Genomic DNA, 57,671 nt, shown 5'->3' with positions numbered 1-57,671 from the left:
CTTCGTAAACGAAGATGGCGAAGCTTACATCGTAGGCAATGAAGTTGCAGAGAAATGCATCAATCTTTATGTAGATCTGGTTAAGAATGACGTTGTTAAACTTGTAAATAACTGGGATGAATATATCGCTACTATTACAGGCGGTGAGGCAGCAGGTATTGTAAATGGTAACTGGATCACAGCTACTCTGATGTCTACAGAAGATCAGAAGGGTCTGTGGCAGATCACAACAATGCCTAAAGTAGACGATGTTGATACAGCTACAAACTATGCAAACAATGGTGGATCTTCCTGGTATGTTACATCCAACTGCCAGAATGTAGAACTTGCAGAAGATTTCCTTGCAAGTACATTTGGTTCCAGCACAGAGTTCTATGATACAATCCTTCCGGAAGCAGGTGCAATCTCCTGTTATCTGCCGGCAGGTGAATCTAAGGTTTACAACGAGCCAAATGAATTCTTTGGTGGACAGCCAATCTTCTCCACAATTGTAGAATACTCTTCTCATATTCCGGAGTTCACAAAAACACCGTATCATTATGAATCAAGAGAATGCGTCAACACAGCAGTTGTAAATATCGTAAACGGCACACCTGTAGAAGATGCCCTTCAGGAAGCTCAGGATACTCTGGCATTCAAGATGACTGAATAAATTCTGATCGCAGGATCAGATGATGTCAGGATTGCGGGAACAGTGAAACTGTGAAGCAATCTGTAGACAGTGATTAAGTGAATGAAAACAGGTAAGTGCGGGGGACTGCCAGCAGTCCCCCATCTTACTGCAAAGAGTTGGTAATTGTCCGGCAAAATGCTGAACAGTTACAGAGTTTTTTGAAAGGAGGAGTTCACGTGAATTCTAAGAAAAAAGGTATGTCTCTGCTTGGCAAGCAGAGGGCAGCAGGATGGACGTTCCTGGCTCCTGCAACTATCATGATCGCGATCATGAGCTTTTATCCAATGATACGTGCATTTATCATTTCCCTGCAGACCGGAGCCGGAGCAAATATGAGATTTGCAGATCCGATCTTCAGCAACTATAAACGTATTCTGGCAGACAAGGTATTTCAGCAGTCTATTGCAAATACATTCCTGTATCTGATCATTCAGGTGCCGATCATGCTGATACTGGCAATTCTTCTGGCACAGCTTCTGAATAACAAAGATTTGAAATTTAAGGGATTTTTCCGTACTTGTGTATTTCTTCCATGTGCGACATCCCTGGTATCCTATTCATTGATCTTCCGTTCCATGTTTGCTACAGATGGTCTGATCAACAGTATTCTGATCAAACTTGGAATCTTATCTACCGGCTATAATTTCCTGGGGAATTCCGCCAGTGCCAAGATTGTAATTATCCTTGCGCTGATCTGGAGATGGACAGGATATAATATGGTATTCTATCTGGCAGGACTTCAGAATATTGAATATTCTGTATATGAAGCAGCAAAGATTGATGGCGCCAATGGCTGGAAGACTTTCTGGAAGATTACTGTTCCGCTTCTGAAACCGACAATTATCATGACATTTATCATGTCAATTAATGGTACACTGCAGCTGTTCGATGAGTCTGTCAACCTGACAAAGGGTGGACCGGCAAACTCAACAATCACAATGTCCCACTATATTTACAATACATGTTTTATTAACGTACCAAACTTTGGATATGCAGCAGCAATGTCATTTATCATATTCATTATGGTAGCTGTACTTGCATTTATTAATTTGAAAGTAGGTGATACACGTGACTAAGAAAAACAAATCAGCCATTCAGAGAAGATTGATTCCAACCTATATTTTTCTGATCATCGTGTCATTTATTTCAGTATTCCCGTTATACTGGATGATTTCAGCTGCAACTAATACATCCACAGATGTATCACGTGGACGAATTATTCCGGGAAGCCATTTTATGGAAAACTTCCGTAATCTTACATCCCAGCAGCCACTGTGGAGAGCACTTGGAAACTCCTTCTTTTATGCAATCCTTACTACAGTGATCTGTCTTCTGATCTGCTCTATCGCAGGTTACGGATTTGAAGTTTACCATGATAAGTGGAAAGACAGAGTATTTTCAATCCTGCTTCTGGCTATGATGGTTCCGCAGGTTGCAACTATGGTTCCGTTATTCAAAATGTTCTCCAAGGCAGGACTTTTGAATACAGCAGTAGGTTTTATCCTTCCGATTATTTCCACGCCGTTTATGATCATGATGTTCCGTCAGAATGCCAGATCATTCCCGGTTGATATTATTGAAGCTGCACGTATTGACGGACTCAATGAAGTAAGGATTTTCTTCCAGATGTTCATTCCTACAATGAAATCTACATATGCAGCGGCTGCTGTTATTACCTTTATGAATGCATGGAACTCTTATCTGTGGCCAAAGGTAATCATGACAGACAACAAGGCAATGACCATGCCAATGCTGATCGCCAACCTGATCACAGGTTATGTGACAGATTATGGTATGCTGATGTGCGGTGTATTGTTCTGTTCTATTCCTACAATGATCGTATTCTTTGTATTACAGAAACAGTTTGCAGAAGGTATTACCGGAGCAGTCAAATAAAAAACTGAAAAAGAAAAATATAACTTCGACCGTCTGGAAGACATTATCAATAATCTATACAGAGAGGGCGAAAGAGAACACCCGGCAGATTATGAAAAGTAATTTTGCCGGGTGTTTTTGATGCCTGTTTGGAAATTTATAGCAAGCCTCTTAATTAATATGCATTACTGCAACTATACAGAACCATATGGTTCCGAAAAGGTAGCATTATTTTATGGAATCGATATAGTATTAATAAATTTGTGGTAGGCATAACGGAAAAAGTACGGTAAAATAGTTAGAATGCGGAAAGTATTTTTCCAAAATAAAACAAAAGGGGGAGGGCCATGTCCGAAGTAAAGAATAAGAAAAAGAAATCAAGTATTATTCAGGTCAGTATTGGTGTTCTGGCAGTTATTATGGCTATCCTTATTATCATAATGATGGGAATTGTCTCAGATATTCAGGGAACGGCCCGTATTGTAAATTATACCGGTTTAGTCAGGGGAGAGACACAGAGACTCATAAAACTGGAGCTTTCCATGCAGCAGGAAAATGAGATGATCCATGATATAAGAACTTTTATTGACGGTTTGCGAAATGGAAATGATGAATTAAATCTTGTACGTCTCAATGATGTTGATTTTCAGAATAAAATGCAGGAACTGGATGATAAATTCTCTGACCTGTATAAGAAAATTTATCTTGTGAGGTTCAAAGGAGCCAGAAACACAGATATTATTCCGGAAAGTGAGGAGTTTTTTGTGATCTGCGATGAAGCAACAGGCCTGGCTGAAAAATATTCGCAGAAAAAAGCCACATCCTTATCATTGCTTGAGAAATATATCACAGCAGATATTGTTGTGCTGATGCTGTTGATCGGATATGAATTCATCAAAGCAATACAATATGCTGCAATGAACCGCCTGCTGCAGCGAAAGGTATATCTGGATGATGCGACGGGACTTCCGAACAAAAATAAATGTGAAGAATTACTGAGTGAGGAAGAACCGGATGCAGATACCGGTGTCTGCAGTTTTGATCTTAATAATCTCCGGCGTATTAATGACAGCAGAGGTCATGAAGCCGGTGATGCCTATATCCGTAGATTTGCCATCTGCCTGCGGGCTTCCATGCCGGCAGAGCAGTTTGTGGGAAGAGCAGGTGGAGATGAGTTTCTTGCAGTTACCCATGGACTGGACAGGGAACAGATGACACAGTGCCTTGAAAAGGTGCGCAGAGATATGAGAGAGGAATCCAAAGTGTATCCGGATACTCCCCTGAGCTATGCAGCAGGCTTTGCACTGGCCGGCGATTTTCCCGGAAGTACAATGAGAGAACTGTTTAATTGCGCAGACAAAAACATGTATATCAATAAGAATCATGTAAAAAGGGAAGAAGCTGCTGCAGAAAAGCATCAGGGATATCAGCTGTTAAAGCTGCTTAATCAGCATGGCAGTAATTTCTCGGATTGTCTGTACTGTGATGCCAGGATGGATACTTATCGGGCAATCCGTTCCAGTGAGAATTTTTTCCTGGCCTCTGATGGTGCATATTCCGGTGCTGTGGAACAGATCATAGAGGAACAGATTGAAAAGTCCTGTCAGGCAGATATCCGCGAAGGGCTGCAGATTTCGGAGCTTCAAAAGAAGATGCATACGAAGGAAGACGTGCTGGAATATGAGTATAATATCGGAAAACAGGGGGCATATAACCGCCTGACACTGATTCCGGTGGACTGGGATGAGGACAAAAAGCTGCATCATTTTCTTCTGGCATTTGAAACCATCCGAAAGACTTCTGAAGGTCAGACAGGTGCAAAAGAGCAGCTTCAGCTCTATTATGAACAACTGAAACAGTCAATCCTGGAAAATGACAGCTATGTGGATGCGCTTCTGGAATTGTCAGATGTGATCTATACAGTAAATCTGACAAAGGATGTTCTGGAAAGAAGAATCGTATTGAATGGAAAAGAACAGAAGAGCCGGGAACTTTTTATGGACTACCCGCTTCCATGTTCTTATCAGGATTATTGCTGGGAATATGAGAAAAAAATTACTCAGGAAACAATTGCCGGTTACTGTATGACAGATAATTGCGAAAAGCTTCGTAAGAGGTTTGAGAACGGAGAAACCAATATGTCTGTGGAATATTGTGCCCGCGAAGATGATGGAAGTATCCGCTGGGTACAGAAAACAGTTCTTATGACCAGGATGGTGGTGTTTGATACAGAAATTCTTGCTGAGGTGCCTATGATCTATGCGATCATTCTGCTTCAGGATACCACACAGAGACATGAACGGGATGAGCAGGAACAGGCGCGCCTTCAGGCAGCATTCAATGAGATGCGTGCCGAGAGCAGGGCAAAAACGAATTTCCTCAGCCGAATGAGCCATGATATCAGGACACCTCTGAATGGTATTATTGGTCTGTTAAAGATTGACGAGACTCATTTTGAGGATAAGGAACTGATACAGGAAAATCATAAAAAGATGAAGATAGCAGCGAATTATCTGCTCTCTCTTATCAATGATGTTCTGCAGATGAGTAAAATAGAGGAAGGTCATATTGTTCTGACTCATGAATATATCTGTCTTAAAGATCTGGTCTATGAGATTGAGAGTATTATCACTCACAAGGCAGCAGATGAGGATATTCAGTGGATTTATGAGAAAAATAAGGAGAATATCCCTTATCCTTATGTCTATGGAAGCTCACTGCATCTTCGCCAGATTTTTCTGAACATCTATGGAAACTGTATTAAGTATAACCGGCCGGGAGGAAAGATCACTACGGTAATGGAGGCTGCAGATGTACATGATGGAATCTGTACATACAGATGGACGATTTCTGATACAGGTATAGGGATGAGTCCGGAGTTCCTGAGTCATATTTTTGATCCGTTCTCACAGGAAAAAACAGATGCCCGTAGTGTTTATCAGGGAACCGGTCTGGGAATGGCGATCACTAAAGGCTTGATTGAGCAGATGAATGGAAGTATTGAAGTGACAAGTCAGGTGGGAGTTGGATCTGTGTTTGTCATTATCATTCCATTTGAGATTGCCCAGGAACAGAAAAAGGATGAGGAAATTGCTGAGAAATATGATATTCGTGGATTGCATCTGCTGGCAGCCGAGGATAATGAGCTTAATGCTGAAATCATAGAAATGCTGCTGACAGATGACGGTGCGAAGGTTACAGTTGCAAAAAACGGCAGACAGGCGGTGGAGCACTTCGAAAATAATCCTCCGGGAATTTTTGATGCCATATTAATGGATGTCATGATGCCTGTTATGGATGGTATTGCAGCAACAAAAGCCATACGTGCTATGGACAGGGCAGATGCAAAAACAATTCCGATCATTGCAATGACTGCAAACGCATTTGAGGAAGATGCAAAAAGATGTCTCGCAGCCGGCATGACCGCACATCTGGCAAAACCCTTTCAGATAGAAGATGTGGAGAAAACTATTGTGGAGTGCTGTGGAAAGTGATGCCATCTGTAAGGTCTGTTGTTATGAGTAAGTTATCATAAATAGAGTTAAAAGTCTGGATGACGAAAATATGAGTAGAGAAAGGCGTGAGTCACAGAACTGACAGTCATCACAGGAAGGCTGATAAGACTGATTGCTGAAAGAGTTTTCTCTGAGATTGAACTACTGACATAGAATAAGAGAAGGTGCAAATCATAGAAATGTGGTTTGCACCTTCCTTTTTGCGTTCATCCACTGCAGAATTAATTGGATTAAGATACATTATTTACGAGGATTGCTATAAGCAAATTATTTTTGAGGGTTGCCATGGATTTTACGGAAAGCAGCAGTACTCTTACGTTCGATGATATCATAAGGAAATAATATTTTTAAATGCTTTTCATGACCGCCCTCAATACGGTCAATCAGTATTTTGGCTGCCATTTTTCCCATTTCATCAAGAGGAATGTGTGCTGTTGTTAATGAGGGAGTCAGATATTGTGCTGTATCGATATCATCAATGCTGGCAACGGATACATCTTCGGGAATGCGAAGACCGTATTCCTTGATAGCTTTCATTGCACCGATTGCCGTAATATCATCAGCACAGAAGAAAGCAGTTGCATCACAGCCGCTTTTAAGAAGATGGCAGACACCTTTGTATCCCTCTTCTGTGGAATGAACAATGTTAGAGACGTATTTGGGACTGACAGAAATATCTGCATCTGTCAATGCAGAACAGTATCCAACATACCGGTTTTCATTCTGTGTTTCGCCGATGTAAGCGATTTTTCTATGACCCTGTTCTATAAGGCGGGTTACGACATCATAACTGATTTGTGTTCCATCACAGATAATCTGATCATATTTTGCATCCAGATTATTCAGACCGGAATAAACAACATACTGGAAATGTTTTTTCAGAAATTTCAAAAGCTCTTTATCACAACGACCCAAAACGGCAATGCCGTCAATATCATTGCTGGCAATTAACTGTAGAGTAAAAGGATCATCGATATCAAAAGCAGAAAATGTGTACTTTAAAATATAGTTATGACGGAATGCTTCCTGTTCAATATTTTTGGCCAATGTAGAGAAGAAATAATCAGATGCTCCATCCGGAACCCGTGCAAAGAGACAGGCAATAGAACGAAATGGTTCTGTGGAAGATGAATCAGGTTCTACAGTATTTTTTTTTGAATGTCTTGGAATATAATTGGTACGTTTGGCTATTTCCCATATACGGTCTTGAACTTCCCTGCTCACGGGGCTATTAGTACTTTGATTGATTACACGTGAGACTGTTGAAATCGATACGCCTGCTTCTGCTGCAATTTCTCTCAGCGTCATAGGAGACCTCCTTTCTTGGGGTGCAGTGTTTTATGATACTTATGTCAGAACCAGGATGTCAGATTGCTGTATGAATTTACAGCTATATTGTTAACACAAGTATAGTTGATTCAAAGACAAAAATACAGATGCAATATAAGAAATGTATGAAAATATAAAGCAAACGTTTGCTGATAAATGAAGTGAATTTTTTTTAGTACATGATAAGATAAAATATAGAATCTATAGAATGTATTAAAAAATGGGGGAAATAAAATGGAAGAAAAAACAAAAAGTAAAGGATATGTACTGCGAAAATTATTTTTTGCATGTCTGTATCTCAGCACATTTACTTTCGGCGGCGGTTATGTAATTGTTACTTTGCTGAAAGAAAAATTTGTGGATCATTATCACTGGATCGAAGAAGATGAAATGCTGGATCTGGTTGCAATCGCCCAGTCTTCACCTGGAGCGATCGCAGTAAACGGAGCGATTATTGTGGGGTATAAGCTTGCCGGCATACCGGGAATGCTGGTATCTGTCATTGGAGCGATCATTCCTCCGATGGTGATCTTATCTGTTATTTCTGTATTTTATGATGCGTTTTGTTCCAATTATTATATTGCGGCATTATTAAAAGGAATGACTGCGGGAGTTGGGGCAGTTATTATGTCTGTAGTGTATGATATGGGGAAAAATGTTGTAAAGTCAAAGGACTGGGTGAATGTGGTGATAATGATCATCAGTTTTTGTCTCAGCTATTTCCTGAATGTTAACATTATCTATATAATACTTTTGGTAGCTGTATTTGGAATGGTACGGACAATAGTAAAAGGAGGCAGGGAAAAATGATCTATATTCAGCTTTTTTTAAGTTTCATCCAGGTCGGGGCATTGAGTTTTGGAGGAGGATATGCCGCAATGCCGCTGATACAGGAACAGGTGGTGAATCTGCACAGCTGGCTTTCAATGAGCGAATTTACGAATCTGATAACGATCGCTGAAATGACGCCGGGACCGATTGCAGTAAACTCTGCTACTTTTGTAGGGATGCAGATAGCGGGAATCTTAGGTGCAATAATTGCTACATTGGGATGTATTCTTCCCTCCTGTATTATTGTAACCTTGCTGGCATATGTTTATATGAAGTATCGGAATATGTCTTTACTTCAGGGAACACTGGCATCTCTCAGACCGGCAGTTGTATCGATGATCGCCAAAGCAGGGGTAACGATTTTAATTTCTGCATTTTTCATTGATGGTACTGTAAATCTTATACGCCAGAATGTATGTGTGGAAATGATCATATTTTTTGTGGTCGCATTGGTGCTGCTTCGTAAATTTAAAATAAATCCTATATTGGCAATGGTTTTGTGTGGTGTGGCAAATGTGGTTTTGAACGCTGTAAAAAAAGCGTAAATCACTATATGGTAAATCAAACGTTTGCGTAATATTGAATTGCAAATATATCAAAATTACTATATTATTGAGTTAAATTGATAAAGCAAAAAAATAATCGGAAAACAAAGAGGTTGAAAAGATTAGTATCTTTTTGACCTCTTTGTTTTTTATACGAAAGCAAAAATCAGTGAAAATCCTGTGAAAGAGAAAAAAATGGAAAAAAGCATAAAAAAAAATACACAAAAATTGAAATGACAAATTATACAAAATATCCAGATAACGTTTTCATTAATTGTGCTTTTGTTTTTGCAAAAATATGTTAAGATAAGAGTACAAAGTGAAATTGAATAAAACATATTCAAGAAAAATAAAAAGTTTATTGTAAGATGCACAATAAACAGTGGAAAGGAAAGCGGAATATGTCACAAAATGTATTAGTGGTACATGGAGGTGGGCCTACAGCAGTCATCAATGCATCCCTTTACGGTGTGATCGAAGAAGCAAAACGAAATCCGGAGGTTGGAAAAGTTTACGGAGCGATTGGTGGAACCGGAGCAATTTTTTCAGAAACTTTCATAGATTTGACTTCGTTTGATGATGAAAAATTGAAACTTCTTTTGCATACACCTGCTTCGGCAATTGGATCTTCCAGATATCCTCTATATGAAAAAGATTATGAAAAAATGGTGGATATCTTTAAAAAACATGATATTAAATATGTTCTTCTGAATGGCGGAAACGGAACTATGGATGCATGCGGACATATTTATGAGGTCTGTAAGGATCAGGATATCAAAGTTGTTGGAATTCCAAAAACGATTGACAATGATATCGCAATGACAGATCACTCACCAGGATATGGAAGTGCGGCAAGATTTATTGCAGCTTCTACCCAGGAAGTTGGTGAAGATGTAAAATCTCTTCCCATTCATGTATGTATTATGGAAGCCATGGGAAGAAATGCAGGATGGATCACAGCAGCTTCCGCACTTGCAAGAAGGAAACAGGGAGATGCTCCTCACCTGATCTATCTGCCGGAACGAAACTTTAATGAAGATGAGTTTCTTGAGGATGTATCCAGACTTCAGAAAAAGCAGGGTGGAGTAGTAGTTCTGGTAAGTGAGGGACTTCATGATGCAAATGGAGAATCTATTGTTCCTCCAATCTTTAAATCAGAAAGAGCTGTTTATTATGGAGATGTAAGTTCACATCTTGCGAATCTGGTAGTTAAGAAACTTGGCGTAAAAGCAAGAAGCGAAAAACCCGGACTTTGCGGAAGAACTTCTGTAGCACTTCAGTCACCGGTGGACAGAGAAGAAGCAAGACAGGCCGGCACAGTTGCACTGAGGAGTGCTGTTGAAGGAAACAGCGGAGTGATGGTAGGTTTTGAACGGGTCCCGGGAACGGTGTATCAGATGAAAACAAAGCTTGTTCCTATCAAAGAAGTTATGCTTTATGAACGGAAGATGCCTGACAATTTTATAAATGAAAGAGGTAACGATGTAACACAGGAATTTGTTGACTGGTGTCGCCCGCTGATCGGAGATCCACTTCCGGAATTCCTGAATTTCAAGGATTATCTTTAAAACGAAAAATATACAAAACAAAAATGAAAATGTTCCATTGAAAGGAGAGTAATTATGGAAAAAAAGAAAAAAGGAGTAATGCAGTCTATCCCGGGATGGGCATGGGTACTGATTTCCCTTGCGGTAGCAATCCTGTTATGGTATGTATTATCCATTAATCCCAAAACAGCACGAAGCTTCCCATTTATTCCGGCTATTCTTGAGGCAGCCAAACGAATGATTGATAATGGGGCACTTGGACAGGATTTCTGTAGTTCAATGATATCAATTCTGGCCGGATTTGCACTTGGTTTTATAACTGCAGTACCGATTGCGTTTCTTATGGCATGGTATCTCCCGGTCAGAGGGGTTCTGGAACCATGGATTCAGTTTATTCGTAACATTCCGCCTCTGGCATATGTACCGTTGGTAGTTATTACAGCAGGTGTAGGTAGAAAACCTCAGATTATTGTTATTTGGATCGCAACATTCCTAATCATGACAGTTACAATTTATCAGGGTGTAAGAAATATTGATAATACTCTGGTAAAAGCAGCCAGAGTCCTTGGTGCAAAAGACAGAGATATTTTTGTGAAAGTTATTTTTCCGGCAACAACTCCGTTTATTTTGACAGCTGTTCGACTTGGTATTTCTGTTGCACTGACAACATTGATCGCAGCAGAAACAACAGGAGCAACTGCTGGTCTGGGAATGAGAATCCGCTCTCTGGCAAACAGTTTTGAAACAGCAGGTATGCTGATGTATATCATCATCATTGGTATTATTGGACTGGTAATGGAAAAAATCATTAAATTCTTAGAAGGAAGGTTAACAGGATGGCAGGAGAAGAGAGAGTGACAAAACTTAAGATTGATAACGTTAAAAAAATTTATCAGACTCGTAAGGGCGAGATGACTGCATTAAACGGAGTAAATCTTGATATTAAAGAAAATGAATTCATCTGTGTGGTAGGACCTTCCGGGTGCGGTAAATCTACATTGTTGAATATTATCGCAGGGCTGGATACTCCAACCAGTGGAGCGGTATATATTGATGGCAAGAAAATTGAAGGAACAGGTACTGAAAGAGGTGTTGTATTCCAGCAGTATGCATTGTTCCCATGGCTGACGGTTCTGAAAAATGTTATGTTTGGATTGAAATTGCAGGGCAAGAGCGATGCTGAAGCGAAAGAAATTGCAATGAAATATATCAAGATGGTACAGCTTGAAGATTTCGTAAATCATTATCCAAAGGAACTCTCCGGTGGTATGAAACAGCGTGTTGCAATTGCAAGAGCCTATGCTGTAAAACCTGAAGTACTTCTTATGGATGAGCCTTTCGGAGCTTTAGATGCGCAGACAAGAACTCAGCTGCAGACAGAACTTCTGAAAACATGGGAGAGTGAGAGAAAAACATGTTTTTTTATCACACATGATGTAGATGAGGCAATTATTCTGGCGCAGAGAGTTATCGTTATGAGTGCCAGACCCGGACGTATCAAAGATATTGTAAATATTGATATTCCATATCCACGTGATCAGGAAACAAAGATGAGCCCAAGGTTTATGGAATTGAAAAATCATATCTGGAGTCAGGTATATCAGGAATATCTGGAAGTAAGAAAATAATGAATTTTGGTCGTTGCTTGTATGGAACGGTTCAGAATAAAGAGAAACTATTAAATACTACCCTAAAAAGTGGAAAAGAAAGGAAGCAGGACAATGAGAAAAACATGGAAAAAGTTAGTAGCAATGGCAGTAACAGCATCTATGGTCATTTGTGGCGGAGCAATGGGAGTAAGTGCAGCGACAGAGGAAGAACCGGAAAAAGTAACTGTACATGTAGCTTATATGCCTGATTATGCAAGTTTAAATGGTCTTATCTCTGCAATTGAACTTGGATATTTTGATGATGAGAATATTGATGTACAGCTTACAGAGTTCTCCGATGGACCGACAATCATTCAGGCTATGGAATCTGGATCTATTGATGTTGGATACATCGGACAGGGAGCCCACAAACTTTGCATCAACGGTAAAGCTGATATCTTTGCGCTTGCACATGTATCTAATGGTGATGCTGTAATCGGAAGTAAGGAAAAAGGAACAGATACAATTGAAGGATTAAAAGGAAAAACAATTGCTTATTCTTCAGGAACATCCAGTGAAGATATCCTGAATAAAACCCTTGCAAAAGGAGGTATGACGATGGATGATATCACAGCAATGGATATGGATGCAACAAACATTGTAACAGCAATGCTTTCTGGCAGTGTTGATGCGTGTGCAACATGGGTACCGAACTCTTTGAAAGTTCTTGAGGAACTTGGAGATGATGGTGTACAGCTGACAGATAACAAAACATTTATTGATCAAACTGTATCTCTTGCAAGTTGGATTGCAATGCCGAAATATGCTGAAGAAAATCATGACGTACTTGTAAGATTTGCAAGAGCTCTTTATAAAGGATTTGACTATCGTGCAGACCACAGCCATGATGATGAAGTGTGCGGCTGGATTGCTGACAAGATTAAACTTGAAAAAAATTCCCTTCTTGATCAGGTAGAAGTAGCAGACTGGACAACAAGTGAATTCATCAGGGATCATATGGATGATGTCAAAGGCTATTATGAACTGCAGCAGAAATCATTTGTTGAGAGCGGTGACTGTGAAGAAACACCAGTTGATAATTATGTTCTTTTCGATGTAATGGAAGAAGCTTGCGCAGAATAATAAGAAAGATTACACAGGCAGAGATGTCTGTGTAATCTTTGAAAAAAATATACACTCGTGTGTATATTAAGAAAGTCATCCGGAAAGGAACAGAACAGTGGAGAGCGGACGACAGAAAGTAACAAGAAAAGATGTTGCAAGAGAAGCAGGAGTGTCGGAAACAATAGTTTCTTATGTACTTAACAAAAATCGTTATGTGAAAGAGGAAAAAAGGCAGCGTGTTCTTGAGGTTGTGGAAAAACTTCAGTATCATCCCAACAATATTGCAAGGGCTCTTCACGGAAAAGGCAGCCTGCAGATTCTTTTTCTTGCAGAAGAACTGAGCAGTGGTTATTTTTCCGAACTGGTAAGCCAGATGAGCAGGGATGCTTACAGACGGGGATATATGATCTCTCTTTGTGAGAGCCAGGAGGAAGATGAGTTTGTAAGTCAGATTCTAAGCAGGCAGTTTGATGGTTTATTTGTCAGTGCTTCCAGTGTAACAGACAGGGAACTGAAACTTCTGGTGAAGTCAGGAATCCCTATGGTACTGTTTTTAAACAGGGAGATCAGCTGTGAGCTTCAGGATACAGTTGTGGTAGATACAGGACTTTATGAAGGCAGCAGAGAATGTGTAAAATACCTTGTGAAAAATGGATGCAGAAATTTTGTTTATCTTGATAAAACAGGAAAACAATGTGACAGGGATATTCACTGGAAGGGATTTCTGGATCAGATAAAAGAATCAGAAATTACTTTTGCACAGGCGCAGAGGATTTCCGGATGTGAGGATATAAAAGAACTGGAACAGAGACTGCAGTTACTGCTGGAAGAAAATCCTTTTGTTGATGCAATAGTGGCAAGATATGACAATCTGGCTGCAGTGGCACTTTCTGTGGCAGGAAGAACCGGTAGAAAAGTCCCGGATGATCTGATGGTGACTGGATTTGATAATGATTTTATAAGTAATTATGTAAGCCCGGCTCTTACTACAGTGGAGATACAGAAAGAAGAAGTGGCAAAATTTGCAATAGAATCACTTCTGTCACTGATTCGTCATGATGAAGCAAATAAAAAAATAAGCTTTACAGCCAGGTTGGTTATCAGGGAAAGCACAGAGAAAAAATGTTATTGTAAACAGTAATGAAAAGATAAATAAATATAACCTGCCAGGAGCAGGGGAAAGAAGTGAAAATATGTTAGTTACAAGTAAGGAAATGCTCGAAAAGGCACGAAGAGAACATTATGCAGTGCCTGCAATGAACACACAGGGTGGAAACTATGATATTATCTGGGCGATCTGCAGAGCAGCGGAAGAAATGCATTCACCTGCGATCCTGGCTCATTATGTGGCTACAGGAGCATATTCCGGAGATGACTGGTTTGTAGAAGTATGTAAATGGTGTGCAAATAAAGTAAGTGTACCAATCGCGATCCATCTGGACCATGGTGACAGCTTTGATATCTGCATGAAATCATTAAAGAATGGATTTACGTCCCTGATGATCGATGGATCTACAAAACCGATTGAAGAAAATGCCAGACTCACAAATGAAGTGATCAAGGTGGCAAAATGTTTCGATGTTCCTGTAGAAGCAGAGATCGGAGAACTTTTAAGATTAGATGAAGCCGGTGCTCAGATGGAGAATAAAAATGTAGCAAATCCGGAGCAGGTCCGTCAGTTTCTGGATTTGTGTCAGCCGGATTCCCTGGCTATTGGAATCGGAAATGCTCATGGATATTATAAGGGTGAACCGGATATCAAACTGGAAGTTCTGGAAGAAGTAAGGAAATTTACAGATATTCCATTTGTTCTTCATGGATGTACAGGTATGAGAGAAGATATCATCAAAGAAGCTATTAAGCTTGGTGTTGCGAAGATCAACTTTGGTACAGAAATCCGTTATAAATATGTAGAACATTATGAAGAAGCATTGAAGACAAATCATCAGGGACATTCATGGAAACTGTCACAGCTTGCAAATGATGCTCTGACAGAAGACATCAAAAAGATCATCCGTCTTGCAGGTTCAGAAGGAAAGGCCTGAGAAGATAAAAGCAATTAAAATAAAATCACAAGGGAATTAAATTCAGGAGGAAATATAAATGAAAAAAAACAGTGAACTGACCTATAAAGAAATGTACCAGCAGCCGGCTTCTTTTCAGGCTGTCAATGATACTCTGGAGGATATTTTCAAAACTCTGGACAAGGTATTCTTCGGTGAGAAAAAATATGATGAGCTGATTTTTACAGGATGTGGAACTTCTCTTTATCTGGCACAGGCTTCAGCAGCAGCATTTTCCACTTATACAGGAATCCCGTCAAAGGGAGTTCCATGCTCTGAGCTGTATTATTTTCCGGAAACTTATGTAAAAGAAGGAAGAAATGTGCTGATCCTTCCGATTACTAGAAAAAGCTATACTACAGAAGTAAGAATGGCTATTGATAAAGTTCGTACTTATCCTCAGGTTACTACACTGGCTATTACCTGTGACAAAGACAGTGAAAAATATAATGACTATTACATTCTTTCACCGGATACAGCTGAAGACAGTGTTATCATGACACGTTCTTTTACAAGTATGTTATATATGGCTGTTATCATGGCTATGTATGTAGGCGGTAAGAAAGATGAAATTGCTGCAATGAAAGATTATGCTCCATATTCTGAAAAGGTTCTGAAAGAAATGGATGAACTGTCTGCAAAAATCATGAATGAGCATAAAAACCTGAATCTCTACATTATTCTTGGACAGGGTATTTATTATGGTGTTGCCAATGAATGTATGAATAAGATGAAAGAAATGGGACTCAGCAATTCTGAAGGATATTATGATCTGGAATACCGTCATGGGCCAATGAGTCTTGTAGACGAAAATACACTGATCGTGTGCTTAAGCAATAAAGCCTGCAGAGATGGTGACAAAGCACTTATGGAACAGATGAAGAGTTATGGTGCAATAGTTGCAGTTCTTGGCGGAGAACTGGGAGATACTTTTGATCAGATCGCTGATTACGTATATTCCATGGATAAAGAATGGAATGATATGCAGTACAGTGCAATCATCGGATTTATCGGACAGCTTCTTGGATATTATATTGCAGACAGCAAGAATCTGGATGCAGATTCACCGAGACACCTGACACAGGCTATTGTATTGAAATAATTTAAGAAAATTGAGGAGCAGATTGCGAATATCCGCCTGATTCAAACTGCGAAGCAGTTATAGTATAAAAGAAAAGACTCCCGGCAGGAAGAAGTGCTGCCGGGAGTCTTTTCTATTACTGAGGAGGAAGACTTGCAAAAGTCTTACGTCTTCTGTTAAGTTTTCCGCAACTGTCTCTTTTGGCAATGTAAAATGGAAGAGAGATACGCATGGGAAGGCGATGTCCGCCGTTAATACGGTCGATCAGGGTTTTTGCAGTTATTCTTCCAAGTTCCTCCAGAGGAATATGTACTGTGGTCAGCATGGGAGAAAGATATTGAGCTGTCTCTATATCATCTACGCTGATAACAGAAATATCTTCCGGTATTCGAAAATTTTTTTCTTTTAATGCGTGAATGACTCCGATAGCAGTGGTATCGTTTGCACAAAAAATTGCAGAAATATCTGCCTTATTGTGCATCAGGATATTAGCACCTTTGTAACCGCCATCTGCAGAAAGATGTACATTACTGGTATTTTTCTGCAAAAACGGAAGACCAAGTTTGGCAAGTGCATCTTTATAACCGCTGAAACGTACTTCATTATTCTGTTCACCTACATAACCGATTTTCGTATGTCCGAGCTCTGCAAGATAGGAAAGAGCGCTATAGGAAATATCACTTCCGTCACAAACTACCTGGTCATATTGGGTTCCCATTGGATTCAGACCTGTATAAATCACATTTTTATAATTTTGAGTAAAGAAGCGTAACAGCTGTTTCTCATATCGTCCCAGAATTACGATTCCGTCTACAGGAAATTGAGCAAGCTGTCGTGCCATATCGGGATTTGCGATATCCATGGCTGTAAATGACTGACGGATAAAATAGTTGCTCTTGAAGGCCTCCTGTTCAATCGCTTTTGCAATCTGTGAGAAGAATGGATCGGAAACAGCGGAATTACTTCTTGCATAAATACAGGCAATGGATTTGGGCATTGTATTCTGGATCTGAGCTTTTTGTCCTAATTTGAGGCTTCGGGCTGTTGCATTGGGAGTATAACCGCTTTTGCGTACGATTTCCCATATACGTTCCTGAACTTCCGGACTTGCCGCTTTTGTATTTTTCTGGTTTATTACTCTGGAAACCGTCGAAACAGAGACATTTGCCTGCCTGGCAATTTCTTTTAATGTCATAATAACTCCCCGCAATCTTTTATACAACTATTTTCTAAAACTATGATGTTAGGGTCAAAAGGTATTTTGCTCCTAACTTGATATCAAACTATGTGAAAAACAGAGGACTCTGTTTTAAAAAAGTCGTTCAGAACCCCGTCGGGGGTTCTGGACGACTTTAATTATACAGTAAATTTATAAAAAAAAACAATAAAAAGAAGGAAAACGTTTGCGTACTTTGAATGCAAAATCAACTCAAAGTCATTGATAAAAAAATAAAAACTTATATAATTTTTGATAGAGTACATAGAACTAAAGTGGAGGTGCTTAAATTTATGGGGAAAACATTGTATTTAGAGTGCTATTCCGGAATCAGTGGTGATATGACCGTCGGTGCACTTCTTGATCTGGGGGTGGATAAGGCAGTTTTGGATAGGGTACTGCAAAGTCTTCCTGTATCAGGGTTTCAGATAAAAACCGGCAAAGTGGTAAAATCCGGAATTGCAGCCTGTGATTTTGACGTTATGTTAGATAAAGATCATGAAAACCATGATCATGATATGAAGTATCTGCATGGTCATAATGAGAATACTGCGGGAGAGTCTGAGATTCATATACATGAACATGGTATTGCAGACCATGCATGTGCACATGAGACAGAATCTGCACATTGTCATCATCACCATGAACATAGAGGGGTGAAAGAAATTGCACATATTATAGAACATAGTGCAATGACTGACAATGCAAAAAAGATTGCTTTGAGAATATTTGAGATTCTTGCAGAAGCAGAGAGCAAGGCACATGATGTGCCTGTGGAGCAGGTACATTTTCATGAAGTCGGTGCAGTTGATTCCATTGTAGATATTGTGTCTGTGGCAGTTTGTCTGGATAATCTGGATATTACGGATGTAGTTGTACCTGTACTTTATGAAGGTTGCGGAACCGTCCGCTGTCAGCATGGAATTTTACCAATTCCTGTTCCTGCAGTTGCGAATGTGATAAGCGCAAATCATTTGTGCATAAAGGTGACAGCTGTTGAGGGGGAACTTGTAACACCTACAGGTGCTGCTATTGTGGCAGCAATAAGAACGAAAGATAAGCTTCCGGAGGAATTTGAAATAAAGAAAATAGGGATTGGAGCCGGAAAACGTCAGTATGAATGTCCCGGAATCCTCAGAGCAATGATTATTTCTTAGAAAACGTTTGCGCAGATTCCAGGCAAATTTGCATTGAATTCGTTGATTAAAAAAATTTTATCTACTATAATAAATACAACAATAAAGGTAACGAGCTGGATAATAAATGAAAGGAAGTAAAGCAATATGGGACATAGTTATTATAGCTATACAAAGGAAGAGTTAGTGGGTAATGGACCGAAGCTTCCGGTAATTGTTATGGAAGACAATGCAGAAGTATTTCATTCTATGGCAGTTGAAATGGTGGATGAGATCAAAAAACATAACGAAAAGGGAGAAAAAACAGTATTTATCTGTCCTGTAGGTCCTGTAGGACAGTATCCATATTTTGTGGATATGGTTAATGAGCAGAATATCAGCCTGAAAAATGTATGGTTTATTAACATGGATGAATATCTGGATGATGAGAAACAATGGATCTCAAAAGATCATCCGTTAAGCTTCAGAGGCTTCATGCAGCGTACAGTTTATGATAAAGTTCGCCTGGAACTTGTAATGCCGGAAGATCAGAGAGTATTTCCGGATCCGAATCATCCGGAATATATTTCTGAACTGATTGAAAAACTGGGGGGCGTTGATATCTGTTTCGGTGGAATTGGAATTAATGGTCATGTAGCATTTAATGAAGCAGATCCATCCCTTACAAATGAAGAATTTCTTGCTCAGAAAACACGTGTTCTTGAAATTACCAAAGAGACAAGAACAGCAAACGCAATCGGTGATTTCAACGGAGCACTGGAAGATATGCCTCATTATTGTGTTACCATCGGAATCAATGAGATCTCTCATGCAGGAAAGATCCGCCTTGGCTGTTTCAGAAACTGGCATCGTGCAGTAGTACGAAGAGCTGCATATGGGGAAGCAACTTCTGATTTTCCGGTATCTCTTCTTACTCCACATCCGGATATTAACCTGAAGATAACAGAATTTGTTGCAGCACTTGACTGAGATAGTCGATAACAGACAATAGAAAGAAGGAAGAACATGAGCATTCGGATCATAAATGGAAAAGTATATAAGAATGGAACTTTTTCAGAGGAAGATCTTGTTCTGAAAGAGGGAAAGATCAGTTCTGCTGAAGATGAAAACGCAGATGAAGTCTATGATGCAAAAGGGAAATATGTAGTACCCGGTTTTATAGATGTACATACTCATGGCGGTGCAGGGGTAGATGTAAATGCGGCTGATCAGCAGGGATTTGAAAAAATCGGACATTTTTTTGCAACTCAGGGAACTACGTCATGGCTTTCATCCATATTGACAGATACGAAAGAACAGACGTTGAAAACAATAAATGAAGCTGTGAAGCATCAGGAGGCACAAAAGAACGGACATGAAAACTGTGCAGATCTTCTGGGGATTCATCTTGAGGGACCATTCCTTGCGCCGGAATATAAAGGAGCAATGCCAGAGCATTTGCTGATTTCTCCGGATCTGGAGCTTCTGAAAGAATATCAGAAGGCAGCAGACGGTAATATTCGCTATATTACTGTTTCGCCGGAAGTAAAAGGAGTGCCGGAAGCAATTAAGGGAATGACGGATCTTGGTATGAAGGTTGCTATCGGTCATTCAGGCGCAGATTATGAGACTTCATGGAAATGTATTAATGAGGGGGCTGTAGCAGCGACACATACATTTAATGCGATGAAACTTCTTCATCAGCATTTTCCAGCTATCATGGGGGCTGTTCTGGAATCTGACATCTATTGTGAAGCTATCTGTGACGGACGGCATCTGCATCCGGGAACCGTTCGTTTTCTTCTGAAAATGAAAGGTCTGGACAAAGTAATCGCCATAACTGATTCTATCATGGCTGCCGGACTTCCGGATGGAGAATATATGCTGGGCGTTAATCCGGTTATCGTAAAAGACGGAGACGCAAAACTGAAATACGGAGATTCCAGAGCGGGAAGTACACTTACAACAGGATGTGCACTTAAGAATCTGATCAAATTTACAGGAAGATCTCTTGAAGAGATACTGCCGCTTCTTACATGCAATCCGGCTAAGATGCTGGATGTATATGACAGGATTGGAAGTCTTGATACCGGAAAAGATGCGGATGTGGTTATTCTGGATGAAGAATATTCTGTCATTGATACATTTGTAAAAGGTAGAAAAATAGAACAATAAGGGAGAGAAGATTATGCCATTAATACCATTAAGACCATTACTGGAAACTGTAGATAAATATCACTTTGCACAGGGGGCGTTTAATGTAAATGCAGTAGCACAGGCAAAAGCAGCAATTGAAGTTCATGAAATGTTCCGTTCTGCAGCAATCCTTCAGGGAGCAGATCTTGCAAATGGATTTATGGGTGGAAGAACAGATTTTCAGAATGCTACTCTGGAAGATAAAAAAATCGGTGCAAAGAATATCGCAGATGCTGTAAAGAAATATGCAGAAAATTCTCCGATTCCTGTTGTTCTTCATCTGGATCATGGTAAGAATTTTGATTCCTGTAAAGCAGCAATTGCAGGCGGTTATACATCTGTTATGATTGATGGCTCCAGCCTTCCGTTTGATGAAAACGTGGAACTGACTCGTGAAGTTGTCAAATATGCGCATGAAAGAGGTGTTTCTGTAGAGGGTGAACTGGGAGTTTTAGCCGGCGTGGAGGATCATGTATTTTCTGCTACATCTACTTATACCAATCCTTTAAAGGCTATTGAATTCTTTAAGAAAACAGGTGTTGATGCATTGGCTATTTCTTATGGAACCATGCATGGCGCTTCTAAAGGAAAAAATGTTAAATTAAGAAAAGAAATTGCCATTGCCATCAAAGAGTGCATGCTGCATGAGGGTATTTTTGGTGTACTGGTATCTCATGGATCTTCAACAGTGCCAAGATATATTGTAGATGAGATCAATGCTCTGGGTGGAAATATCCAGAATGCCTATGGAATTTCTATTGATGAACTGAAAGCGGCAATTCCATGTGGTATTGGAAAGATCAATGTAGATACAGATATCCGTCTGGCTGTTACAAGAAATATGAAAGAATTTTTTGCAGCTCATCCTGAAAAAAGAGAAAGCCAGTCGATTGGTGAGGTATATCGCCTTCTGGAGGCAAAGAAAGAACAGTTTGATCCACGTGCATTCCTGACTCCTATTATGGATACAGTTATGTATGGCGTTATTCCGGATGAAGATGTTGCTGCTCTTATGGCTGTTGTTGAAAAGGGCGTAAAAGAAGCAATCGGTACTCTGATCGTAGAATTTGGTTCTTATGGAAAAGCACCGCTGGTGGAGATGACTGGTCTGGATGAAATGGCAGAACGCTATCGTAAAGGGCTTTGATCTATATATTAACAGCACTGGTAGCTTTGGCAGGAAGTTGTGTGCAGAGCAGCAGTGGATTTGGCTATGCAATTATCTGTATGGCCATCTGGCCAATGTTTATGCCTTTTTACACAGCTTCCATACTGGAAGCGATTGCAGCTTTTTTTATGGTAATTTACATTGCAGTAAAGTTGTGGAAATTTATTGACTGGAAACTTCTTTTGCCACCTGTGATCATGGCTACGGTAACCAGCCTTCTGGGGGTGAATACGCTGATGGCTCTGGATGAAGCTGTTTTGTCAAAGATCATGGGAACAGTTCTTCTTGTTCTGGCAGTTTATTTTATTTTCTTCAGCAGTAAAGTTCATTTAAAGGCAGGTTTGGTTTCCGGATTGGCAGCCGGTGCAGTCAGTGGTTTTTGCGGAGGACTTTTTAATATTGGAGGTCCACCGATGGTAGCGTATTTTTTGTCTGTGACAGATGATAAAGAAAAATATAATGCTACACTTCAAATGTTTTTTACAATTAATACGGTCAGTGTTTTCCTGATCCATGTGTTTCAGGGTCATGTATCAGGAGCTATGCTGCCTTTGGTTGGAGCGGCACTGGCAGGAACGGCAGTTGGAACAGCAGTTGGAATGTTTTTGTTTCGCCGGCTTACTATGACAGGGATCAAAAAAGTGGTATATATTTTTATGATGTGTGCCGGAAGCTATCTCCTTTTATCCTGAATCTGTTTGCAGAGACTATAGGCAGACTGCACATTGTATGATGATTATTTGTCTGTTAATTTTGTCAAAAGAAAGGTAAGAATTTTATGAAACACATTTATCTGAATTTAAAAAGATTTGATGTTCCGGTGGAATTCGGAGGTGTAAACCGTCTGGCTCCGGTTGCTGACTGGGCATCCTGTATTGTAAAGAATACACAGGAAGAATTAAAGACATATGATCCTTCTGAAGTGGAATTTGGTATGTATTTCCCGGAAGTACATCTTCTGAATGCAGCAGCAGCAAAAACAGAGGGAAGTCCTGTTCAGATCGGCTGTCAGAGTGTATTCAGAGCAGATACTGCAGTTGGCGGAAATTTTGGCGCATTTACTGCAAATAGACCGGCTTCAGCTATGGCAGCGGCCGGATGTGAGACTACGATAATCGGACACTGTGAAGAGAGAAATGATAAGGCAGGAATCCTTGCAGAGGCAGGTGTCACAGATACAGGTGCTGTAAACCGCCTTCTGAATCAGGAAATTAAATGTGCGATTGCAAGAGGAATGAAAGTTCTTTACTGTATCGGTGAAAAAAGTGAGGAACAGGAGCAGTGGCAGGAAGTTCTTGGAAAACAGCTTGAGATCGGACTTAAGGATGTAGACACTTCAAAGGTTGTGATCGCATATGAACCGATCTGGTCTATCGGACCGGGAAAAACACCGGCCGGAAAAGAATATATTACTAAGATCGCAAAATTTGTAAAAGAAAAGACAAATGGTATGGACATCGTATATGGTGGTGGTCTGAAGCAGGACAATGCAGAAATGCTTGCGTCCATTGATGAGATAGATGGTGGATTGATCGCATTGACAAGATTTCAGGGTGAAATTGGATATTATCCGGAGGAATATCTTGAGATTATTCGTCTTTATATGGGTAAGGTAAATAACAGATAATAAATTAAGTACGTATAATGAAGGGAGATTTACTATGAAATTTGATTTTGAGTATGGACAGGGAACCATGTCTGCTGAATTGCCGGATAATACTGATATTTTTATTCCGGGAGAAACTGTAAAGGATCCTGATCATATTCCGGAAGATCAGCTAGAGGCTGCTTATCTGGAAAGTCTGGCTCATCCGATCGGTATGCCTACTTTAACAGAACTGGCAGGACCCGGAAAAACAGTTACTATTGTTGTTCCGGATCGTGTAAAAGGTGGCGAGCAGGCTACCAGCCACAGAAAGTTAAGCATTAAATATATTTTGAAAGAATTATATGCTGCCGGTGTTGAGAAGAAAGATATTCTTTTCATTATTTCTAACGGACTTCATCCAAGAAGCACAGAAGCGGATGCAAAGGCTATCTTTGGAGAAGAATTATTTAATGAATTTTGGCATACAGGACAGATCATCAGTCATGACAGCGAAGATCAGGAACATATGGTAGATCTTGGAACCACTCACAGAGGCGATCCGGTGTACATGAATAAATATGTCTTTGAGTGTGATATTCCGATTCTTATCGGTCATGTACAGGGAAATCCTTATGGTGGATATTCAGGCGGATACAAACACAGTGCAACTGGTATTACAAACTGGAAATGTATTGCAAGCCATCATGTACCGTCTGTTATGCACAGAGATGATTTTACACCGGTTAATGGTGGAAGCCTGATGCGTAATAAATTTGATGAGATCAGTATGCATATGGAAGAAAAAATGGGACATCCTTTCTTCTGCTGTGATGCTGTACTGGATACACAGTCCAGACAGATCGCAATTTACTCAGGCTATGCAAAGGAAATGATGCCGATCAGCTGGAAGCTTGCTGACAAGAGAACCTATGTACACTGGGCAGAGAAGAAATATGATGTACTTGTATTTGGTATGCCGCAGAAATTCCACTATGGTGATGGAATGGGAACCAATCCTATCATGATGATGCAGGCTTTAAGTGCACAGGTACTTCGATTCAAGAGAGTTATGAGTGATAACTGTGTAATTATCTGCGCATCTACATGCAATGGTTATTTCCATGATGAGCGTTGGCCATATTTAAGAGAATTATATGATCTGTTCCAGCATGATCATATGAATACGCTGCCGGATATGAACCGCCTTGGTGAGTATTTTGCTACGAATGAAGAATATATCCGTAAATATCGTTATACGAATGCATTCCATCCATTCCATGGCTTCTCTATGATGTCCTGCGGACATATTGCAGAAATGAATACCAGTGCAATCTATATCGTAGGCGCTGAGGAACCGGGCTATGCAAGAGGAATGGGCTTAAAAACAAGAGCTACATTTGAAGAAGCACTGGAAGATGCCAAGAAGAAATATGTTGGTCAGGAACCAAATATTCTGGCACTGCCAATGACATTCAAAAAAGCAGCTGTACATCTTTGCATGAAAGATCCTGCACAGGATTGTATGGATGAATATGGACATCGTCATCCATGTTGCTGTTGATGTAGCATCATTATATTAGTAGGGTATAGTATTTATAATATAAGCATCCCTGTCCAGAGCTGTTTTGTGTTTCTGACAGGGGTGTTTTGTTATATCACTGGCATTTTTATACTGAAAGAGAGAATTTGGGATATGAAAGAAAATACAGCTTTAAGAAAAAGAATTTTAGCAGCATTGTTTCTTGCGATCGGACTGATCCTTCCATTTATCACAATGCAGATACCGGCAGTAGGGAAAATGCTTTGCCCGATGCACATACCGGTGTTATTATGTGGATATATCTGCGGATGGCCATATGGTTTACTTATTGGGATTATTACACCTCTTTTAAGAGGAGTGGTGTTCGGAATGCCGGCAATTTTTCCGAATGCCTTCTGTATGGCGTTTGAACTTGCCACTTATGGGCTGGTGGCAGGAATTTTATCAGAAAAAATGAAAAAAGATATAAAATCCCTGTATATTTCACTCATAGCAGCAATGCTGTGTGGACGGATCGTATGGGGACTGGTTTCGGCAGCAGTATATGCATTTACAGGAGGGATCTTTACCTGGGAACTGTTTCTGATGGGAGGATTTATAAATGCGTTGCCGGGAATTCTGATTCAGCTTGTTCTGATCCCGTCCCTGGTAGAACGTTTGTATAATATGGAAGGAACAGTAGAATGGAATTAAAGGCATGCTGCAAAGAAAGATTTGAACCGGTAGTTCAGGCAATCAGAAAATTGCAGAAAGAGAAGGAAGGACTGGATGAGCCTCTGATCGTTGCAATTGATGGCAGGTGTGGAAGTGGGAAAACTACATTGGGAGAATATCTGGAGCAGGTATTCAACTGTAATCTGTTCAGAATGGATGACTTTTTTCTGCGCATGGAACAGCGTACGCCACAGCGTCTGAAAGAAACAGGAGGAAATGTGGATTATGAGCGGTTTGAGGAAACGGTATTAAGACCAATCTTTCAGAAGCAGACTGTTTTTTATCAGCCGTTCAGCTGCCAGAAATGGAATCTGCTGGAGGGATATCCTGTTCCTTATAAAAAACTCAATATTATAGAGGGTTCTTACAGTATGCATCCATATTTTAAGAACCCTTATCAACTTCGTGTATTTTTAAATATTTCTCCCAAAGATCAGATGGAAAATATAAAAAAGCGCAATGGCCCGGAAAAGGCAAAACAATTTCAGAATATGTGGATCCCAAAGGAGGAAGCCTATTTTAAAAAATTCCATGTGATGGATGGTGCAATACAGGTCATGTGGAATCTGAAAACTGAAGAATAAAAGATTATTCTATCAGAGAAATCTCAAGATGATATGCTTTTTCTTTTCCGGATTCCAGTGTGAGGATCCCATGCTTATGCGCAAAAATATCATCATCCTGATGAAAAATGCCGGAACCGTTCCATGGCTCCAGACAGAGAAACGGAGCCTTTCCTCCGGCCGGTGTCCAGATCGCAAGGGATTCAAAATCAGGATAATATACGGAAACACCTTTTCCTGTAACTGCATTTACGAAAGAAACATGGTGTGAATTCGTGTGTTCAAAGAAAACAGCATCCTGATCAAACATGGAAATTGTGAGAGGAAGTGTGTTGCCTTCTGCTTTCTGGGATACTTTGTGATCAAAATTAAATTCCAGATTCTTTATATCATATTCATAAGAAATAAAATTCTCTTCTTTTTCAAATCTTAAAATACAATTTTCAATATTTTCTCCATTATTGACCGGACACATGAAACCGGGATGTGCACCAATGTGATAATACATAAGGTCGGAATCTTTGTTTATTACTCTATAGTCCATAGACAGGGTACTGCCATTCAGATGATATGACAGGTAAAGTTTAAAATCATAAGGATAATGTTTTAATGTTTCTTCATTTGCTTTAAGTAAAAAAGTGACGGAATCTTCAGTCTGTTCTGTTACTTCAAATTCAGATTCTTTACAAAAACCATGCTTGGGCATCTGGTATATATGATCCTTGATAACAGTTTCTCCGTTGCGGACATTTCCCACAGTCGGAAAAAGAAGCGGAGAAGATCGAAGCCAGTAAGTGGGATCAGAATTCCATACGTATTCATTCCCGGATGGATTGGAATAGGAATTTAATTCGGCACCAAGTGTGTTTAAAAGTACATGATAATTGTCAGATTGTAATTTAATCTGCATAGTAAAACCCTCCCTGATAAATACATAATAGTAATATGCTGCATAAAATAAGCGTATCATAAAAACACTGTAATGAAATAGAAATTTGGACAAACGTTTGGGGATGAAAGATAGAGGGTGGAGTTGATTTTTATTTAATATCACAAATTTTTCACAAAAAATTAGCACTCACCTCTTGATAATGGAAGTTGATTTTTGTCCTGTCTTGTGTGTCCCGGAAGTGCCTGTTTTACAGGCTTTCCGGGGCATCAGTCATTTTGTCTGGTATTGTAAAGCAGTGTCAGATTTGTCGTAAATGTCGTAAATTTGTGGTCAAAAAATGATGAGAAATGGAGAGTGCTAATAAAATGAAATTAACGTATACGAATGTAAATGGATACCTGGTTCCTAATCTCACCTATAAATCCGGTGAGCAGATGGAGCAACTTGGAAAGTATGGTTTTCTTCGAAGAGATTATCTGAAGAATCATCGAAACTCAACGTATCAGGTGATACTTTTGCAGGATACGATTGGCGAGCATCTGCTGGAAGTGGATAAGGCTGCCAGAGAACGGGAAGAAATTATTCTGAAACAGTTGGAAGAAAAAGATCCATTGCCGGATAAGGAGAAAAATCAGATGGCATGGGTAAGAGCTGCCAATCAGCACAGAGCGATTGCAGAAGAGATTATTCTCAAGGAATTGATTTATGTTTAAATGAATGTGATGAGGTCGTGGAATGCGACCTCATTGTTGTATGAGAATATAAAATTGCAGTAGGCAGAACGAGAAAAATAGGGTAATATAACAATAACCTGTTGGTGCGATTTTGAAATGCCAAGTTGGCATTTCAAATTATAGAAGGGAATCAATAATGAAAAAAGAGATAATAGTAGCAAATAATATTGATAACATTTACGATGAAATAAATGCATTGATCAGAGAAAAGAAAACGGATGTAAAGAAAGTTGTGAACGATGCCATTATCTCACTTAACTGGGGAATTGGAAAAAGACTTAGTGCGGAGTTCACCGGAGATAATAAGCCTGAGTATGGAAAAAAAGTTGTTGCAGAAGTCAGTAAACGTTTGGAACAGGAGTATGGTTCTGGATTTGATAAAACATCAATTTCGAGAATGATTAAATTTTATCAGGAATTTCCTGACTTCGAAAAAGTTGCGACATTGTCGCAACAATTGACCTGGTCACATTTTGTAGAGATTTTGCCAATAAATGACGAGTTAAAGAGAGACTTTTATGCTGCAATGTGTATGCAAGAGAACTGGTCAGTGAGGACATTGCGTGAAAGAAAAAAATCTATGCTTTATGAACGCACTGCAATATCGAAGAAACCAGAAGAAACAATAAAAAATGAGATTGCCGAATTACGGGATGATGGAAAAATGAGTCTGGATCTTTTTTACAGAGATCCATACATGCTTGATTTTCTTGGTTTACGTGATACTTATAGTGAAAAAGATTTGGAAAATGCCATTCTTGCGGAATTAGAAAAATTTATTTTGGAAATGGGATCGGATTTTGCGTTTTTGGCAAGGCAGAAGCATTTTGTGCTGGATGGTAAAGATTACTATATGGATTTATTGTTTTATCACAGAGGTTTGAAAAGGCTGGTTCTTGTTGAGTTAAAGCTTGGAGAATTTGAACCGCAAGATAAAGGACAAGTCGAACTGTATTTGCGATGGTTGGAAAAAAATGAAAGAGTAGAAGGTGAAGAAAGTCCGGTTGCTCTTATATTATGTGCAGAAAAATCGCAGGAAACCATAGAATTAATGCAATTGGATCATGGAAACATCCACGTGGGACAGTATATGACTAAAATGCCTCCAAAAGAACTTTTAGAACAGAAGTTATCACTTGCTATTGCAAATGCAAGAGAGCTATTGGAACAGAGGAAAGAAGAATAAAGGTTTTCAATTTAATAATGAAATGCAAGATAGGCGTGAGTCATAAAAATATGACTTGCGTCTTTTTCTTTTTGCAGAAAGGCGTGAGACATAAAAATATGGCTTGCGTCTTTTTCTGTTTGGAAAGGTAAAAAAATGTATATGTTTTGTCATAATTTGACGTATGGAAAAAGAAAGCAGGGGTTGTTATTATATTGTTAACAAAAGAAGTACTTCTAAAATAACAAAAGGACAAAGCAGGTAAAAGAAAGGAGTTTTTATGAGGAAAAAGATGATTAGCCTGATGATGACAGTCGCTATGGGGACAGTCATGATTAGTGGAGCAACAGTTGTAAAAGCGGATTCAGACGAAAAAGAAACTGTTAAATTAGCGGTGTGGTCTTCTGGAGCAGCAGATAATTTTCAGAAAGGTGCAGATGAATTTAATAAGCGCCAGGATAAAATTAATTTTGTAGTTGAAATGCAATCAGGAGATTATAGCCAATATCTTGGAGCAAAGGTGGCATCTAATGATCTTCCGGATATGTTTTTCCTGAATCCATATGCACAGGTGCAGCAGTTTGCAGCAACAGACAGAATTGTGGATTTGAGCGAGGAAGGATTTGCAACAAAGATTTATGATTCTGTAAAAGATGCATGTAGCTATGATGGAAAAATTTATGCGTATCCAATGGCTGTGGAAATGTTGGGAGTTTATTATAATCAGGAGTTATTTGAAAAGGCCGGAATTACAGAAGTACCGAAAACATTCTCACAAATGAAAGAAGTATGTGAAAAACTTCAGGCAAGTGGTATTACACCATTTGCAGCCACCTATAAAGATGCATGGACATTGAATCATTTATTTAGCTGTCTGCAGGGAGCCGCAGTTGGAGATTATGAGTCATGGGTTGCAGATATGAATGCAGGAAAAGGAAGTTTCAGGAATGATAATTCTTCACTTGAATTTGAGTTTATGGATATGATGAAAGAAAATTCCGGTGGAAATTATATGGATGCAGATTCCACATCAGGCTTTAATGCATTTGCATCAGGTGAAGCTGCTATGATTGTGACCGGAGAATTTTCTCTTCTGAATGCACAAAGTATTAATCCGGATTTACAGGTTGGTCTGTTTGGAGTACCACTTACAGAAAATGAGGAAGATGCAAAACTTGATGTAGATGTAGGAATTTGTATTGCAGTAAATCAGAATACTCCACATTTGGATGCAGTGCGTGAGGTTTTGAATTATCTGAGCGATAACACAGATGAAAACGGATGGATGCATTATAGTGCTGATTCAATGGGCGCAGCACCACCTGCAATGGATTTTGCAATGTCAACAGAATATCAGTATTTCGAAGATTATAAGAATTATATGTCAAATAACCAGACAAAACCATGGGTATACTCACAGCTTGAGTCCGGCGCTGGTGATATGATTGGGCCGGTAATTCAGGGATATTTTGCCGGAACAACGGATATGGATACTACTTTAGATCAGTTAGATTCGAAATTTTCAGAGCTTCTTGAGTAAAGTAAAATCGGGAAAGGTATAAGTGGTAACAGAAGCTTCTGCAGAAATATTGCAGAAGCTTTTGTTATCAGAAAGGAAGATAATTTTATGTTGGATTGTTGTAAAAAAAATAAATGGTTTTATTTTGGTCTTACGATTCCGTCGATGTTATTATACGTTCTTGCACTTGCAGGTCCATTACTTTTAGGAACACTTCCGGCATCTTTTTATAATTGGAATTTGATAAAAGGAAATAAAGATTTTGTCGGTCTGGGAAATTACACTAAGCTTCTTGGAGACGAGACATTCATTCATTCTGTGGTATTTACTTTAATTCTGGCGGTAATATCAATTTTAATGTCAAATCTGATTGGCTTTGTAATAGCATATTTTTTAGATTCAAATGTACGGTGTAAAGGCGTAATACGTTCTTTATTTTTTATTCCTAATATTATCAGTGGTGTAATGGTTTCTTTTGTATGGTCTTTTATTTTTACAGGAGCCATTCCAAATCTGGCCAAAATTTTGCACGTAGATGCATTGGCTAATATCAGCTGGTTTGGAAATGCAGGTACTGCGGCTTTTACAGTTATTTTAGTAACAACATGGCAGTCTACCGGTTTTCTTATGATGTTATACATTACAGGATTGCAGACAATACAAAAAGATGTGTTGGAAGCAGCTGTTCTGGATGGATGTACAGGAATTAAGAAAATTATTTATATCCAATTGCCATTGTTAATGCCGACAATTACAATTAATCTCTTTGTATCAATTGCAGGAGCTTTCAAAGCATTTGACATTCCGTTATCACTGACTGGTGGAGGTCCGGCAAATAGTACACAGACAATTGCACTGAATATATATAATGATGCATTTGGTTCGTTTAAAATGGGATATGGCTCTGCAAAATCTATAATACTGTTTTTATTGGTAGGTATTATTGCATTGATTCAGCTTAAGATTACTAGAAAAAGGGAGGTACAGATGTAAAGTGGAAAAAGAAGGAATGAATAAAACAGTAGTTTTAAAAAGTATTTTGTGGCTGTGCCTTGGAATTATCTTTATACTTCCGGTTTTTCTTATTATCATGAATGCGTTTAAACCGAATAATGATATATTAACCTCGTTTATCTCATTTCCCAAAAGTTTATATCTGGAAAATTTTTCTGAAGCAATGCGGATTATGAACTTTTGGACAGTATTTCGCAATACGCTGTTTGTGACGGTATGTACTGTCATAGTTGCCAGTGCCGTGTCTTTTATGAGTGCATATGGAATTTCACATCTTCCTCAAAAGACAGGTGACAAATTATATACATTGTTTGTAGTAGGACAGATTATTCCATTTCATGCAGTTATGATTGCAATTTCTATGTTATCTACAAAACTGGGACTGACTAATACGCATTTAGGACTGATTATATTTTATAGTGGGTTTTATACATCATTTGGTGTTATGACATATGTTGGTTTTCTGAAGAGTGTGCCAAGAGAGTTGGAAGAGGCTGCTGCAATTGACGGTGCGGGACCTTTCAGAACAATGGTGCAGATTATTTTGCCACTGGTAAAATCCACAACAGTGACAATTGGCATTTTGTTTTTCCTTTGGACATGGAATGATCTGTTACTTCCAAGTATTATGATCAGCGATGTGAACCTTCGTACAATTACAGTCAATTTATATATGTTTAAATCTTCTACTAATGCTCAATGGAACCTTTTGATTGCAGGATTGGTTGTAAGTATGATACCAATTATAATTATTTATATTGTAGGACAGAAACATATTACAAGCGGTTTAACAGCGGGTGCAGTAAAATAAAAAAGACAGGAGAAGTAAAGATGAGCACATTTTATGAAGATAATATGAACATAAAAAAGATAAACGGTTTTACACTTCAGCAGGTATCAAGGGATGTATGGGCAATTGATGAGTTTGGTATAGATATTATGTATTTGATTATTGGAACGGAAAGAGCCTTATTGATTGATACTGGCATTGGAATAGGAAATATACGGTCAGTAGTAGAAACAATGACTCATCTGCCTTATGATGTAGTAAATACGCATCATCATTATGACCATGTGGGTGGAAATGGGCGCTTTTCAATGGTTTATGCACATAAAAAAGCAATTCCGGTTATTCAGGAACAGAATAATCTGCAGTCACGTAAGGAATTTTTCCGTTCACAGGAAGCCCGTCCAGAATACAATTATGAAGCAAGCCTGGAATTTGATGCATCAATTATGGGTGACTTTGAGATGAAAGGAATAGAAGAAGGATTTGTTTTCCATCTTGGAAATAGAGATTTGGAGGTTTTGGATACACCAGGACATACTAAAGATGGAATTTGTTTATTAGACAGAAAATACAGATTACTATTTTCCGGAGATACTGTTGTAAGTACGCCAGTATTGATGTTTGATACGTTTTCTGATACAATGAGTACATATTTGGAATCATTGAAAAAATTAGCTCAATTAAGAAATTCATATGAACTTATTTTTCCGGGTCATTATCTTCGACCAATCGGAAGCATCTATATAGATGACCAGATTGCCTGTATTCAGGAAATATTAGAAAAGCATTTGCTTGGAGAAAAAGAAGAGTGTGGTATGACAAAGAGCGAAGTGTATTTTTACCAAAAGGCTTTAGCTTCTGTGTTATATACAGAAGATAGAATCTGCTGAATCAATCTCCGGTATAGACGCATGATATATGCGCTATACCGGGGATTCCTGTTTGTAAGAGAGGTACTAAAAAGAGATGAAGGAAAAAAAAGGACGATTATATAAGTTTTATGGAAAATTAACGATTCGAAATAAATTACTTATTTCCTGTCTCCCATTTGTTGTTTTAGGATATTTTTTAATTTTTTATAGTACTACAGTTATTATGTTTGATCAGATGAAGCAGATGGTATATGATCAGACAGAACAGAATGTTATGGAAAAAAAGAAGCTGGTTAATACATTATTAGATAATTATAATCAGGCTACCATAAAATTTTTATATTATACAAATGAAGTGCAGGAATATTTAAATACCCGTCAAAGTGTATTAAGTGTTGAAGAGCAGGAAAAACTGACTGATATGATTTCTTATCAGATAGGATCTCTTATTACAAATAATCAGGATGCGTTAATGAATGTGTGTATTTATAATAAGTTTAACGAATTATATATTAATAATGCAATTTATTATAATACAATAGAACAGACAAATGATTTTGCAGAAATACTGAAAGAAGCAGCAGAAGAAAAGCATGGAAAGCCGGTGCTTCGTATAAATCCCGTGAGGAAAAATATGATTACTTTTGCAAGAAATATCTACGTTCCCCAAATAGAAAAAAGTGATGAAAAAATCGGATTTCTGATGATGGATATTGACAAAACGGGTATGGAAAAAATCATACAGACAGGAGAGGATAGAGATGTGAACGCTATTCTCATATTGGATTCAGAAAATAATATTCTGGTTAATGGTTCAAATTTATCTGATGATAAATGTAAAACCATTTTGAAAGAACCATCTGGAAATTATAAAATTATCAGATATAATCTTCAATATGATGGGTGTAGTCTTGTAGGAATTTTGGATAAAAATCTGCTTTTTAAGAGTGTATATAAAATTTTCTTCAAAGAGATGGTGATGATTTTGGCTGCAATTTCAATTATTTCAATTGCATTATTCATAACTGCGGCTAAAATTGCAGAACAGATTCAGAAATTTATTGTAAAATTACGTCAGACTACAGAGATAAATTCCAATGCGTATGTTGAGGTTGATTCCAATGATGAATTTAGAGAACTGGCAAATGTTTATAATGCGATGTTGGAAAGAATTGACTTGCTGATTCAGCAGGTATATAAACAGCAGTTGTTAATGAAAGATGCCCAGATTGAATCTCTTCAGGCTCAGATTAACCCACACTTTCTATATAATACATTAGACTGTATTAATAGTCTTGCTGATATGGGTAAGACTACGGAAGTTAAAAAGACGGTAACATCTCTTGGAAGCATTATGAGAATGTCTATTAAAGGGGCACAGTTTTTAAAGATTGAAGAAGAATTAAAGTATGTAAATCAATATTTGTATATTCAGAAAATGCGCTTTCAGGAACATATTATCTGTCTGGTAGAAATACCGGAACAATTATATGAATATTACATTCCAAAGCTGATGATACAGCCGCTTTTGGAAAATGCAATTGTCCATGGGGTTTCAGAATTGAAAGAAACAGGAATGATAGCAGTAACCGGGAAGGAAACGGAAGATGCAATTTATATTACTGTAAAAGATAATGGAAATGGGATGCCGGAAACTATTATCAGACAGCTGGAAGAAATAAGAGAAAATGGAATACTGAAAGAGAAGGAACACATTGGTATCTTTAATATTCAGCAAAGACTTTTGCTACTGTACGGAAAGGAATATGGTTTGACTGTGGAACATGTAAAGCCATCGGGGACAGCAGTAACCATCTGTATTCCCAAAACAAAGGGGGAAAAAGGATATGAAAGTGGTAATTATAGATGATGAACCATTGATATCAGACAAATTAAAAAGGATCATGGAAACGGGACTACGGGGTATGCATACGGTTTGTGCTTTTACAGATGCACAGATGGCATTGGATTATATTGAACAGGAAAAACCTGGGGTTATTTTGACAGATATTCGTATGCCGGGCATCACTGGAATCGATCTGGCAAAGCAGATCAATCAAATGGATTATGGAGCAAAAATTGTTTTTCTGACTGGATATGCAGAGTTTGAATATGCCAGATATGGAATAGAGTATAAAGTTTTTGACTATCTTTTAAAGCCCGTAGATGAACAGGAAGCAATCAAGTGCTTAAATCGAGCGATTAGTGCATTTCATGCAGAACAAAAACATACGGAAATGTATCAGATTTTCCAGGATTATTTTGTTAAAAATCAGGAGCTGATCAGACAACAATTTGTGGAAAAACTCTTTTTTCAACCTGTAATTTTTTCAGAAAAACAGATGGAACTGCAAAAGCAGAAGCTGCGGATTGCAATAAACGGATATAGAGTGGTGGCTGTTACATATGACAGGAATCATATGCCTTTGGAAGAAGAGAGCTATTACAGTTATATAATCCATGAATTTTTTCTGAAAAAATTTAAAGAGATACTGGCACTGGAACATGGTGGTATCTTTTATATGATCTGGCCAACAGAAGAAAAGACACTGTGGAAATTCTGCAGTAAATTAGAGCTGATCAGAAGAGAACTGGCCCAGTTGCAGCCACTGGATTGTATGATAGCTGTCAGCCATTATTCTGAAAATCTGTCTGATATTCAACAGATGAAAAAGGAAGTGTTGAAATGTCTGGAATACGGAAAAGATACGGGATGTACGCAGTTGCTTTCATATCAGGATTTACCGATGGAATATAAGGAAAATGACTTTTTCGATGTTACAGAAGCAATTACAGAACTGATCAGATATCTTCGATCCGGTAATAAGAAAAAAATATTCGAACAGATGCAGAAGATTATCAATGAGACAGAGAAAGAGACAGAAAAATATTTTAACAATATCATGGAGTTGATAGGTGCCAATATATTTTTATTTCTTTCAGGAATTCCATTGGATAAGGAAAGCAAAAATAAGATTACGGAATCATTTGAGCAACAGATTCATGTACAATCGGAAAGAAAGACAAAAGCAGACTATATGAAATATTGGCTGGAGTATATTGCAGATAATATTCAAAGTATGCATAATAATGATCAGAATCAGCTAATCCAGCAAATTTATAAATATCTGAATGATAATTTTTCACAACCAATCGGTCTGACAAATGTTTCAGAACATGTAAACAGAAATCCTTCGTATATCAGTCGTTTTATCAAACAGGCTACCGGAAGAAAATTTTCTGAAATTCTTGCAGAACTGCGTTTGGAGAAGGCAAAAAAATTATTACGTTCGTCTAATTTAAAGATTACTCAGATAGCAGAACAGGTAGGATATCCCAATCTACAATATTTTACCCGGGTTTTTACTGGACAGATGAATATGACACCGGCAGAATATCGGAAAATTACAACTTATTTTTAAGTATTACTATGTTGCAACTTTGTATAGTATTTTATAAGTATAAGGATAGTCGACTTTATAATGACGATTTTGCAACTCTACATACAAATAAATGTAAAGGCAAATGCAGCCTCTATATCTGTAAGCAGGAAAAAAGAGATATAGGGGTTGCATTTATTTTTTTACTGAATCAAATAAGCACTCTGCGCGATTACGAAAAGCAATGAGCAGTGGGTGGTGGGGACTTAACGTATAGAAATAAAAATAAAGGTAGTCAAGAAAAGTGGTTCACGTCGTTTTTTGTATAAAAACATGAAAATATTATGAATAAAAGCTAATAAAACGTGAAAAAAAGATTGAAAAAGGCTCATAAAACGTGATAGCTTTGAAGAAAGGAGGCGGTTCTATGTATTTAAAAAGAAAGATAGATGAGTACCTGCTGGAGTGGAAAAAAAATGAAGAAAGACTTCCGTTAATTATAAAAGGTGCAAGGCAGATTGGAAAAACGGAATCTATTAATCATTTTGCAGAACAAAATTACAGTAATATTGTGAGTATTAATTTTGTTCTGGAACCTAAATATAAAACAATATTAAGTGACGGATATGCTGTTGAAGATATTATAAAAAATATTTCTATGATAGATACATCAAAAAGATTTATAGCAGGTGACACTGTGATTATTTTTGATGAATTACAGGAGTTTCCGGATATTGCAACTGCCTTGAAGTCCTTCCGGATAGATGGAAGATTTGATGTCATATGCAGTGGTTTCTTGCTTGGAATCAATTACAGAAAAATTCATAGCAACAGTGTGGGATATAAAACAGATTATGAAATGTTTTCGATGGACTTTGAAGAATTTCTGTGGGCGAAAGGATACTCGGAGAAGCACATTGAAGATATCTTGCAACATATGCAGACAGGAACTCCATTTTCAGAAACCGAATTATCAGTCTATAAAAAATTGTTTTTGGAATATTGTGTACTTGGCGGTATGCCTGCAGTAGTAAAAGTATATATTGAAAAAAATCTTTTTACAGATACTCTGGAAATCCAGAGACAGATCCAGATGGATTATGAAGAGGATATCAGAAAATACGCTGAAGGTCTGGATCAGACTAAAATTGTAAGTGTCTATCGGAACGTACCTGTACAGCTTGCAAAAGAAAATAAAAAATTTCAATTAAGTAAAATAGACAAAAAAGCCAGAAGTCGAGAATATATGGGATGTATAACCTGGCTCGAAGATGCAGGTGTGATTTCTGTATGTTATTGTCTGCAGTATCCGGAGCTTCCATTAAAGGGAAACTATGATGACTCAAAATTCAAAATCTATTATCCAGATACAGGATTGTTGATTGCTTCATTAGATGAAGAAGCACAAGAAGATCTTCGGGCGAATAAAAATCTTGGAGTATACAAAGGTGCCCTATATGAAAATTTCGTAGCAGAGGCGTTTGTGAAACAGGGGCTTGGACTATATTATTATAAAAAAGAAAATGCTACCTTGGAAGAAGATTTTTTTGTAAGGACAAAAGACGAGCTGGTTCCGGTAGAAGTGAAGGCGAACAGGAACCGGTCTAAGTCATTGAGGCAATTGATATCCGGTGATTCTTATGGAGATATTCACTGGGGAATAAAACTTGCAGACAGCAATGTTGGAATAGAAGACGGGATTTATACATTTCCATATTTCTGTACGTTCTTATTAAAACGGTATCTCAGAGAAAAATAATAACGTTAACATCAAACATTTCAGAAAACCCTATGGATTGCGACCTCATTATTGTATGTGAACATGAAATAACAGTAGGCAGAATGAAAGAGTTGGGGTAAAATAAGAGTATAGATTTTGGAGACTTAAAGAAATTGTTTTGAGGAAGAATGGAGATTGATTTACGAGAGAAGCAGGGAAGATGCAGATGGAGAAAAAATTGGAGACAGTATTCCGTTTATAAAACCTGCATTGATTATTTGCGGCGATTCATTGAACAGAAAATCATCGGAATATCAAAGACTTGTTGAGATAGCAACAAAAAAATATTGCTGTGTTGTGGTAGGTTATCAATAATTTTGGACTCGCTGAGTCTAAAATTTAAAAGCATTAAAATAATGTAAATATTTAAGCACAGGAAGGAGAACTATATGACACTACAAGAAGTGGTTGCAAGATTTAATACAACTCCATTTTTGTTTGCAGGTTCTGGTATTACCAGAAGATATTATGGATTACCAGACTGGGTTGGCTTATTGACATATTTTGCTGAGAAGGTAAAAAAAGATCCGTTTGCTTATAGATTTTATGAAAACAAAGCTAGCGAGACGGAACATACAGAAGAAAAACTTCCATTGGTTGCAAGCTATATTGAAAAAGATTTTAATGATGCTTGGTTTAATAATGAAGAAGGAATACGTTCGGATTCAGAAAAAGTATACAGTTCAGTTTCCACTGGGGTTTCTCCTTTTAAGGCAGAAATAAGTGAATATATTGCTTCACTGTCAACGGTTAATCCTGTTTATGCGGATGAAGTTGAAAAACTCAGAAATATTGCAAAAGATAATTTGTCCGGTGTGATTACAACAAATTATGATTGCTTTTTCGAGAATATTTTTGAGGGTTATAAAACTTTTGTGGGACAGGATGAACTAGTATTTTCACAGTTGCAAGGAATTGCGGAAATCTATAAAATTCATGGTTCTGTACAAAATCCAGAATCCATTGTCATTAACAAAGCAGATTATCAGAAATTTTATGACAAAGGAAAATATCTTGCCGCAAAATTGATGACGATTTTTATGGAATATCCGATTATTTTCATAGGTTACTCTATTTCAGATTCAGATATTCAGGCGATTCTTAGCGATGTTGTGGAATGTTTGCCATTGGATAAAATAGAAACTTTACAAAAAAGATTTATTTTCGTTGAATATAATCCGGATTTCATTGGAAGTGAGATAACTTCTCATTCAATGATTATACGCAGTAAATTGCTGGAAATGACTAAAATAACACTTTCAGATTTTTGTCTGTTATATGATGCTCTGTCTGTAAAAAAAGCGGCTTTACCAGTTAAATTATTGCGTAGATTTAAGGATGAGCTTTATGCGTTTGCGTTGACTCAACAACCGGGACCAACGATGCAGGTCGCTTCATTGGAAGATGGTCGTATTGATGAAAATATGCTTGCACTTTCGATTGGTTTAACAACGACCGGTGTATATGGTTTAGCAAGAGCAGTAAATTCTGAACAATGGTATAGAAACATTATTTTACACGATTCGTTATATTCATGCGAGCAATTATTAGAATTTGTTTATCCAGAGCTTGCAAAACAAAATTCCTGGAAATTGCCGGTGTGGTATTATATTTCAAAATCTAATATGAAAAGCGAATTGGCAGAAGAAAAAGCCCCACATTCATATACTGAAATTGTCACAGAATCAACAATTAAACGTAATCGTTCTGCAATTGGAGAAAGAACAGCATGGGAAGTATGGACACAAGAAAAAGATAATTTAATGAAGGCAATTCGTTTGCTTGGGTGTATGCCAGAAGAAAAAATAGATGTAAATCAGTATCGAAGTATTTTGCAAGCGATATTTACAGAGAACAACAATATTTTAAGTTCTTTAGATAGTCCGAATCGTAGTAATCTTCACAGAATGATTAGGATATATGATTTTCTGGAATATGGACAAAAAAAGACCCCGTGATTCAAGCATCTGCAAGCAGACACCATCACGGAGACCCCGGACAGCTGGAATACAGGCAACATAGCATCTGTAAACAGACACCATCACGGATGCACTATAAACCTATACTCATTATATGAGGTAAGCTATTTTTTGTCAACAACCAGATCTTGGATAAAGAAGGAAAGAGAACCATGATTATAGAAGAAATTTATGCAGGTGTAGCGATAAGTACCATATATTTGAAAGTACAGAGGGAAGATAATGCAGCATGGATACAGACAAAATAATACAAGATTTAAATCGCAGATTTGCTGTACTTCTGCCTGAGTTTTATCAGCGTCGTATCATTTTCTGGTACGATGAAGATAAGGAATTTGAGGATAAACTGGATGAAGTGGTTTTGGAAAATGCAAAGGTGATTGAGCTGACTGGGAATAATGTGTTTTGCCGGAATCTATATGAAGCTCGGAGAACTAATGAGTATGTTCAGTCTTAATGCCAATGACAGCCAGCGTGACCGTTCATGTGGATAAGGACGGTGCAATGGCCATTACCCAGAATCCGACACTTGCTCCAGCAGTACAGAAATCGAAGCATGAGCCGAAAGCACAGGAAACCGATGTCCGTGTCAGCTCTGATACAGTCAAGGACGCTACCGTTTTCTTGGAAACATTCTTTAAGCTGTATCCGACAGCTGCGGAAAAGGAACTTGCCTATTATGTCAAAGACGGAGTGCTTGCTCCTGTTTCTGGCGACTATGTATTTTCAGAACTGGTAAACCCTGTCTTTACCAAAGATGGCGATAACCGCAAGGTCAGTGTGTCTGTGAAGTATCTGGATAATAAGTCGAAAATGACACAAATCTCACAGTATGAGCTTGTATTACATAAGAACGATAACTGTAAGATCGTAGAATAAAATATTACAGCAGAATAGTATACAACAAAACAGAGTAATGTGGACATCCGTTTAGCACCGACCGTAGCGGAGCGAAGAACATTTAGATGCACAGATTACAATGAATGTCTACAATCATATTGCAGAGAAGTCTCACGTGGAAAATGAGATGTCTAAAATGAATCTGCCGGAAACTGACCTGCTGTGGTATAAACCATAAGCCGTTGTCGTAAAATGTGGTAAGAAAATCAGACGAATATATTTTTCCAAGAATTTGTCGTAAAAATGTGGTCAAATCAAGAAAATTGAGTGCGAAAGAGAATGTTACGCCATGCACAGCGAGGGAATAAATTCCCTCGCTGTCGCCCTATAAAATAGCAAAAATAGACGCCCTTGCAAGTAAACTTGCAGGGCGTTATTTTTGCTATTTTGCATGGCTCGTAGCGTTCACAAATTCTTCACAAAAAATTAGCACTCACCTCTTGACAGTGCTAATAATAAGTGTTATATTACAGATAGAACAAAGGAAGGGGAACAAAAAGAGAACAAAGAAATAAGTTCTATGAGATTCCTGATAACCTAAGTTCCAAAGAAACAAGGTAAAGATGCATAACTGGGAGTCCATCACATGTAGATGGACGGTATAGAAAAGGAGAGATGACTTATGTTGATGCCTAGTATTTTTGGAGAAAATTTATTTGATGACTTTTTTGGAGATTTTCCATTTTATTATGATGACAGAGCAATGAAAGATACAGAGAAGAAACTTTACGGACGCAGAGCCAGCCATATAATGAAAACCGATATCAAGGAAACTGATAAAGGCTATGAACTGGTCGTAGATCTTCCGGGATTTACCAAAGATGAAGTAAAGGCTGATCTGGAGAATGGTTATCTGACTATCAGTGCAGAGAAAGGTCTGGATAAAGATGAGCAGGAAAAAGAGACAGGACGTTATATCCGTAAGGAACGTTACGCAGGTGCCTGCAGCCGTAGCTTCTATGTAGGTAAAGAAGTTGAGAAAGAAGACATTAAAGCAGAATTCAAACATGGTATCCTCACATTATTTGTACCAAAGAAAGAAGCAAAACCAGCAGTAGAACAGAAGAAAACAATTGCCATTGAAGGCTGATGAATAAATATTCTGACTGACCCGTTAAGGGTCAGCCAGAGATTAAAAACAGAAATAAAAGCTTACACTAAAAGATTGAAGATAAAAGGTTGAAAAAACCTGTAAAGATAGATTTGGAAAGTAAATCTGGTGAACAGATTTGACATATATAAAATATATTAGAAAAGGAGATATGACTTATGTTAATGCCTAGTATTTTTGGAGAAAATTTATTTGATGACTTTTTTGGAGATTTCCCATTTTATTATGATGACAGAGCAATGAAAGATGCAGAGAAGAAACTTTATGGACATAAAGCAAATCATGTAATGAAAACTGATATCAAGGAAATGAATAACGGATACGAACTGATTGTAGATCTTCCAGGATTTAAGAAAGATGAAGTTCATGCAGCACTTGAAAATGGTTATCTGACCATCAGTGCAGAGAAAGGTCTGGATAAAGATGAGAAGGAAAAAGAGACAGGACGTTATATCCGCAGAGAACGTTATGCAGGTGCCTGCAGTCGTAGCTTCTATGTAGGTAAAGAAGTACATCAGGACGACATCAAAGCAGAATTCAAACATGGTATCCTGACATTATTTGTTCCGAAGAAAGAAGCAAAGCCAGCAGTGGAACAGAAGCACAGCATCTCCATTGAAGGATAATAGATGTTAAGTTACAGCAACGGGAGGTCAAATCTTTTGGCTTCCCGTTGTTTGCATAATGAGGATTGCAGAAATATGAAGTCAGGAATGATTGCGTTAGAATGTGTTTATGAGGGAAGGTGATGATATTGAAAAGAGATTACTATGAAGTTCTTGGCGTGAACAAAAACGCAGATGCAGCAACGATTAAGAAAGCATACAGAAAACTGGCAAAGAAATATCATCCGGACAGTAATGAGGGAAATGCTTCGGCAGCAGAGCATTTTAAGGAAGTAAATGAAGCCTATGATGTTCTGAGTGATGAGAAGAAACGTAAACTGTATGACCAGTTTGGCCACGCTGCTTTTGAAGAAGGCGCCGGTAATTATGGAAATGCACAGGGCAGCCCGTTTGGCAGTGGCTTTAGCGGAGCACAGGGCAATCCTTTTGGCGGCGGTTTCCATGGCTCGTACAGTGATGGCAATGGTTATCATGAATATCATTTTGAAAATGGCGAAGATATGGATGATATCTTAAAGAACATCTTTGGTGGTGGATTTAAGAAGAGTAAATCATCAGGTGGTTTTGGAAGCAGCGGCTTCGGTGGCAGTGGATTTCACGGAAGTGGTTTTGGCGGATTCGGAAGTAACGGAACGGATGGCTTCGGCAGTGGCTTTGGCGGTTCTTACAGCAGTAAAGGTGAGGATCTTCATGCAGAGGTTACTGTCAGCTTTGATGAAGCTGCTTTTGGCGGTAAGAAGGTTATTCGCCTGCAGAGCAGCAACGGTGGTGTCCAGAATTATGAAGTCAATATTCCGGCAGGTATTGAATCCGGTAAGTCTATCAGACTTAAAGGAAAAGGATATCCGGGAGTGGGCGGAGGTGAAGCCGGTGACCTGCTTCTGAAAATAAATGTTCAGGATAAACCGGGATATAAACGGGAAGGCAGAGATGTGTACACAACTGTAAATATCCCATTTACAACAGCAGTATTTGGCGGTGAGGCAAAGGTTCACACCATTTACGGTGATGTTCTTTGTAACATTAAACCAGGTACTCAGTCCGGAACGAAGATACGTCTGAGAGGCAAAGGTATCGTTGCAATGAATAATCCGTCGGTACACGGTGATGAATATGCAACTGTACAGATTGAAGTTCCGACAAATCTGACACCGGAAGCAAGACGGAAACTGAAAGAATTTGAGCAGGAATGTAATGGAAGCCGCAGAAGCCGTGGATTTGGCAGCGGGAGTGCGGCGTGAAGAGTAATCAGAAATATTTTTGAGAATATAGTGAAGCAATTTTGCAGGGAAACGAAAAGGATACATGCACAGTAACATTACCGTGTATGTATCCTTTTAGCATAATAGGGAAAAACATTCTATGAGCTTTTTCTGATATAGAATATTGTTTATCTGGGTTCTTTTCCATCACGGAAGAGCATCATCATTTCCTTGGTCAGGCTGATATTATTGCCCTGATCCGGGATTTTGTCACGTTCTACCCACTGTGCCATGGAGAGCTCTTCATGGTCAACGGTCAGGGTATCATCGCCGTCCACATCACAGAAGAATCCGAAAAGCAGGGTACCGCTGAAGGACCATGGCTGGCTTTTGTAATAGCGGAGATTCTTTACCTTAAGGTCAACTTCCTCCATTACTTCTCTGTGAACAGTTTCTTCAATGGTTTCTCCGATTTCTGCAAAGCCTGCGATAAGGGCGTAACGCTTAAATCTGCGGCCCTCATATTTGGAAAGAATGATTTTATCTCCGTTTGTGATTCCTACGATTACTGCAGGACACAGGACAGGGTACTCCTGATTGCCGCAGGAAGGGCATTCCATCATACGTTCTTTTTGGCTGTGCAGCATTGGTTTTCCACAGCAGCCGCAGAACCGGCGCTTGCTGTACCACTGGAAAAGCTGATGTCCTGTAACTCCTGCAAACGCCAGATGCTGTGGCCGGGCTGTCCGAAGATTTCGTATATCCTGGAATTCATAATCTGGAAGAAGGGTGGTATCCAATTCCGGGATCAGATAGAAACGCTGATCATCGATAGAAAACAGATAAATATACTTGCTGTAGAGATCTGAAACTTTTTCCTCCAGATCCTGAAAACGTGGAAAATAAATATCTGCTTCCCGTTCCTGATGTGGAAGAAGAATACTGCCTTTTTCGTAGGCAAGGATAAAACTGTTCTTATCCGGGGCAGAAGATTTGTATTCGTTGTGATAAGTATGTGGTGCGATGTCCTGAATCATAGTAATGTTCCTTTTCTGTTACTGCCGCCGCAGAGTTGTTCTGTGAAATATATTACAGGTGCGGAAGTGAGCAGTAATCTATTATTTATTAAATGAGCAGGCAATCCTGCAGGCAGGATTGCCTGTACATAGTATATTACGGCAGTTTTAGAAAAACAAGAGAAGATGTCCAATTGCTACAGGCAATCTGGAATGAATTGTTACTGTTCACTGGTGATATCCCGCGAGGTGTTTTTTGTGAGCGAAGGTCACAGAAAACCCGAGACATACCGTGCGAATTTATGCGATTAGCATAAATTGAGTTTGCAAAGCGTGTTGCTGAGAACGGAGTGAACAGTAACATTTTGGCTTGCATGCCTCGGGATATTACCAGGGAACAATAATACAGTAACATAAGAAATACTGAAAAAAATAAAAAACGTATTGCACTTTGAAAATGAGAGTGGTATAATCAGCTTAACAAATTGGTAATACCAAAAAACGAAATGAGTAATACTTGAATGGAGGGATTTTACAGTTATGGGATATGTAAAATGGAGTTATGACACATTAAATACTTTTTGCCACGACGTATTTCGTAAATTTGGTTTTAATGAAGAAGAGACGAATATCATCAAGGATGTTTTGCTTACCGCGGATCTGTACGGGATTGAAAGCCATGGAATGCAGAGAATGGTAAGATATGATAAAGGAATTGAGAAGGGAACCATCCATCCGGATGCGAAACCTGAGGTCGTATTTGAGACACCTGTATCAGCAGTGATCGACGGACATGACGGTATGGGACAGCTGATTTCCCATTTTGCAATGGAGAAAGCTATTGAGAAGGCGAAGAAAACAGGTGTTGGATTTGTATCTGTAAGAAACTCCAATCATTTCGGTATTGCAGGATATTATGCGGAAATGGCTTCAAAACAGGGCTTACTTGGTATGGCATGTACCAACTCGGAAGCAATCATGGTACCTACCTTTGGACGAAAAGCAATGCTTGGTTCCAATCCCATTGCAGTGGCAATGCCGGCAGAACCTTATCCATTCCTTTTTGACTGCTCCACAACAGTAGTTACCAGAGGAAAACTGGAAATGTATAATAAGATGGGAAAACCACTTCCACAGGGCTGGGCTCTGGGAGCAAATGGTCAGGAAAGCACAGATGCCCCGGATGTACTTGCCAATATTGTTGCCAAGAAGGGCGGCGGAATCATGCCACTTGGCGGTAATAAAGAGGTAAACGGAAGTCATAAGGGTTACGGTTATGGAATGCTCTGCGAGATTTTCAGCTCCATCTTTTCCATGGGTGTTACTTCTGATAAATGCTGTACATTTAAAGACAAGACAGGTATCTGTCATGGATTTGCTGCCATTGATCCCGCAATCTTCGGAAATGCCGATGATATCAGGGCGCATTTTTCCGAATATCTGGAAACTCTTCGTCAGAGTCCAAAGGCAGAAGGCGCAGAGCAGATTTATACTCATGGTGAGAAGGAAGTATTTGCAGAAAAAGAGCGCAGAGAGAATGGCATTCCTGTAAATGACAACACTATGGTTGAGCTTGCCAACCTCTGCAATTATCTGAAGGTTGATTTTGGCTCTTACTTCAAGGGCTATGAACTGCCGAAGGACAGTAAGTTCTTTAGTGGTAATTATTAAATAAGCGCCCATCATGCTGATAACCATAACTATAGAATATATCATATAAAATTACTTTTTTTGAGACGCCCGTTTATCAGCATGTGGAAATAAAAAGAAACTGCATAATCAGATACGACCGGTAGAATTTACAGATCGTATCTGATATGCAGTTTTTTGTTTTCTTTAATTTTCTTCAGTATTCTTCGAACAGTTATGAGCATTCATGTCATCGTTGTCTGTCATAAGATATTTGCGGATCGCAAACAGAACTGCGATACTGAGTACGCCAAGAAGAGTTTCTGCTGGCCCGAGGTGTTCGACTACCATCTGACGTGCTGTGGCAAACATCAGAACCTCAACAACTGTCTGTGCGGAATGCTGGCAGAGCATTTTTACAAATTCCACGCCTACTACCAGAGACAAAGCCTGGGAAAGGAAAGTGCTGAAAAATTCTGTATCCATGGACATAACAGAAGTATCTGCAACCTCCATGATCAGCCGGAAGCCTGCCAGTGCGATCACCAGCAGAATTACCATAGAAAGAGCAATTTCCGCGTAGCGTGAAATATTGTAAATGATTGTGTTAAAGTGTTTACGAATGTTATGGTTAACCTGTCGTTTGGGGCTCATAACTGTGAGTCCTTTCTGTTTTGTTGTATATGGTGAATGTAAAGAAGCGTAACTGTTTATAGTGTTACGAAAAAGATTAATATAAATAATCTTTATTTACATAACCATATTTGCAGAGTTTCTGGGAGTAAATATACCAGTACTGTGCATCAGTTGTATCCACAAGCTGAACTGTATCGCCGGAATATAACTGTCCGATCTCGTTGGAAGAGTCGTAAGCCTTCGCAGAGCGCAGAGCCAGATAACCGGTAGCAACACTGACTGTTCTGGTGGCATATGTGGTTGTTCCGCCAATCAGATAATCTTTATTTACATATCCGTTTTTTCCTAACTTCTGAGAGTAAACGTACCAGTACTGGGAATCGCTGGTGTCGATAAGCTGAACTGTATCGCCGGAATACAGCTGTCCGATCTCATTGGAGGAATCATAAGCTTTTGCGGAACGCAGAGCCAGATAACCCTTGGCAACACTGACAGTCCTTGAATCTCCGGAAGAACTCTGTGCACTGGCAGCAGTATCGCCACTGTAATATAAGTAATCTTTATTTACATAGCCGGATAAGTTCAGTTTCGGAGAATAGACATACCAGTACTGAGGATCACTGCTGTCAGAAACTGTTACTGTATCACCGGAGTATAACTGTCCGATCTCGTTGGAAGAGTCATAAGCCTTTGCAGAACGCAGAGCCAGATAACCTTTGGCAACACTGACAGTATAAGAACCGGACGAACTTGTCGGCTGTGATGAGAGGAAATACAGGTAATCGTTATTTACGTATCCGGATAAGTTCAGTTTTGGAGAATAGACGTACCAGTAATCACTGGTGGTATATTCTGTAACTTCAACAGTATCACCGGAATACAGCTCGCCGATCTCGTTGGAGGAATCATAAGCCATGGCAGAGCGCAGAGCCAGATACCCTTTACTTACACCTACCTGATAAGTGTCAGATGCCATAACGATCTGTGAGCTGCAGGGTACAGATACAGCAGCAATCGTAGCTGCAAGAATCATGGGAATTGCAATATTTTTTCTTTTTTTCATAGTGAACCCCTCCTTTGGGTTATTATGTACTCTGAGAGTACATTATTTAATTATAGTAATCGTAAATCGTTCTGCTTAAGGTAGCGATCGTATTCTGTGCGGAACCGGCGCTTGAGAGATTCTGGGACATAAATACGATTACTACGTCATTTTTGGAATCATAGATGATTCCGGCATCATTTTCCACGTTGTCAAGTTCTCCGGTTTTATTTGCGGTTTTGACTCCTTCCGGAAGCTGTGCGGGAATTTTGTTACAGCGTGTCTGTGCCTTGAGCAGATTAAACATATCAGTGGCATGGGTGTAGCCGGATGTATCCTGTTTATAAATCTCCTGCAGGAGATGACCACAGTCTCCTACAGATGTGTAGTTATCATCATTCTCATTGCTGGCAAGGAGCATACGTCCCATGTGAGTCTGGTCATAGCCATGTGCCTGGCAGAAACTGTTGACAGCCTGCATACCTGCTGCGGAATCACCGCCGCCAAGATAAGTTGTCAGGGTATTGGCTGCATCGTTATCGCTGACTGTGATCATGGAGTACAGATTGGAGTCTACAGAATCCCTGCCGTATTGTCCGGTTATCTGATCATAATTCTCGTAGACAGCTCCCATGATATAGAGCTTGATCAGGCTTGCAGCCTGCATTTTCTGATCATTAAGACTGCCCTCGGTTCCATTTACAAGATCGGATATGAAAACAGCCCAGGTTCCGTTTTCAGCAGGAAGCTGACTCTGAACCTGTTTTAAAATTGTCTCCAGTTTCTCATCTGTGACCGGTTCTGAAGATGTGCCTGCCCCGGAACCGTTAAAGACGCTTTCAGAACTCTCTGAAGATGAAGAAGGGGAAAGCATTCCCTGACCTTCTACGGATGTTCCCGCGGCCTCTGCATTTTCAGCAGCATGACTGCTGTATGCAGGAGTAACAAGAAGGCTGAGCGATAGCAGAGGTATTAATAATTTTTTTGAAAACATTGTGTTCACCACCTGTTAAATATTTACTGTAAAACATTCGGAATCTGTTGATCTGTTATATAAATCGTATTTCTTCATGTTTAGATAAATCAGGTTTAAAAGTCTTATTGTGCAGGCACAAATGATTTTTAAAATCTGATATCTGTATGTACAAAAATTATACAGTGTTTAGAGTTGTGTTACAAGTGTATTTACGGTTGATTTTAAAATTTATTATATGGCTGCCGGTTACTGTTGGCACAATACTTGAGATGCGTTCATACAATTTGTAGGAATGCGGGCGTGAAAAATCCGCATATCTGATTATATATTTTGGATTGTATAAATGCTACAATAAAATCATCAGAAACGAGATAAAGAACGACAAATTAAACAAACAAATGTGGGAATGTGGGGGCATTTTCATATTGCATGAGGAGGTAGATTATATGTTAACACCGAAACAGAATATGCTGGAAGTTATAAAAGGCGGAAATCCTGACAGATTTGTTAATCAGTATGAAGCAGTACAGCTTCTTTTTCATCCGTTTATGTTTACAAACCCGCTGCTTCAGCCGGGTCAGGAAAATGTAGTGAATGCATGGGGGGTAACCAATACTTTCCCGAAAGGAGTTCCGGGTTCTTTTCCTGTACATACTCCTGACAAGATCGTGGTAAAGGATATTGAAGACTGGAAAGACTATGTACATGCACCGTCTTTGAAATTTACCCAGGATCAGTGGGATATGGTGAAGGCTCAGTATGATGCAGTTGACGGAGAACAGGCATTTAAAGCAGCTTTCGTTGCACCGGGATTATTTGAGCAGACTCATCATCTGTGTGAGATCAGTAATGCGTTGGTTTATTATATTACTAATCCGGATGAAATGCATGATCTGATCAAATATCTGACAGAGTGGGAACTGGAACTTGCTGAAGGTATCTGTTCCAACCTTCATCCTGATGCATTATTCCATCATGATGACTGGGGTGGACTGGACAGTACATTTATGAGTCCTGCAATGTTTGATGAATTTTTACTTGAGCCATATAAAGAAATTTACGGATATTATCACAGTCATGGCGTTGAGCTGGTTATCCATCATTCTGACAGTTACGCAGCAACACTGGTTCCTTCTATGATTGAGATGGGGATCGATGTATGGCAGGGATGTATGGAAACCAATAATCTTCCGGAACTGATCAGGAAATATGGCGGAAAGATCAGCTTCATGGGCGGTATCGAAAATCGTGCAGTTGATTTTGAGGGCTGGACAGATGAGAATTGTGATGCAGTGGTACGTCGTGTCTGCGAAGAATGTGGAAACAAATACTTTATTCCATGTATCGCTCAGGGTGGCCCTGGTTCTGTTTATCCGGGTGTTTATAAATCTCTCTGTGATTCCATTGACAAGCTGAATGAAGAGAAATTTGGCATTAAGGCATCTGAATCTACAAGGCTTCCATGGCAGATTATGTTCTAATCTCAGGTGTTGCAGAGGATGATGCTATGGAGGTGTTTGAAAATGATTATTATTGGTGAGAAAATTAATGGTTCTATCCCGATCGTTGCAGAAGCGATCGCGAAAAGAGACTCTGAATTTATTAAAGCAAGAGCAAAGCTTCAGGCGGAAAGCGGAGCTACTTATATTGACTGTTGCGCTTCTGTTCCGGAAGCGGAAGAAGTGGAAACATTGAAATGGATGATCGTCTGTATCCAGGAGGTTACAGATCTTCCGATCTCAATTGACAGCCCGAGTCCGGATGTTCTGGCACAGGCTTATAAGTTCTGTAAGAAACCTGGAATTTTTAACTCTGTATCAGGAGAGGGACATAAGATTGATACGATTTTCCCGATCATGGCTGAGCCGGGAAATGAGGGATGGCAGGTAATTGCGCTGCTGAGTGACAATACAGGTATTCCGAAATGTGCAGCAGACCGTCTGAAAGTTTTTGACAAGATCATGGCGAAAGCGAAAGAGTACGGAATTGCTCCGGACAGGATTCACATTGATCCGCTGGTTGAGATGCTTTGTACTTCTGAGGATGGTATTGCAACGAATATTGAGACGATTACAAGTGTACGTGAGCAGTATCCGACCATTCATATTACGGCAGCAATCAGTAATATTTCCTTTAATCTGCCGGTTCGTAAGCTGATTAATTACGGGTTCCTGGTACTGGCAATGAATGCAGGACTGGACAGTGGAATTATGGATCCGACAAATAAGGATATGCTTGGACTAGTTTATGCAACAGAAGCATTACTTGGTCTGGATGATTATTGTATGGAATATATAGGGGCTTACAGAGAAGGCTTAATTGGTACAACAAAGAAGAAGTAGGTTGAATCTGCAGAAACTGTGTAAATGAATTAAGTGGTTGGAATCTGAAATTGAGAAATAACAGGAGGATTTGATTATGTCTAAGATAAATGAAGTTGCGGAATTAGTTGAAAAAGGGAAAGCGAAATTAGTAGGACCGGCTGTACAGGAAGCCATTGATGAGGGTGATGATCCGGTTGCGATTCTGAATGATGGTATGATCAGTGCGATGTCTGTAGTTGGTGAGAAATTCAAAAATGGTGAGATCTTTGTTCCGGAGATGCTGGTTGCAGCTCGTGCTATGAAGAAAGGTGTTGAGGTTCTGAAACCGCATCTGGCATCTGGTTCTACAGGTGCACTTGGTAAGGTTATCATTGCTACGGTTTCCGGTGACCTTCATGATATTGGTAAGAATCTGGTTGCCATGATGATCGAGAGTGCCGGATTTGAGGTGATCGATCTTGGAGTCGATGTTCCGGCGGCTAAGATTATTGAGTGCTATAAAGAGAATCCGGATGTTAAGATCATTGCTCTTTCTGCGCTGCTGACTACTACTATGCCGGCTCTGAAGGAGACTGTTGAGGCGTTGAATGCGGCGGATTTCAGAGGTAATATTAAGGTTATGGTTGGCGGAGCGCCGATTACAGAGGCTTTTGCTGAGGAAATTGGTGCTGACGGATATTCTGATGATGCGGCTAGTGCGGCTTCACTGGCTAAGAAGTTGGCGGCTTGATCTGATTGCTTGTGCGGGTTTAGTATAACATGAAAATATTATGAGGGGACTGCTCTGGGGAGTGGTCCTTTCGTGTATTTTGGGATTTTTTTGGAGTATGTTATAATGGGAAAAGGGACGCTCAGAAAAATATTTTATTTCATGTGCGGTTTCGGGGTCTAAGATATTCTAATCTCTCAGAAATCTGCTAAAGGCATGAGCAGCCTTCTCAAACTCGCTCCGTTGCAAACTTCGCTCAGACAGTGATACAGTCTGCTCATAACGCAGATTTCTGAGAGCTAAGAATATCTAAGACCCCTGCAAATGCACATGAAATAAAATATTTTTCTGAGCTGGCTGTTGTGATGTTTGGATTGGATATGTGGGAGGTTTTTATGGCTTGGATTAAGTTTGTGCGTGAAGGGATTGAGATAGAAGTGAATGCCGGGATGTCTGTGTTGGAAGCTGAGATTCGGGCGGGTTTGAGGCCGGATGCGCCTTGTGGCGGGCTGGGAAAATGTGGGAAGTGTCTGGTTAAGATTGATGGTGAAGTTGTTAAGGCGTGTCAGGTGCGGATTGGTGAAGGTGAGACTTGTGTAGTGGAGACATTGGACAGGGCTGGCAATGAAAAGATTTTGACGGATGGATTTAACAGAGAAGTTGTGTTTGAACCGGGACTACGGATGGCTCAGGTTGAGCTGGAGAAGGCGAAAACAGGGGAGAAGCGGTCGGACTGGCAGAGGCTGCTGGATACGCTGGCGGAGACAGATGGTGAGGTTGAGCCGGGGCAGATGGAGGTGGATCTGAAGCTGGCGGGTGAATTGTATGGGATGCGCAGGGATTCTGATGAATGGTATGTGATTTACAGTAGACGGCGGATTCTGGAAATGAGGAAGGAAGCTGGTCGGAGGTGTCTGGCAGCGTTTGATATTGGGACGACTACCATTGCGGGGTATTTGCTGGATGGTGCGGATGGGAGGACTCTGGCAGTTGAGAGCAGGATGAATCCGCAGGCGCAGTATGGTGCGGATGTGATCATGCGGGCGAATTATGCGCTGGAGCATGGAACAGAAGCGTTAAGTATGTGTGTTCGGAAAGCGGTTAATGAGATGTTGGGAAGTCTGGCAGAGGATGCAGGGATAAGGAGAGAGGATGTTTTTCAGGTGTGTGTTGTGGGAAATACTTGTATGCATCATCTGTTTCTGGGGATTTCTCCGGCTTCGCTGGTACATGCGCCCTATACTCCGGCTGTGAGTGAGAGGCTGGTGCTGAATGCGGGGGATTATGGTCTGGCTGTGCAGGAGCGTGCAGAGTTGCTCATGCTTTCGGATATTGCAGGATATGTGGGAGCGGATACCTGTGGATGTCTGCTGGCTATCAGGCAGGATCAGCAGGAAGAGATTTCTCTGATGATCGATATTGGAACGAATGGTGAGATGGTTCTGGGAAACAGGGAGCGGATGGTGACCTGTTCTACTGCGGCCGGGCCTGCTTTTGAGGGTGCGAAGATTGAGTGTGGAATGCGTGGCGCGGCCGGGGCTGTGGATCATGTGAAGTATGAGGATGGGAAGTGGAACTATACAACTGTTGGGAATAAGCCGGCGGTTGGTTTGTGTGGTTCGGGATTGATCGATCTGGTGGCGGGTCTTCTGGATGCTGGAATGCTGGATGAGAATGGTGTGCTGAGAAGCGGACAGGAGAAGCAAGGTGTGTTTATTCTGGTACCGCCAGAGCGGGGCGGTAATGAGAGAGGAGTTTATCTGACGCAGAAGGATCTCGGAGAGGTTCAGCTTGCGAAAGCTGCGATTGCAGCGGGAATTCAGATGCTTATGGAGCGGATTGGGATTACAGAAGATGATATCTGTTCGGTATATATTGCAGGTGCTTTTGGCAACTATATGGATCCGGTCAGTGCCGGGAAAATTGGCTTGCTTCCGGCGACGCTTGTGAAGAAAGTGAAACCAGTGGGAAACGCTGCTGGTGAGGGTGCGAAGATCGCACTTGTGAATGAGAAGGAAATGCTGGAGATGGATGAGCTGGTGAGAAAGATTGAATTCGTTGAGCTGGCTGCTTCGGCTGATTTTCAGGATCATTTTATTGATGAACTGGGATTTGAGACAGGTGAATGATTTTATCCGCCTGATTGAATTATTGAGAAGTGCAGATTTCTTCTGATAAACTGCGGAGCAGTTATTCGGTGCAGAACTGAGGCGCAAAGAGGATAATTTTATCTGCCTGATGAGGTTGCTATAGATTATACAAGAGAGTAAGGGGTTAGATTATGGATATAAAAAAAATAGAGCAAATGGGAATGGAGCAGGGGTTTTCGCATGTGGTGTTGCTGGATTGTGATACGATTGAGCTGAAGCCGGAGGTTCGACAGATGTGTGCAGCGGATACCTGTCATAAGTATGATAAGTGCTGGAGCTGTCCTCCGGGATGTGGCTCTCTTGAGGAATGTGAAGCGAAAGTCCGGCAGTATAAGTATGGGATTATTGTTCAGACAGTTGGTGAATTGGAGGATGTTTTTGATGGCGAGGGAATGATGGAAACGGAAGCCAGACATAAGGAGTATTTTGTGGAATTTGAGAAGAAACTTCGGGAGATTTATCCGGATATGCTGGCGATTGGTGCGGGATGCTGTACGAAATGTAAGGTCTGTACTTATCCGGATGCTCCATGCAGGTTTCCGAAACAGGCTTTCTCATCGATGGAGGCTTACGGGATGCTGGTAACACAGGTCTGCCAGGCCAATGAGCTACAGTATTATTATGGGGATTGTACGATTGCTTATACGAGCTGTTACCTTCTGGAATAACATTTTAGCCGAATCAGGTAAGTCCCCTGCGGAGCAGTTATTTGGTGTAGCGAAGCGGATTACGAATATCTGCTTGATTTAAATCAAGTAAATTCTCTGGTTACTGTTCACTGGTAATATCCCGCGAGGTGTTTTTTGTGAGCGAAGGTCACAGAAAACCCGAGATATACCGCGCGAATTTATGCGATTAGCATAAATTAAGTTTGCGAAGCAAACGATACTCCTTGGGCATTGCACAAGGAGGTTCATATTTCCTGCATCGCGAAGCGTGTTACTGAGAACGGAGTGAACAGTAACATTCTCTGTGGAGGTTGCGGAAGGGGAAGTCAGTTTTCGTTGTAAATAACAGTGAGCTATGATAAAATACAGATATTGAAAGCGCAGAGCGTGTTTGAAAAAACAAAAAATCCTTCGCCGCAAGGCGGGGGATTTTTGGCAGAAGGTATTAAGGGTGGCTTGAGGATATGACAGTACTGGAACAGTTAAGAAAAACAATTGAAGACGGACATCCGGGGGAGACAGAGAAGCTGGTGAGGGAGGCATTGAAGCAGCATATTCCTGCAGGGCGGATTGTGGAAGAGGCCATGACTCCGGCTATGCGAACAGTGGGGGAGAATTACAAATCCAATGGTGCGGATATTATTAAAATTCTGGCAGCAGCCCGAAGTGTGCGCAAGGGTTTTGAATTGTTGGAGGAACAGGACTCGCAGTTTGGCAGGAGGAATATCGGAACTGTGATCCTTGGAACGGTGGAAGGTGATCTGCATGATGTAGGTAAGAATCTGGTTGCGATCATGTTTCGTAGTGCCGGATTTAAGGTGATCGATCTGGGAGTGGATATTTCTGAGAAGCAGTTTCTGCGTGCAGTGAAGCAGAATCCTGATGTGTCGATCGTGTGTATCTCCTCGCTTTTGAGTACTTCAATCCCGGAGATGGAGCAGGTGGTGAAGTCTCTGAAACGAAGCAGTAGTAAGCATAAATTTAAGATTATGGTTGGTGGAGGTGCAGTAACGGAGCAGCTGGCGAAGAATATGGGAGCAGATGCCTATACAGAGAACTGTATTGAGGCTGTGGAAGTTGCGAAGACGTTTATTGTGTGAGAACCGGGCTGACAGGTACGTATAAGAAAGACATAATGTGAGTTAAATTGCTATAGAATTGACTGGTAAAATAGGTGCTTCAATTATGTGACAGGAGGATTGTAGACTTGCAGCTGTCATCAGTTTATTTATATGAAAAAATAAAAGAGAAATATGAAATTACGGAAAGGGGAACTTTATCCGGTTCAGACGGATATCTGCGCCCCTTTTTGTGTTATGAAAAAAAAGAAACATTTCGACATGGGCATGTTTATGTGGTACAGAGATATGACAAAGAGTGGGAATCGGCAGTTCTGACTGCTGAAAATATACTCTGGGTATTTTGTGGGAGAGAGGAAATTGATGCTGCATCAGAAGAGCTTCAGCAGATTCCGTATATTCATATTGCACTTGATAGTCTGGAAGAAATAGCAGAATTTATGAATGATGTGCAGGAGATTTTTGATGCGGCTGATGAATGGGAACGGAAGCTCCATAATTTGATGTTAGAACACGCCGGAATGGACAGGCTTTTGCAGGTGACATCGGAATTTCTGCAGAATCCGATGACTGTAACAGGACTGGATTTTACCTTCGTGGCGGAAGCGGGAAGCGAGTATCTGCCGCCGAGGGCGCGGCTGTATACAGATGACGGGTTGAATATGGAATATGTAAATGCGCTTCTGCAGAATGAGACTTATCGAGATATGGCAGATACGCATGAATATGTGATGTTTCCGGCTTACATCAGTGGATGTCGTTCGATGAACAGAAATCTGTTTGTGGATGGGAAAGCAACTCACAGGCTGGTTTTGACTGAGTGCAGATCAGAGATTACACTGAGAGTTATCTGTGTACTGGATATTCTGGTGGAGAAACTGGAGTATTTGCTTGCGCATGAAGCGGAGGAAGAGGATCCGGACAGGGATATGGAGCAGATTTTTGTCAGGATTTTGTCGGACAGAACTGCGGATTATATGCAGGTGAGTAGAGAACTGAGTGAACTGGGATGGAGTGGAAATCATGAATATATGTGCCTGATCCTGCAGATTACCTATCTGAATCAGCAGAATCTTTCCACAAAGGCAATCTGCCGATATATTAAGAAGAAATTTGAGGATTCTGTGAGTTTTCTTTATCAGGATGAAATTGTGGCGTTTTTTGACCTTACCAGACTTGGAAAAAGTCAGGAGGAAGTAGCCGGA

Annotated in this window: 51 protein-coding genes and 2 pseudogenes (2 of these 53 cut by a window edge); 46 read left to right on the top strand and 7 right to left on the bottom strand. The window is 39.7% G+C overall.

The features are described 5' to 3' along the window. The 4 genes from NQ550_RS21480 to NQ550_RS21465 form a co-directional block, all read left to right on the top strand. Positions 1–652, top strand: partial view of an ABC transporter substrate-binding protein gene (locus NQ550_RS21480; protein WP_008705435.1) — the 3' portion only. 638 nt of this gene lie to the left of the window's left edge; the window shows 652 of its 1,290 coding nt (coding positions 639–1,290); the start codon falls outside the window, past its left edge; the stop codon is at positions 650–652. 197 nt (positions 653–849) lie between these two features. Continuing rightward, the gene (locus tag NQ550_RS21475; protein ID WP_020993240.1) at positions 850–1,749 is read left to right on the top strand and encodes a carbohydrate ABC transporter permease; all 900 of its coding nucleotides are present in this window, start codon (positions 850–852) and stop codon (positions 1,747–1,749) included. Beyond that, on the top strand, positions 1,742–2,569 hold the full coding sequence (locus NQ550_RS21470; protein WP_022380181.1) for a carbohydrate ABC transporter permease: 828 nt from the start codon (positions 1,742–1,744) through the stop codon (positions 2,567–2,569). Before NQ550_RS21475 ends, NQ550_RS21470 begins: the two co-directional genes overlap by 8 nt. A 326-nt stretch (positions 2,570–2,895) precedes the next feature. Then, on the top strand, positions 2,896–6,042 hold the full coding sequence (locus tag NQ550_RS21465) for an ATP-binding protein (protein WP_025578002.1): 3,147 nt from the start codon (positions 2,896–2,898) through the stop codon (positions 6,040–6,042). A gap of 288 nt (positions 6,043–6,330) precedes the next feature. Here NQ550_RS21465 and NQ550_RS21460 read toward each other — a convergent pair whose 3' ends face one another. Then, positions 6,331–7,371, bottom strand: coding sequence for a LacI family DNA-binding transcriptional regulator (locus tag NQ550_RS21460; RefSeq protein WP_025578005.1), 1,041 nt, complete (start codon positions 7,369–7,371; stop codon positions 6,331–6,333). 255 nt (positions 7,372–7,626) lie between these two features. Between NQ550_RS21460 and NQ550_RS21455 the strand changes: the two genes are divergently transcribed. From NQ550_RS21455 to NQ550_RS21415, 9 genes are all read left to right on the top strand, one after another. After that, a complete protein-coding gene (locus NQ550_RS21455; protein WP_025578007.1) occupies positions 7,627–8,202 on the top strand; it encodes a chromate transporter in 576 nt (191 codons plus the stop codon). After that, the gene (locus NQ550_RS21450) at positions 8,199–8,768 is read left to right on the top strand and encodes a chromate transporter (RefSeq protein WP_025578009.1); all 570 of its coding nucleotides are present in this window, start codon (positions 8,199–8,201) and stop codon (positions 8,766–8,768) included. The genes NQ550_RS21455 and NQ550_RS21450 overlap by 4 nt, the downstream gene beginning before the upstream one ends. Positions 8,769–9,169: 401 nt before the next feature. Next, positions 9,170–10,336, top strand: a complete 1,167-nt coding sequence (locus tag NQ550_RS21445; protein ID WP_025578011.1) for a diphosphate--fructose-6-phosphate 1-phosphotransferase — start codon at positions 9,170–9,172, stop codon at positions 10,334–10,336. Positions 10,337–10,390: 54 nt separating this feature from the next. Next, positions 10,391–11,173 carry an ABC transporter permease gene (locus tag NQ550_RS21440; protein WP_025578013.1) on the top strand — a complete coding sequence of 261 codons (783 nt, stop codon included), beginning with the start codon at positions 10,391–10,393 and terminating at the stop codon, positions 11,171–11,173. Further along, entirely contained in the window at positions 11,152–11,943 is a 792-nt protein-coding gene (locus NQ550_RS21435; protein ID WP_025578015.1) for an ABC transporter ATP-binding protein, read from the top strand. Before NQ550_RS21440 ends, NQ550_RS21435 begins: the two co-directional genes overlap by 22 nt. Before the next feature lie 93 nt (positions 11,944–12,036). Next, on the top strand, positions 12,037–13,047 hold the full coding sequence (locus tag NQ550_RS21430) for an ABC transporter substrate-binding protein (protein ID WP_025578017.1): 1,011 nt from the start codon (positions 12,037–12,039) through the stop codon (positions 13,045–13,047). A 97-nt stretch (positions 13,048–13,144) separates the two neighbouring features. Beyond that, positions 13,145–14,170, top strand: a complete 1,026-nt coding sequence (locus NQ550_RS21425) for a LacI family DNA-binding transcriptional regulator (RefSeq protein ID WP_025578018.1) — start codon at positions 13,145–13,147, stop codon at positions 14,168–14,170. 52 nt (positions 14,171–14,222) lie between these two features. Further along, positions 14,223–15,074, top strand: coding sequence for a class II fructose-bisphosphate aldolase (locus NQ550_RS21420; RefSeq protein WP_025578020.1), 852 nt, complete (start codon positions 14,223–14,225; stop codon positions 15,072–15,074). Between the two features lie 58 nt (positions 15,075–15,132). Further along, positions 15,133–16,194, top strand: coding sequence for an SIS domain-containing protein (locus tag NQ550_RS21415; RefSeq protein WP_025578022.1), 1,062 nt, complete (start codon positions 15,133–15,135; stop codon positions 16,192–16,194). 115 nt (positions 16,195–16,309) lie between these two features. Here the strand turns inward: NQ550_RS21415 and NQ550_RS21410 are convergent, their stop codons facing one another. Then, positions 16,310–17,368 (bottom strand): LacI family DNA-binding transcriptional regulator, encoded by a 1,059-nt coding sequence (locus tag NQ550_RS21410; protein WP_025578024.1) that lies wholly within the window; start codon positions 17,366–17,368, stop codon positions 16,310–16,312. 314 nt (positions 17,369–17,682) lie between these two features. Here NQ550_RS21410 and larC point away from each other — a divergent pair. The 9 genes and pseudogenes from larC to NQ550_RS21365 all read left to right on the top strand — a co-directional run. Next, positions 17,683–18,540 (top strand): annotated as a pseudogene (gene larC, locus NQ550_RS21405) (nickel pincer cofactor biosynthesis protein LarC); the annotation flags it as partial. A 132-nt stretch (positions 18,541–18,672) separates the two neighbouring features. Continuing rightward, positions 18,673–19,494: a 6-phosphogluconolactonase gene (locus NQ550_RS21400; RefSeq protein ID WP_025578026.1), complete on the top strand. Its 822-nt coding sequence runs from the start codon at positions 18,673–18,675 to the stop codon at positions 19,492–19,494. Positions 19,495–19,530: 36 nt separating this feature from the next. Beyond that, positions 19,531–20,679: an N-acetylglucosamine-6-phosphate deacetylase gene (gene nagA, locus NQ550_RS21395; RefSeq protein ID WP_025578027.1), complete on the top strand. Its 1,149-nt coding sequence runs from the start codon at positions 19,531–19,533 to the stop codon at positions 20,677–20,679. A 13-nt stretch (positions 20,680–20,692) separates the two neighbouring features. Continuing rightward, positions 20,693–21,847, top strand: a complete 1,155-nt coding sequence (locus tag NQ550_RS21390) for a class II fructose-bisphosphate aldolase (RefSeq protein ID WP_025578029.1) — start codon at positions 20,693–20,695, stop codon at positions 21,845–21,847. Further along, positions 21,844–22,560 carry a sulfite exporter TauE/SafE family protein gene (locus NQ550_RS21385; protein WP_044996306.1) on the top strand — a complete coding sequence of 239 codons (717 nt, stop codon included), beginning with the start codon at positions 21,844–21,846 and terminating at the stop codon, positions 22,558–22,560. The genes NQ550_RS21390 and NQ550_RS21385 overlap by 4 nt, the downstream gene beginning before the upstream one ends. Positions 22,561–22,646: 86 nt before the next feature. Beyond that, positions 22,647–23,495: a triose-phosphate isomerase family protein gene (locus NQ550_RS21380; protein ID WP_025578032.1), complete on the top strand. Its 849-nt coding sequence runs from the start codon at positions 22,647–22,649 to the stop codon at positions 23,493–23,495. Positions 23,496–23,529: 34 nt separating this feature from the next. Further along, positions 23,530–25,017, top strand: a complete 1,488-nt coding sequence (locus NQ550_RS21375) for a lactate racemase domain-containing protein (protein WP_025578033.1) — start codon at positions 23,530–23,532, stop codon at positions 25,015–25,017. Between the two features lie 132 nt (positions 25,018–25,149). Further along, positions 25,150–25,689, top strand: a complete 540-nt coding sequence (locus NQ550_RS21370) for an ECF transporter S component (protein ID WP_025578035.1) — start codon at positions 25,150–25,152, stop codon at positions 25,687–25,689. Then, complete coding sequence (locus tag NQ550_RS21365; protein WP_025578037.1) at positions 25,680–26,294, top strand: shikimate kinase; 615 nt, start codon at positions 25,680–25,682, stop codon at positions 26,292–26,294. Before NQ550_RS21370 ends, NQ550_RS21365 begins: the two co-directional genes overlap by 10 nt. Before the next feature lie 4 nt (positions 26,295–26,298). Here NQ550_RS21365 and NQ550_RS21360 read toward each other — a convergent pair whose 3' ends face one another. Then, complete coding sequence (locus NQ550_RS21360; protein WP_025578039.1) at positions 26,299–27,183, bottom strand: aldose 1-epimerase family protein; 885 nt, start codon at positions 27,181–27,183, stop codon at positions 26,299–26,301. Between the two features lie 347 nt (positions 27,184–27,530). Between NQ550_RS21360 and NQ550_RS21355 the strand changes: the two genes are divergently transcribed. The 16 genes and pseudogenes from NQ550_RS21355 to NQ550_RS21280 all read left to right on the top strand — a co-directional run bounded on the left by NQ550_RS21355 (position 27,531) and on the right by NQ550_RS21280 (position 44,276). Continuing rightward, positions 27,531–27,878 (top strand): TnpV protein, encoded by a 348-nt coding sequence (locus NQ550_RS21355; protein WP_025578041.1) that lies wholly within the window; start codon positions 27,531–27,533, stop codon positions 27,876–27,878. A 157-nt stretch (positions 27,879–28,035) separates the two neighbouring features. Beyond that, the gene (locus tag NQ550_RS21350; protein WP_025578043.1) at positions 28,036–29,085 is read left to right on the top strand and encodes a PDDEXK nuclease domain-containing protein; all 1,050 of its coding nucleotides are present in this window, start codon (positions 28,036–28,038) and stop codon (positions 29,083–29,085) included. Between the two features lie 259 nt (positions 29,086–29,344). Next, the gene (locus tag NQ550_RS21345) at positions 29,345–30,604 is read left to right on the top strand and encodes an ABC transporter substrate-binding protein (protein ID WP_025578045.1); all 1,260 of its coding nucleotides are present in this window, start codon (positions 29,345–29,347) and stop codon (positions 30,602–30,604) included. An 87-nt stretch (positions 30,605–30,691) separates the two neighbouring features. Beyond that, positions 30,692–31,576 (top strand): carbohydrate ABC transporter permease, encoded by an 885-nt coding sequence (locus NQ550_RS21340; protein ID WP_022380410.1) that lies wholly within the window; start codon positions 30,692–30,694, stop codon positions 31,574–31,576. A 1-nt stretch (position 31,577) separates the two neighbouring features. Then, a complete protein-coding gene (locus tag NQ550_RS21335) occupies positions 31,578–32,408 on the top strand; it encodes a carbohydrate ABC transporter permease (protein WP_022380411.1) in 831 nt (276 codons plus the stop codon). A 20-nt stretch (positions 32,409–32,428) separates the two neighbouring features. Continuing rightward, entirely contained in the window at positions 32,429–33,277 is an 849-nt protein-coding gene (locus NQ550_RS21330) for an MBL fold metallo-hydrolase (protein WP_022380412.1), read from the top strand. Positions 33,278–33,482: 205 nt separating this feature from the next. After that, complete coding sequence (locus NQ550_RS21325) at positions 33,483–35,129, top strand: sensor histidine kinase (RefSeq protein ID WP_259838820.1); 1,647 nt, start codon at positions 33,483–33,485, stop codon at positions 35,127–35,129. Continuing rightward, positions 35,107–36,681, top strand: coding sequence for a response regulator (locus NQ550_RS21320; protein WP_025578049.1), 1,575 nt, complete (start codon positions 35,107–35,109; stop codon positions 36,679–36,681). The genes NQ550_RS21325 and NQ550_RS21320 overlap by 23 nt, the downstream gene beginning before the upstream one ends. 385 nt (positions 36,682–37,066) lie before the next feature. Further along, the gene (locus tag NQ550_RS21315; RefSeq protein WP_025578052.1) at positions 37,067–38,398 is read left to right on the top strand and encodes an ATP-binding protein; all 1,332 of its coding nucleotides are present in this window, start codon (positions 37,067–37,069) and stop codon (positions 38,396–38,398) included. A 156-nt stretch (positions 38,399–38,554) separates the two neighbouring features. Beyond that, positions 38,555–38,734 (top strand): hypothetical protein, encoded by a 180-nt coding sequence (locus tag NQ550_RS21310; protein ID WP_025578053.1) that lies wholly within the window; start codon positions 38,555–38,557, stop codon positions 38,732–38,734. 74 nt (positions 38,735–38,808) lie between these two features. Then, positions 38,809–40,377, top strand: coding sequence for an SIR2 family protein (locus NQ550_RS21305; RefSeq protein WP_025578054.1), 1,569 nt, complete (start codon positions 38,809–38,811; stop codon positions 40,375–40,377). Positions 40,378–40,627: 250 nt separating this feature from the next. Further along, positions 40,628–40,855 carry a hypothetical protein gene (locus NQ550_RS21300; RefSeq protein ID WP_029676894.1) on the top strand — a complete coding sequence of 76 codons (228 nt, stop codon included), beginning with the start codon at positions 40,628–40,630 and terminating at the stop codon, positions 40,853–40,855. Between the two features lie 8 nt (positions 40,856–40,863). Then, positions 40,864–41,277, top strand: a pseudogene (locus NQ550_RS21295) (conjugal transfer protein); the annotation flags it as partial. Positions 41,278–41,920: 643 nt separating this feature from the next. After that, entirely contained in the window at positions 41,921–42,388 is a 468-nt protein-coding gene (locus NQ550_RS21290; protein WP_008705428.1) for an Hsp20/alpha crystallin family protein, read from the top strand. Positions 42,389–42,567: 179 nt separating this feature from the next. Continuing rightward, on the top strand, positions 42,568–43,035 hold the full coding sequence (locus NQ550_RS21285; RefSeq protein WP_008705425.1) for an Hsp20/alpha crystallin family protein: 468 nt from the start codon (positions 42,568–42,570) through the stop codon (positions 43,033–43,035). 125 nt (positions 43,036–43,160) lie between these two features. Further along, complete coding sequence (locus NQ550_RS21280; protein ID WP_025578056.1) at positions 43,161–44,276, top strand: DnaJ C-terminal domain-containing protein; 1,116 nt, start codon at positions 43,161–43,163, stop codon at positions 44,274–44,276. A gap of 149 nt (positions 44,277–44,425) precedes the next feature. Here the strand turns inward: NQ550_RS21280 and nudC are convergent, their stop codons facing one another. After that, positions 44,426–45,274, bottom strand: coding sequence for an NAD(+) diphosphatase (gene nudC / locus NQ550_RS21275; protein ID WP_025578057.1), 849 nt, complete (start codon positions 45,272–45,274; stop codon positions 44,426–44,428). Positions 45,275–45,793: 519 nt separating this feature from the next. Between nudC and NQ550_RS21270 the strand changes: the two genes are divergently transcribed. After that, positions 45,794–46,924, top strand: a complete 1,131-nt coding sequence (locus NQ550_RS21270; protein ID WP_022380451.1) for an Ldh family oxidoreductase — start codon at positions 45,794–45,796, stop codon at positions 46,922–46,924. A gap of 165 nt (positions 46,925–47,089) precedes the next feature. On the opposite strand, the gene NQ550_RS21265 is transcribed toward NQ550_RS21270, so the two are convergent. The 3 genes from NQ550_RS21265 to NQ550_RS21255 form a co-directional block, all read right to left on the bottom strand. Further along, the gene (locus NQ550_RS21265) at positions 47,090–47,536 is read right to left on the bottom strand and encodes a hypothetical protein (RefSeq protein ID WP_029676897.1); all 447 of its coding nucleotides are present in this window, start codon (positions 47,534–47,536) and stop codon (positions 47,090–47,092) included. 76 nt (positions 47,537–47,612) lie between these two features. After that, entirely contained in the window at positions 47,613–48,581 is a 969-nt protein-coding gene (locus NQ550_RS21260; protein ID WP_025578060.1) for an SH3 domain-containing protein, read from the bottom strand. Between the two features lie 46 nt (positions 48,582–48,627). Next, positions 48,628–49,554, bottom strand: coding sequence for a serine hydrolase (locus NQ550_RS21255; RefSeq protein WP_025578062.1), 927 nt, complete (start codon positions 49,552–49,554; stop codon positions 48,628–48,630). Positions 49,555–49,982: 428 nt separating this feature from the next. On the opposite strand from NQ550_RS21255, the gene NQ550_RS21250 reads away from it, so the two are divergent. The 7 genes from NQ550_RS21250 to NQ550_RS21220 all read left to right on the top strand — a co-directional run. Next, on the top strand, positions 49,983–51,017 hold the full coding sequence (locus tag NQ550_RS21250; RefSeq protein WP_022380455.1) for a vanillate--corrinoid protein methyltransferase: 1,035 nt from the start codon (positions 49,983–49,985) through the stop codon (positions 51,015–51,017). Between the two features lie 42 nt (positions 51,018–51,059). After that, complete coding sequence (locus tag NQ550_RS21245) at positions 51,060–51,878, top strand: methyltetrahydrofolate cobalamin methyltransferase (RefSeq protein ID WP_025578064.1); 819 nt, start codon at positions 51,060–51,062, stop codon at positions 51,876–51,878. Positions 51,879–51,954: 76 nt separating this feature from the next. Continuing rightward, the gene (locus tag NQ550_RS21240; RefSeq protein WP_008705414.1) at positions 51,955–52,590 is read left to right on the top strand and encodes a corrinoid protein; all 636 of its coding nucleotides are present in this window, start codon (positions 51,955–51,957) and stop codon (positions 52,588–52,590) included. 374 nt (positions 52,591–52,964) lie between these two features. Then, on the top strand, positions 52,965–54,698 hold the full coding sequence (locus NQ550_RS21235) for an ASKHA domain-containing protein (RefSeq protein ID WP_242833550.1): 1,734 nt from the start codon (positions 52,965–52,967) through the stop codon (positions 54,696–54,698). Positions 54,699–54,850: 152 nt separating this feature from the next. Continuing rightward, complete coding sequence (locus NQ550_RS21230) at positions 54,851–55,387, top strand: DUF2284 domain-containing protein (protein ID WP_022381148.1); 537 nt, start codon at positions 54,851–54,853, stop codon at positions 55,385–55,387. 464 nt (positions 55,388–55,851) lie between these two features. Beyond that, positions 55,852–56,487, top strand: coding sequence for a cobalamin B12-binding domain-containing protein (locus NQ550_RS21225; RefSeq protein ID WP_025581283.1), 636 nt, complete (start codon positions 55,852–55,854; stop codon positions 56,485–56,487). Positions 56,488–56,594: 107 nt separating this feature from the next. Continuing rightward, positions 56,595–57,671: the 5' portion of a PucR family transcriptional regulator gene (locus NQ550_RS21220; RefSeq protein WP_025581281.1), read on the top strand. It continues 474 nt past the right edge of the window; the window shows 1,077 of its 1,551 coding nt (coding positions 1–1,077); it begins with the start codon at positions 56,595–56,597; its stop codon lies off the right edge, out of view.

Origin of the sequence: Blautia wexlerae DSM 19850, assembly GCF_025148125.1 — a bacterium.
Lineage (GTDB): Bacteria > Bacillota > Clostridia > Lachnospirales > Lachnospiraceae > Blautia_A > Blautia_A wexlerae.
Note: the sequence above shows the minus strand (reverse complement) of the source record. Positions and strands in the feature narration are given on the sequence as shown.

Excerpts from the sequence above, each read along its gene's own strand:
- NQ550_RS21360 (WP_025578039.1), bottom strand. The coding sequence starts at position 27,183 with ATGCAGATTAAATTACAATCTGACAATTATCATGTACTTTTAAACACA.
- NQ550_RS21285 (WP_008705425.1), top strand. The coding sequence starts at position 42,568 with ATGTTAATGCCTAGTATTTTTGGAGAAAATTTATTTGATGACTTTTTT.
- NQ550_RS21355 (WP_025578041.1), top strand. The coding sequence starts at position 27,531 with ATGAAATTAACGTATACGAATGTAAATGGATACCTGGTTCCTAATCTC.
- NQ550_RS21375 (WP_025578033.1), top strand. The coding sequence starts at position 23,530 with ATGAAATTTGATTTTGAGTATGGACAGGGAACCATGTCTGCTGAATTG.
- NQ550_RS21440 (WP_025578013.1), top strand. The coding sequence starts at position 10,391 with ATGGAAAAAAAGAAAAAAGGAGTAATGCAGTCTATCCCGGGATGGGCA.
- NQ550_RS21260 (WP_025578060.1), bottom strand. The coding sequence starts at position 48,581 with ATGAAAAAAAGAAAAAATATTGCAATTCCCATGATTCTTGCAGCTACG.
- NQ550_RS21420 (WP_025578020.1), top strand. The coding sequence starts at position 14,223 with ATGTTAGTTACAAGTAAGGAAATGCTCGAAAAGGCACGAAGAGAACAT.
- NQ550_RS21380 (WP_025578032.1), top strand. The coding sequence starts at position 22,647 with ATGAAACACATTTATCTGAATTTAAAAAGATTTGATGTTCCGGTGGAA.
- NQ550_RS21465 (WP_025578002.1), top strand. The coding sequence starts at position 2,896 with ATGTCCGAAGTAAAGAATAAGAAAAAGAAATCAAGTATTATTCAGGTC.
- NQ550_RS21340 (WP_022380410.1), top strand. The coding sequence starts at position 30,692 with ATGTTGGATTGTTGTAAAAAAAATAAATGGTTTTATTTTGGTCTTACG.
- nudC (WP_025578057.1), bottom strand. The coding sequence starts at position 45,274 with ATGATTCAGGACATCGCACCACATACTTATCACAACGAATACAAATCT.
- NQ550_RS21370 (WP_025578035.1), top strand. The coding sequence starts at position 25,150 with ATGAAAGAAAATACAGCTTTAAGAAAAAGAATTTTAGCAGCATTGTTT.
- NQ550_RS21350 (WP_025578043.1), top strand. The coding sequence starts at position 28,036 with ATGAAAAAAGAGATAATAGTAGCAAATAATATTGATAACATTTACGAT.
- NQ550_RS21345 (WP_025578045.1), top strand. The coding sequence starts at position 29,345 with ATGAGGAAAAAGATGATTAGCCTGATGATGACAGTCGCTATGGGGACA.
- NQ550_RS21320 (WP_025578049.1), top strand. The coding sequence starts at position 35,107 with ATGAAAGTGGTAATTATAGATGATGAACCATTGATATCAGACAAATTA.
- NQ550_RS21430 (WP_025578017.1), top strand. The coding sequence starts at position 12,037 with ATGAGAAAAACATGGAAAAAGTTAGTAGCAATGGCAGTAACAGCATCT.
- NQ550_RS21225 (WP_025581283.1), top strand. The coding sequence starts at position 55,852 with ATGACAGTACTGGAACAGTTAAGAAAAACAATTGAAGACGGACATCCG.
- NQ550_RS21315 (WP_025578052.1), top strand. The coding sequence starts at position 37,067 with ATGTATTTAAAAAGAAAGATAGATGAGTACCTGCTGGAGTGGAAAAAA.
- NQ550_RS21455 (WP_025578007.1), top strand. The coding sequence starts at position 7,627 with ATGGAAGAAAAAACAAAAAGTAAAGGATATGTACTGCGAAAATTATTT.
- NQ550_RS21265 (WP_029676897.1), bottom strand. The coding sequence starts at position 47,536 with ATGAGCCCCAAACGACAGGTTAACCATAACATTCGTAAACACTTTAAC.
- NQ550_RS21365 (WP_025578037.1), top strand. The coding sequence starts at position 25,680 with ATGGAATTAAAGGCATGCTGCAAAGAAAGATTTGAACCGGTAGTTCAG.
- NQ550_RS21300 (WP_029676894.1), top strand. The coding sequence starts at position 40,628 with ATGGATACAGACAAAATAATACAAGATTTAAATCGCAGATTTGCTGTA.
- NQ550_RS21230 (WP_022381148.1), top strand. The coding sequence starts at position 54,851 with ATGGATATAAAAAAAATAGAGCAAATGGGAATGGAGCAGGGGTTTTCG.
- NQ550_RS21390 (WP_025578029.1), top strand. The coding sequence starts at position 20,693 with ATGCCATTAATACCATTAAGACCATTACTGGAAACTGTAGATAAATAT.
- NQ550_RS21435 (WP_025578015.1), top strand. The coding sequence starts at position 11,152 with ATGGCAGGAGAAGAGAGAGTGACAAAACTTAAGATTGATAACGTTAAA.
- nagA (WP_025578027.1), top strand. The coding sequence starts at position 19,531 with ATGAGCATTCGGATCATAAATGGAAAAGTATATAAGAATGGAACTTTT.
- NQ550_RS21445 (WP_025578011.1), top strand. The coding sequence starts at position 9,170 with ATGTCACAAAATGTATTAGTGGTACATGGAGGTGGGCCTACAGCAGTC.
- NQ550_RS21415 (WP_025578022.1), top strand. The coding sequence starts at position 15,133 with ATGAAAAAAAACAGTGAACTGACCTATAAAGAAATGTACCAGCAGCCG.
- NQ550_RS21235 (WP_242833550.1), top strand. The coding sequence starts at position 52,965 with ATGGCTTGGATTAAGTTTGTGCGTGAAGGGATTGAGATAGAAGTGAAT.
- NQ550_RS21305 (WP_025578054.1), top strand. The coding sequence starts at position 38,809 with ATGACACTACAAGAAGTGGTTGCAAGATTTAATACAACTCCATTTTTG.
- NQ550_RS21450 (WP_025578009.1), top strand. The coding sequence starts at position 8,199 with ATGATCTATATTCAGCTTTTTTTAAGTTTCATCCAGGTCGGGGCATTG.
- NQ550_RS21400 (WP_025578026.1), top strand. The coding sequence starts at position 18,673 with ATGGGACATAGTTATTATAGCTATACAAAGGAAGAGTTAGTGGGTAAT.
- NQ550_RS21245 (WP_025578064.1), top strand. The coding sequence starts at position 51,060 with ATGATTATTATTGGTGAGAAAATTAATGGTTCTATCCCGATCGTTGCA.
- NQ550_RS21460 (WP_025578005.1), bottom strand. The coding sequence starts at position 7,371 with ATGACGCTGAGAGAAATTGCAGCAGAAGCAGGCGTATCGATTTCAACA.
- NQ550_RS21290 (WP_008705428.1), top strand. The coding sequence starts at position 41,921 with ATGTTGATGCCTAGTATTTTTGGAGAAAATTTATTTGATGACTTTTTT.
- NQ550_RS21250 (WP_022380455.1), top strand. The coding sequence starts at position 49,983 with ATGTTAACACCGAAACAGAATATGCTGGAAGTTATAAAAGGCGGAAAT.
- NQ550_RS21325 (WP_259838820.1), top strand. The coding sequence starts at position 33,483 with ATGTTTGATCAGATGAAGCAGATGGTATATGATCAGACAGAACAGAAT.
- NQ550_RS21330 (WP_022380412.1), top strand. The coding sequence starts at position 32,429 with ATGAGCACATTTTATGAAGATAATATGAACATAAAAAAGATAAACGGT.
- NQ550_RS21270 (WP_022380451.1), top strand. The coding sequence starts at position 45,794 with ATGGGATATGTAAAATGGAGTTATGACACATTAAATACTTTTTGCCAC.
- NQ550_RS21410 (WP_025578024.1), bottom strand. The coding sequence starts at position 17,368 with ATGACATTAAAAGAAATTGCCAGGCAGGCAAATGTCTCTGTTTCGACG.
- NQ550_RS21240 (WP_008705414.1), top strand. The coding sequence starts at position 51,955 with ATGTCTAAGATAAATGAAGTTGCGGAATTAGTTGAAAAAGGGAAAGCG.
- NQ550_RS21255 (WP_025578062.1), bottom strand. The coding sequence starts at position 49,554 with ATGTTTTCAAAAAAATTATTAATACCTCTGCTATCGCTCAGCCTTCTT.